The sequence below is a fragment of the Nocardia brasiliensis IFM 10847 genome (assembly GCF_000710915.1).
In the GTDB taxonomy this organism is placed as follows: domain Bacteria; phylum Actinomycetota; class Actinomycetes; order Mycobacteriales; family Mycobacteriaceae; genus Nocardia; species Nocardia brasiliensis_A.
In genome coordinates, this window is the sequence record NZ_BAUA01000174.1 from 115,344 (window position 1) to 158,341 (window position 42,998).

Genomic DNA, 42,998 nt, shown 5'->3' on the forward strand with positions numbered 1-42,998 from the left:
GCCTGCGCGCCGTGCGCCTGCCACAGCGCCTCGCGCAACTGCGCCGACATCGGCAGGTGCCGCTCCCAGCTCGGGATCACCACGGTGTCCGCGCGCGCCAGGGTGTCCAGGCCGTGGCGCACGTCGATATCGAAACCCGCTGGGGTGGGCAGGGTTCCGGGTCGCTCCGCGCACACGTCCACCCGGTACGGCGACTTGCCGCCGATACCGACGCGGCCGAAGACGAGGCTGGCCACGGACAGATGGAACGGGCTGATGTTGTCGTAGGCGAGCACGGCGACAGTACGCATGGCCCGATTTTAGCGATCAGCGGCTCTCGGGCCACTGTCGGGATGATTCGCGGCCGGACAAGATCATTGTCATGACCGAAACGATCGAACGAACCACCAAGCTCGAGGCTCTGCACGTGGGCGGCCCCACCCTGCGTTTCCGCTACGCGGGCCGCACTTTCCTGACCGATCCCACCTTCGACGAGCCGGGCGTCTACCCGGGACCGGTCACGCTGTACAAGCTCGCCGGTCCCGCGGTGTCCGCGGCCGAGGTCGGGCCGGTGGATATCGTGCTGCTCTCGCACGACCAGCACGCCGACAATCTGGACAACACAGGCCGGGAATTCCTGCAGTCGGTGCCGACCGTGCTCTCCACCCCGGACGCCGGGGAGCGCATCAACGGCGTTCGCGGACTGGCGAATTGGGAGACCGTGACGGTCGACGGCATCAAGGTGACCGGGGTGCCGGCCTTGCACGGGCCGGAAGGATGCGAATCGGTCACCGGCGTCGTGACCGGGTTCGTCCTGCAGGCCGACGGGCAGCCGACCGTGTATGTCTCCGGCGACAACGCCTCGGTCGATCGGGTGCGGCAGATCGTCGAGCGGTTCGGCCGGATCGATATCGCCATCCTGTTCGTCGGCGCGGCGAATGTCGGACTCTTCGACGATGTCGACGTCACGCTCAACGCGCGCACCGCGGTGCAGGCCGCGGAGGTGCTCGGGGACGCGACCATCGTGCCGGTGCACGGGGACGGGTGGCTGCACTTCAGCGAAACGCTCGAGCGGTTGACCAAATTGTTCGAGAACGCGGGCCGCGCCGACCAGCTGCACATCCCGCCGCTCGGCAAAGCGGTCACTGTCTGAGCTTCTCGCGCCGAGTCTGCTGGTCAACCTGTGCAGAAACGCGCGGTGGCCGGGCGGACTCGTGATCATCGTGTGACACCCGCGCGTCGTTCGTGGCGGGACCGAGGTGCGGGGTCCACGATGACCGTATGAGGATCGGAGTTCCACGGGAGGTCAAGGAGCAGGAGTTCCGGGTGGCGCTGACGCCGGCGGGTGCCGGAGAACTGGCCACGCAGGGGCACGAGGTGCTGATCCAAACCGGGGCGGGTGTCGGATCGGGATTCGCCGACGCCGACTACACCGCGGTCGGGGCGAGACTGGCACCCGAGGCGGATCAGGTGTGGTGGGAGGCCGACCTGATCCTGAAAGTGAAAGAGCCGATCGCCGAGGAGTATCCACGGCTACGCGCGGGGCAGGTGCTGTTCACCTACCTGCACCTCGCCGCGTCCAGGGAGTGCACCGACGCGATCCTGCGTTCGGGGATCACCGCGATCGCCTACGAAACGGTGCGCTCCACTGACGGGTCGCTGCCGTTGCTCGCGCCGATGAGCGAGGTGGCGGGCAAGCTCGGCGGACAGGTCGGGGCCTATCACCTGATGGCGCCGCTGGGCGGTGCGGGCATGCTGCTCGGCGGGGTGCCGGGGGTCCGCCCGGCGGAGGTGGTGGTGCTCGGCGGCGGGGTCGCCGGCACCAACGCGGCGTCGGTCGCCGCGGGCATGGGCGCGCGAGTCACGGTGCTGGACACCAACTTGCACCGCCTACGCGAGCTGGACGCGCGGTTCGACGGCCGGGTGACGACCGTCGCGTCCAATGCCGCCGAGATCGAACAGGCCGTACTGGCAGCCGATCTCGTCATCGGCTCGGTGCTGGTGCCGGGCGCGCGGGCACCGAAACTCGTCACCGACGAGCTGGTCGCGCAGATGCGGCCGGGTTCGGTGCTCGTCGACATCGCCATCGACCAGGGCGGTTGCTTCCAGGGATCGCGGCCGACCACGCACGCGAATCCGACCTTCCGCGTGCACGATTCGCTGTTCTACTGTGTCGCGAACATGCCGGGTGCGGTACCGCACACGGCCACCCTCGCGCTCACCAACGCCACGCTGCCTTACGTCCGGGCCATCGCCGGGCTCGGCTGGCAGCAAGCCTGCGCCAACTATCCGGAACTCGCGCAGGGTCTCACCGCCGACGGAGGACGGCTCGTGTCGGTGGAAGTGGCCGCGGCACACGGATACGCGGCACGGCAGCCGATGGGTCTGGTCGGCTGATACGCGGTCGGCCCGAACACCTCTCGGCGTCCGGGCCGCGGTTCGTGGACCACCACGTCGCGCACGCACACCCCGACCCACGGCGGGCGGAACGCGCCGCTGTCGCTGCAGAAAACCGAGAGGATCCCGCCGGAATCGACGCATGGCCCGTGCATTCATCGCTGTCCGCCTGGACAATTCGTAGGAGGACTTCACGGGAGTGCGCCAAATGCGTTCCGGTGGCGGGATACTCGCGTCCAGCAGTTCTTTGCTATCCACGCGCCGGTAGGCACTCCCTCGTGTTACTCGGTGTCGGAGTCCGTCATGTTGAGGTACCAGTCCGGCTCACCCGAGGTGGGCAGGTCGTGCAGCTTGTCGGGGTTGCGCACCACATCGATGGAGACGATGCGACCGTTGTCGACGGTGAAGGCGAAGACGCCGATGTGGTTGCCGTCGAACACCACCAGGCCCGGCGCGCCGTTCACCAGCACCGCGCGGCCCCAGCCGCCCGCCGCCGACGGCGCGTGGTACCAACCGAGCAGCATCTTCGCGATGAGCTCGGCGCCGCGCACTGCCTGCCGGATCGCGGGCACCTTGCCGCCGCCGTCCGCGGTGAGGCTGACGTTCGCGTCGAGCACGCCGAGCAAGGCGCTGAGATCGCCGGACCGCCACGCGACCGCGAACGCGGAAACGACCTTCTCCTGCTCGTCCGGCGAGGCGGGGAAACGCGGTGTGCCGTCCTCGACCCGCTTGCGAGCCCGGGACGCGAGCTGGCGCACCGCCGCCGGGGTGCGCCCCACCACCTCGGCGACCTCCGGCCCGCTCATGCCGAACACGTCCTGCAGCACGAACGCGGTGCGCTCGGCAGGCGACAGGGATTCGAGCACGACCAGCAGCGCGGTGGTCACCCGCTCGTCCTGGGTGATCCGGTCCGCCGGATCGTCCCAGCTGGTCACCTCCGGCTCGGGCAGCCACTCGCCGACGTACTGTTCACGGCGGGCGCGCGCCGAACCGAGCTGATCCAGCGCGAGCCTGCCGACCACAGTGCTCAACCACGCGCGCAGGTTCTCGATCTGTCCCGCCGTGCCCGCCTCGAACTGGCGTTGCAACCGCAGCCACGCCTCCTGCACGACATCGTCGGCGTCGGTGAGACTGCCCAGCGTGCTGTAGGCGAGCCTGCGCAGATATGGCCGATGCTCCTCGAACCGCCGGGCCAGCTCGGCCTGGTCGAGAGGTTCGGAAGGAGAAGACTGTGCGGAAGTCACTGCTGGTTCGCCGTTCGATCGTTACGCCCGGGATAGGGCGAGTCCAAAGGTGCGTCACCGGGTTGACGACGCAGGACCTCAGAGTGTGACACGCCGGAAAAGTCCAGCTGGTGGACGTCCGTTCCGGCGAGTCCGGGATCACTGGGCGGGGTGGGGGAGATGAGTGGGGTGACTGTGCTGTGCGTCCCGTTTTGCGGTTGTCGGTCGGCTGCGGCTGCACCGGTCGGCGTCGGTGATGTCCGCGTTCACCGTGTGCGCGACCTGGATGGGTGGGTTCATCTCGACGACGAAGTGACTGTCCGGGTCGTGTGGTTCGCCTCCTGTTTCGTGTGGTGGACGGGCGGGGCATAGGTGTGCTCGTTGCGGGGTTGCGGGGTTGCGGGGTTGCGGGGTTGCGGGGTTGCGGGGTTGCGGGGTTGCGGGGTTGCGGGGTTGCGGGGTTGCGGGGTTGCGGGGTTGCGGGGTTGCGGGGTTGCGTTGGGTTGTGCGGTCATTGGGTTGGCCGCGGGCTTTTGAGTGATTGGGTGGGGGAGATGAGTGCGCTGGCTGCGTGGGGGCGATTGGTCTGGCCGGGTTCAGTTTCGGGTTGCCGGGTGTGGTCGGCGCCCCCTTCGGGTTGCTGGTAGTGCGGTGGCGTAGGTGTGCTGGTGACGGTGGCGTCGCCCGTGCCTGCTTGGTGTGATTGGGCGGGGTAGGCGATTCGCTGTGGTGGAGTGGGCGGCGGTTAGTCTCGGCGGGTGCGTAAGGGGAATTCGGCGGCCTTGGGGCTGGTGCTCGGGTTTGTGCTGGATCGGGTGTTGGGGGATCCGCGGCGGTGGCATCCGGTGGCGGGGTTCGGCACTGCGGCGGCCGCACTCGAGTCCAGGACGTATGCCGACCGACGTGGTGCCGGGGTGGTGCACGAAGTAGTGCTCGTGGGGGCGGTGGTCGGACTCGGACTCGGGGTGCGCCGGGGTGGCTGGCCGCTGACGGCGCTGGCGACGTGGACGGTGCTCGGCGGGCGCAGCCTCGCGCGCACGGGCGGCGAGATGGCGGAGCGACTCGAGGCGGGGGATCTGGTCGGTGCGCGGGCGTTGCTGCCGTCGCTGTGCGGACGCGACCCAGAGGCGCTCGATGCCGACGGATTGGCCCGCGCCGCACTGGAATCCATCGCCGAGAACACCTCCGACGCGACTGTCGCCCCGCTGGTGTGGGGCGCGCTGGCCGGCGTGCCGGGCCTGCTCGGCTACCGCGCGATCAACACCCTCGACGCCATGATCGGCTACCGCAACGATCGCTACCGGAACTTCGGCTGGGCCGCCGCCCGCACCGACGACCTGGCCAACCTCCTGCCCGCCCGCCTCACCGGTCTACTCACCGCCGCCCTCGCCCCGCTGGTCGGCGGCCGCCCCGCGGCCGCCTTCCGTGCCTGGCGCCGCGACGCCGCGCAACATCCCAGCCCCAACGCCGGTGTGGTCGAGGCGTCCATGGCAGGCGCCCTCGGCATCCGCCTCGGCGGTCGCACCGAATACCCCCACGGCGTCGAAAACCGCCCCACCCTCGGCACCGGCCCCACACCCACCGTCGCAGACCTCCACCGCGCAGTACGCCTCTCCGAAGCCGTCCAAGCAGCCGCCGTAGCGCTGGCCGCCTGCGCCGCCGTGCTCCGCCGCTAGGCAGGACCCGGCGGCCCCCGCTCGCTGTTGATCGAAACCGCGACGTTGGCTGTCCAAGCAGTCGCCGTAGCGTTGGCGGCCTGCGCCGCCGTGCCCCGCCACCAGGCAGGACGCGGTGGTACGTTCACCGCTGATCGAAACCGCGGCGTTGGGCTGTCGAAGCAGTCGCCGTAGCGTTGGCGGCCTGCGCCGCCGTGCCCCGCCACCAGGCAGGACCCGGCGATCCGTTCACCGCTGATCGAAACCCGAGGCATTTACAGACCTTCCACACCAAGCGTCGGCGCGCCCCACGGCAATTCGCTGTGCGAAGCGTCGATCACCTCTGTGAGAACGACAGGCGATCAGTTCTGGCGATGCAGCAGATCCCTCTCTCGCCCTTGCCGGGCGTGCCGCGACACGCCCGGTGCTCTCTTGGAGACCCCCGGACGTGTCGGAGGGGCGTTACAAGATCAGGGGGAACTGAGGGCGGCATTGTTCGAGAATGCGCCGCCACCAGTTCCCCCTGATCTTGGTTCGGCTACGCCAACTCCGAAGCTCGCGGCGGAGGGCGTTTCCCCGCCGCTGGCCGCAACCTCCCGCGCACGTTCTGCCGTCCCGCGCGCGTGTCATTCGACAGACACGCGCGCGGCGTGACAAAGCGTGCGCGGGACATAGCGAGCTGCTCTCGCGGTGCGTCACCCGCACGCCGTCGCCCCGCGCCGTTGTCCCGCGGAGCGCGGGGCGCGGGGCGCGGGGCGCGGGGCGCGGGGCGGCGCTTGCCGGTTGTCGCGGGGTCTGTGTTGTCTCGCACATGTCCCGTTGTCTCGCGCTCGTTCTGGCGCGCCGCGCGCGTGTCTGTCGAATGACACGCGCGCGGGGTGACGAAAGGTGCGCGGGAGGTAGCGGGCTGCTGGCGCGGTGCGTCGCCTGCGCGACGTTGCATCTCCGCGGGACGCCGGCGCGGCTCGTTGCTGGCTGCTGCCGGTGGTTGATTTGTCTCGCGCGTGTCTCGTTGTCTGGCGCTCGTTCTGGCGCGCCGCGCGCGTGTCTGTCGAATGACACGCGCGCGGGGTGACGAAAGGTGCGCGGGAGGTAGCGGGCTGCTGGCGCGGTGCGTCGCCTGCGCGATGTTGCATCTCTGCGGGACGCCGGCGCTGGCGCGGCTCGTTGCTGGCTGCTGCCGGTGGTTGATTTGTCTCGCGCGTGTCCCGTTGTCTCGCGCGTGCCTGGTGCGCGCGAGTCCATCGAAGGATGCGCGCGGGGGATGCAGGGCGCGTGGGGGATGAAGGGCGCGTGGGGGATGAAGGGCGCGTGGGGGATGAAGGGCGCGCGGGGGATGGTGGGTGCGCGGGATGTAGCGGGTTGCTGAGGTAGTGCCTCGCCTTACGCGAAGTTGCCTCCCGCGGGACGCGGGTGCGGGTGGTCTTTCGTTGGTTTCCGCCGGGTGGTTGTGTTGGCTTGTGGATGTCCCGTTGTCTTGCGCGCGTTCTGTTGTGCCGCGCGCGTATCCGTCGAATGACACGCGCGCGGGACGGGAAGGGAAGTGCGCGCGGGACGGGGAGGGAAGTGCGCGCGGGACGGGGAGGGAAGTGCGCGCGGGACGACGGGAAGGGAAGTGAGCGGGACGACGGGAAGGGAAGTGCGTGGGGTGACTGGAAGCGTGTGGGAAGGGCGGAGAGTTCAGTGGCGGGCGCCGAGGGTGCCTGTCCAGGTGGGGGTGTCTAGGCCGGTGCGCTGGGCGAGGGTGAACATGGCGGCGATGTCGGCGGCGGTGCGCGGCGGGAATTCGTCCCGGTCGTATTCGTCTTCGGGGAAGTGCTCGTCTTCCAGTCGCGTCATTTCCTCGGCGTAGTGCCGCACGAGGCGTTCGGTGACCGCGCCGCGCTCGGCGGCGTCGAGCAGTTCCGCGCACAGCTGCGGCATCTCGCTGTCGGGCTCGAAAAGCAGCCAGTCGGCGATCTTTTCGAGTGCGTCCTCATGAGTGGTCAGCGCCGAGATGCCTGCGTCGAGCCCGTCGTCGGACAGGTCCTCCGGGTACGGCGCTCGACGCCAAGCGCCCTCGTCACACCAGTAGACACATCCGACCATGTAGGCGTCGATCAAACCGCGAAGGTATTGGCGCGGTAGCCATTCCGGTGCACCGGCGAGCAGGTCGATCGCGGGCTCGTGCCACTTGACCTTGCTCGACTCGTCTTCCCCGACGAGCACGGCGCGGCCGTTGCCGTACCACTTCAGTTCCCACCAGGTGCAACCGCTGTCGTCCCAATGCAGACCGCCGTCATCGATCCAATATCCCGAACGATGAACGGGCGGCTCGTCTTCCCGCGCGCGGCTGTACGTCGCGAGCGCGACACCGGCCCACCGCCGCCACAGCAACTGTGGGTCGGGCAGGTCTCCGGGTTGTCCTGGTTCGTGCAGATGCCCCAATGTGGTTCTCCTGACTCGTGTTCGGTGTGAGCCTAGGCGGACCCACCGACACGGTCCGGACGCGCGCTCGGCGCTGATCACGGTCGGCACCAACTCGGTCGCCGCCGCGACCTGCCGCATTCGCGCGGCGTCGCGATCGAAGAGCGGGTCGGTGGCATGTTTCCGGATCGCTGAAGGCTCGGCCTCGATCAGACGGTCCGGCACGGGGCCGCCGAGCCCGACGCTGTCAGTCGCGACCGTAGCGGTCGGCCAGGCGCGATTCCGTGGTGACGGGTGTGGCTGGGGCGGATTCGGGTGTCGTCGCGGATGCGGCTGCGGCGCTGCCCTTTTCCTTGCGGCGCTCACGCAGTTCGGCGTAGACGAAGTAGCCGAGGCCGAGCGGGGCCATGATGCCGAAGGCGAGCCATTGCAGGCCATAGGAGAGGTAGGGGCCGGCGTCGAGTTGGGGGAGCGGCGTCGGCGTGAACGCGCCGGGCTGGTTGTCGTCGAGTTGCAGGTAGCCGCCGCGGTCGGCGCCGGTGGGAACGGCGGTGAGCGGTTGTTGCAGCACGGCGGATTCCTGCGCGAGATCGATCGAGTACACCTGACGGAAGCCGTCCTGCACGGACGGATCTTTGCCCGGCGTAACACCTTCCGACACCCGGACTCTGGCCTCGAGGCGTTGCGGGCCCGGCGGCGGTTCCGCGATCGGCGGTGGGCGTACCCCGTCCACCGCGGCGACCAGGCCGCGGTCGATGAGCAGCAGCCTGCCGTCGTCCAGCCGGAACGTGCCGAGCACCGCGTACCCGGGTGCGCCGTCGAGGTGGCGCAACCGGACCAGCACCGTGGAATCCGGTTGATAGCTGCCCGACGCGATGACTTTGCGCCATTCGCTGTGTGCTTCGTCGGTGGCCGGGGTGTCGAGGACCGTGGTGATGTCCACGGGGTCGGCGCGCACCGAGTCGGCGATGAGCTGGTTGCGGTGCGAAGTGGTGGTGTTCTTGCCGAGTTGCCAGGGCGCGAGCACGGTGAAGCAGAGGTAGGCGAACGCGACGACCAGCACCGCGAGAATCACCCAGCTCGGGCGCAGCAGGAAGGTCAGCCGGCGGATCATGCGCGTCCGTCCAGTACGGGATCGGGGGGACCGGACTCGGCGCCCAGCGCGGCGCGAACCCAGTCGAGCAGGCCGGGCATCGCCGCCTCGATCTGATCGCGGACCAGTTCGAAATCCGCGATGTCGCCGTAGTACGGGTCGGGCACGTCGGTACCGTCCGCGTCCGGGTCGAAGCTGCGCAGCAGCCTGCGCCGGTCCGAGGGGACGCCGAGCCGTGCCAGTTCGCGTTCGTGCGAGGTGTCGAGCGCGATCAGCAGGTCGGCGTCGAAATGATCGGCGCCGAGCGCGGCTGCCGCGTGCCCGGTGCGGTAGCCGTACTTGCGCAGAGTGGCGTTGGTGCGGTGGTCGGCGTCGTCGCCGACGTGCCAGGAACCGGTGCCCGCGCTGCTGACCCGGACGCGATCGGCGAGGCCCGCGCGGGACAGATGCGCCGCGAAGATCTTCTCCGCCATCGGAGAACGGCAGATATTGCCGGTACAGACGAACGAGACATGCAGCTCACCCACGCCTGCCATTCTGGCCGGTCGCCTGTCGGCGCCGCCACGGAGGGTGCGCCGCGGACCCCGGAGGTGGTGCCGATCACTCGAGCCCTAGGCGGCGAACCAAGATCAGGGGGAACTGGCGGCGGTGCGCTCTCGAACGATGCCGCCCACAGTTCCCCCTGATCTTGTAACGACCGAGCGGGGCCACCGACGGCCCCACGTAAGGTGCTCTCGTGCCCGAGGACAGCGTCGACCACGCGAGCCTGCGTCACCACGGCGACGTGGACGCGCGCCCCGGCATGCTCGACTTCGCGGTGAACGTGCAGGGCAGCGCGCCGCCGGACTGGTTGCGTGAGCGGTTGCGGGCACGGCTCGACGACCTCGGCCGGTATCCGAGCGCCGAGTCGGAGTCGGCGGCGCGGCGGGCGGTCGCGCAACGGCACGGGCGCGGTCCGGACGAGGTGCTGCTGCTGGCCGGAGCCGCGGAGGGTTTCGCCATGTTGCCGCGGCTCGCTGCGCGGCTGGCCGCGGTGCTGCATCCGTCGTTCACCGAGCCGGAACTCGCACTGCGGGAAGCCGAGGTCCCGGTGACCCGGGTGCTGCTCGACCCGCCGTACATCCTCGACCCCGCCGCGGTGCCCGCGGCGGCCGACCTGGTGGTGCTCGGCAACCCCACCAACCCGACCTCGGTGCTACACCCTGCCGATACGGTCAAGGCACTGCGCAGACCTGGCCGGATCGTCGTGGTGGACGAGGCGTTCGCCGACGCGATCCCCGGTGAGCCGGAGTCGCTGGCCGGATTCGCGGCACCCGATGTGCTCGTCCTGCGCAGTCTCACCAAAACGTGGGCCCTGGCCGGACTCCGCTGCGGTTACATCCTCGGCGCACCGGAACTGCTGGCCCGGCTGAATCACGGCCGCGCCCATTGGCCTTTGGGCACACTGCAATTGGAGGCGATCACCGCCACCGCCGCACCCGAGGCGGTCGAGCAGGAACAGCGGCAAGCGCAACGGATCGCCGCCGACCGCGCCGCGATGATCGCCCGGCTGACCGAGCTGGGCGTGCACGTGCACACCCCGGCCGCCGCCCCGTTCCTGCTGATCCAGGTCCCAGACGGCGAACTCCTCCGAAAGCACCTGGCGGACAAGGGGATCGCCGTGCGCCGCGCCGACACCTTCCCCGGCCTGGGACCGAACCGGCTACGCCTCGCGGTCCGCGGTCCCGCCGAAGTGGATCAGCTGATCGCTGCGATCCGGACGGCGAACCTGTGCTGACCGTCCGGGCCCCCATCGGGCACGTCGGTAACGCGTCCGGCTCGGTCGCCCGCGCTGCGTCGAATGGTTGCTCCGCCGGTAGGCACGATCCGCGCGGGCCGGGGATGGACGCGCATTCGAGTCGAGTGGACGTGGGGCCGGTTCGGCCGTGTGCACAGCATCGAGTGACGGCCTCTTCGATCGGCGCCATCGGCACGGATCACGGGTCGATGCGCCGGTCCAGCGAAGGCACAGTGAGCACACCGATTTCGATCCTCCACATCGGGTCGAATGGCGAGTGCGTTCCGGGTGATGAGCGCGCGGTCGGCACACAGGTAGCGATCGAGCGAGTCCCGAGCGCCGGCACGGTGCGCTCGGTTGATCTGCGTAAGCCCGGGATCGCCGCGTCGGCCGCATCCGGCTCGGGTTGTGGGCGCGACGCGCCTCGGCACGCGAACAACGACGTGCGAGTCCGGGCCGCAGCGGCAGCGCGCCGGTTGCGGTCAGCGACGTCGAGCGGATGCGATGGCGGTTCGGCCGGGGTGTGCCGACAAAGATTGCGACAGGGCAGTATTCGATCGGAGAAAGGTAGACGATGACCACGCTCGCGGATCTCATCGCGGTGCTCGACACCGCCTACCCGCCGCGCCTCGCCGAATCCTGGGACTCGGTCGGGCTCGTCGCCGGTGATCCGGCAGAGGAGATCACCCGGGTGCTGTTCGCGGTCGACGCGACGGCCGCGGTGGTGGACGAGGCGATCGAGTGGCGCGCACAGGCTTTGGTGGTGCACCATCCGCTGCTGTTGCGCGGGGTCGACACCGTCGCTGCGGATACGCCGAAAGGCGCACTGCTGCATCGGCTCATCCGCTCCGGCTGCGCCCTGTTCACCGCGCACACCAACGCCGACTCCGCCGATCCCGGCGTCTCGGACGCGCTGGCCGCCGCGCTCGGACTCACGGTGACCGGCCCGCTGGACGCCAAACCCGAGGCGCCTGTGGACAACTGGGTGGTGCAGGTGCCGCGGTCACACAGCGACGCTGTGCTCGCCGCCTTGTTCGCGGCGGGCGCGGGCGGCAGCGGCGACTATCGCGACTGCGCGTTGCGGGTACCCGCGATCGGGCAGTTCCGGCCGATGTCGCAGGCCAATCCCGCGGTCGGCGCGCGCGGCGAACTCCAGCATGTCGAGGAGGAGCGGCTGGAGGTGGTCGCGCCGCCGAATGCCCGTGCGGCACTGCTGGCCGCTCTACGGGCCGCGCATCCCTACGAGGATCCGGCCTATCACATCACCGAGCGTGCGCTACTGCCCTCGACGCTGGGGATCGGCCGGGTCGGCACCCTCGCGGCCCCGGAGACCTTGCGCGCCTTCACCGATCGGGTGGCCGCCGCGCTGCCGCCGACCGCGTGGGGTGTGCGCGCGGCGGGCGACCCGGATCGCAGCGTCTACACGGTCGCGGTCTGCGGCGGCGCGGGGGACTCCTACCTCGACGTCGTCGCGCGGCTGGGCGTCGACGCCTACGTCACCGCTGATCTGCGCCATCACCCGGTGGACGAACATCTGCGCCGCGGCGGCCCCGCGCTGATCGACGCCGCGCACTGGGCCACCGAATTCCCCTGGTGCGCACAGGCGGAACGGGTGGTCCGGAGCGAGCTGCCCGAGCTGGAAACGCGGGTCAGCACCCTGCGCACCGATCCGTGGACGGTCAGCGCGCCCAGCTGAGCATCGACTACCGTGGGACACGCCGGTATTCGAGGGAGCGCGACAAACTCTGCTCCGGCGTGTCGGGGCGTGTCCGGCGGATCGACGTGCGCCGCGGGTGGATTGCGCGAGTCGAGCGGTCATTCGGGGGTACAACTACCGCATGAATTTCCCGGTGAATTTCGGCTTCATACAGGTCGGATTGATCTTGATCATCCTGATCGGGATCGCGCTGCTCATCTCCGGGGTGGTGCTGGCGCGCCGGATCGGCCTGCGGGCGCTGATCACGCGCGGCGGCAGCGGTGTGGTGCTGCTGCTCGGCGCGGTGGTGCTGCTGTGGGTGGCCACCCTGATGCAGACCTATCTCGGATTGACCGGCGAGATCAAGGCCGCGCACGTGGTGGCCAAACCGGTCGCCGGGCAGGAGCACCGACTCGACGTCGAACTGACGCTGTTCGGCGACGACGACCACGAGGACCAGCACCTGCGCTACCAGGTCGAGGGCGATATGTGGGTGTTGCAGGCGGGCATCGTCGAACTGGAGCCCTGGGTGAACGCCATGGGCTTCCATTCCGGGTACAAGATCAGCAGGCTGTACGGGCAGCGACTGGACGGCGTGGCCACCACACAGAACCAGATCTTCCTCAACGACGGCGACGAGGACTTCTTCCACGACATGACGAAGGGACGCTGGTGGACCGAGCCGTTCGTGCGCTCGGCCTACGGCAACGCGGTGATCGCGGTGCCCGGTGAATACGACGTCTTCATCTCCCGTGACGCGATAAAGACGCGCGCACCGGCCTAATGGTGCGGCGTCGGTCAAGGAGCCGACCCCGGCGGGGTACGGTTGAGGGCCGACCCCGTCCATAGCGTTCAGGAGTTTGTCCGCGTTGAATGTCGAACCACCGATCCAGGCCAAGCTGCTACAGCTCGCCGCTGTCGACACCGAGCTGACGCGGATCGCGCATCGCCGCACCGTGCTGCCCGAACAGCAGGAGGTGGCCCGGCTGGAGGCCGAGCGAAACACGCACAAGGATGCCGCGGTCGCCGTGCAGATCATGCTGGACGATCTCGATCGCGATATCCGCAAACTCGAGGGCGAGGTCGACGCGGTCCGTAAGCGCGAGGAGCGCGACAAGGGCATGCTCACCGCCGGAACCGTGAACGCGAAGCAGCTTTCGGAGATCCAGCACGAACTGGGCAGCCTGGAGCGGCGGCGTTCGGTGCTCGAGGACGAACTGCTCGAAGTGATGGAGAAGCGCGAGGCCTCGGCCGACGACTACCAGCACGCGGGCGCCCGGCTGGACAAGACCGAGCAGGAGCTCGCCGACGCGCAGCGCCGGCGCGACGAGGCGCTCGCGGATCTCGAAGTGGCCCAGGGGCGTTGCGACGCCGACCGATCCACTCTGGTCGGGCTGTTCCCCGCCGATCTGCTCGCGGTCTACGACCGCCAGCGCAGCCAGCACGGTGTGGGCGCCGCCCTGCTGCAGGCCCGTCGCTGTGGCGCCTGCCGGATCGAGCTGGACCGCGGCGAGATCGCCCGGATCGCCAAGACCGCGCCCGACGTGGTGGTGCGCTGTCCGGAGTGCAGCGCGATCCTGGTGCGCACCAAGGAATCGGGCCTGTGACGGTGGTGGCCAGCGCGAAGCGAGTGGCACCGTGACCGAACGCGAGGTGATCGTCGAGGCCGACGGTGGCTCCCGGGGTAACCCGGGCCCGGCCGGCTACGGCGCCGTGGTGTACGCCGCGGACCATGTGCGCGTGCTCGCCGAGCGCCGCGAGTTCATCGGTATCGCCACCAACAACGTCGCCGAATACCGGGGCCTCATAGCGGGTTTGGAGGCTTCGGCCGAGCTCGGCGCCCGGGTCGTCGCGGTCCGGATGGACTCCAAGCTGGTCGTCGAGCAGATGTCCGGCCGCTGGAAGGTCAAGCACGCGGCGATGATTCCGCTCGCCGACCGGGCGCGCCGGCTGGTCGCCGACTTCGAACGGGTGAGCTTCACCTGGATTCCACGCAACGAGAATGCGCATGCCGACCGGCTGGCGAACGAGGCGATGGACGACGGCACGCTGGTCGATGAGGTGCGTACCGCCCGCGCGGCCGAACAGCCTTCGGCGTCAACGGCTCCGGCGAGTACGGCCGCCGCCGCGCAACCGGCCCCCGGTTGGACCGGCGCCGCCGGTCGCCCCACCCGCCTGTTGCTGCTGCGGCACGGACAGACCGAACTGTCGGTGCAGCGGCGCTATTCGGGTCGCGGCAATCCGCCGCTCACCGAACTCGGTCGCGAGCAGGCTGCGCGCGCCGCGAAAATGCTTGCAGCCAAAGGCGATATCGCCACGGTACTGACCTCGCCGCTGAGTCGCGCCCGCGATACCGCCCAGGCGGCGGCCGACGCGCTCGACGCGCCGTTGACCGTACTCGACGGCCTCATCGAAACCGACTTCGGTGATTGGGAGGGCCTGACCTTCGTCGAGGCCGCTCAGCGCGATCCCGAACTGCACGCCCGCTGGCTCGGCGACCCCTCTGTGCCCGCTCCCGGCGGCGAGAGCTTCGATCAGGTGCGCGAACGCGTGGACGCGGTGCGCCGGGATCTGGTCACGCAGTATCCGGGCGCGAATCTAGTGGTGGTCAGTCACGTGACCCCGATCAAGACGCTGCTGCAATTGGCGCTGGCCGCCGGGCCGTCGCTGCTTTACCGGCTGCATTTGGACCTGGCCGCGCTGTCGATCGCGGAGTTCTATCCCGATGGGGGCTCGTCCGTCCGGCTGTTCAACGACACCTCGTACCTCTGATACGAACTCGGTAGAACAGCGCCCGTCGATTGTTCGACCGACGCCGTTCACGCGGCCGTCGCCGGGCGCTGGGATCTGGTCATGCTGCTCGACGATCATTCGCAGGGCTCGGTGTTCCGCACCGAGCTGATTCGCCGTGCGGCGGTCGGGCAGCGTATAACAGTTGAGTATCGTCGGCCGGAGAGTTCGGCCGTGTTCGGGGTGGGTGAGTATGAAAGTCGGTTCGGGTGAACGCTTTTCATGGCCGACACGCTGTCGTGTGGCTTGCGTCGCAATCGGTGCGCGACTGTGTCGCAGTGCACAGAGTGTTGTGCCCCCGCCTCGCCATGGCCATGCTTGGTAGCCAATAGGTAACTGGCATGGCTCGAATCGAGCCGCATCAGCCGGTTCCGCTGCCGAAAGGCGGCCGCAGATTCCATCGGGGGGTGGTTTGCTTCCCGATCCAGGTGCGTGGGGTGTCGGGGCTCGTACGCACCTTTTCTAAAAGGAGAGAAGTGGCAAAGAAATTCAGATCCGTCGCGATCGCGGCGGCCGCCGTGGCGACCGCGATCGTCGGTGGTGCGGGCAATGCCTCGGCCGCGCCGAGCGCGGTGCTCGGCGGCGGCTCCGGGATCATCTTCGACAACAACTCGGCGTGCTCGCTGACCACCATCGGCCACGACAGCGCGGGCAGGCTCGTCGGCCTCACCGCAGGTCACTGCGCGCCCACCGGCGCGAGGCTGATCGCCGAGGGCACGCCCTCGGCCGGGGTGATCGGCACCGTGGCGTTCTCCGACAATGGCGAGGGCCTGGATTACGCGGTGCTGCAACTCGATCCGGAGCGGGTCACCCCGGTACGCAGCCTCGGCCCGACCACCATCGCGGGTATCGGCGTCCCGCCCGGGCCGGGCGGCACCGTGTGTGCGAGCGGGCGCACCAGCGGCACCGACTGCGGTGTGGTGTGGGGCTCGCTGGGCGGTACCAGCATCAACCAATACTGCTCCAAGCCAGGCGATTCCGGTGGTCCGGTCTTCGTCGGCGATCGACTGGTCGGGATGAACCAGGGACGGCTGACCGGGATCGGTCCGATCGGATTCGACGTGCCGTGCACCACGGCCGCCAACCCGGTGCACTCGCCCGCGTTCTTCCAGCCGATCGCGGTGATCCTCGCCGCGGTCAACGCGCAGAACGGCATCGGCGCCGGTTTCCAGCCCATCTGAGGCTGATCGCGTTACTGCGGTGCCGAATTCGCCGCGGCCGCCAGCTCACGCAGCGCGGCCGCGGTGAGTTCGTCCAGGGGGTAGAACAATTCGATGGCCAGCTCGGACAATGTCACATCCGCGGGTGCGCCGAACGTGGCCATCGTGCTGAACATCGAGAGTTCGCCGTGCGGCGTGCGGATCCGGATCGGCACCTCGAACGGGCTCGGTTCGCCCGCACCGACCTTCGGCTCATCCGACCGGTGCGACGGCGGCGGATAGCGACGCACCTCGTCGTGCAGCGCCGCCAGTTGCGGGTCGCCGCTCGCGCTCACCTGACGAGTGAGCCGCTCCAGGAACAACTCCCGCACCTGGTTCAGATTGGCCAGTCGCGCGGCCAGGCCTTCCGGGTGCAGCACCAGGCGGTACACATTCGGCTGCGGTAGCAGCAGGTGGTCCGGGATGCCGTGCAGTAGCACGCTCATCGCCGCGTTGCCGGTGACCACGTTCCATACCCGATCGACGACCACCGCCGGATACGGCTCGTGGGCGGTCAGCATCGTCGTCAGAGCGGCGCGGACCGAGGCCAGGTTCGTGTCGTCCAGGCTGCTCTCGCGGTAGGCGGGCGCGTAGTCGGCCGCCAGCAACAGCGTATTGCGTTCGCGCAGCGGCACATCCAGCGCCTCGGCCAGGCGCAGCACCATCGTCCGGCTCGGTTTGGCGCGCCCGGTTTCGACATAGGAGATGTGCCGGGCCGAGGTGTCCGCGGCCAGTGCCAGATCCAGCTGGCTCAGCCTGCGGCGCTGCCGCCATTCGCGCAGTAGCCCGCCCACTCTCGTCCGGGTTTCCAGCTGCGTCGACACCACGTCAGCAGGTTAACCAGTGGTCCGGCGGACGGGCCATGACCTCGGAGGTTATTGAGACGCTCACCTCAGATCGGCAAGGTGAGGTTCCGCAGCCGAACGGTCCGGCTGCACTCGACCGAACAGGAGCGCGACAATGAGCACAGTTCTCTCCGCCGACCAGACGAGCACCGAATTCCTGCGCACCGCGTTGCGCGTGGACGGATGGGGGACCGGTGTGTTCGGGGTCGTTCTGCTGGCCGGTGCGGTGGCACTGCGTGATCCGCTCGGCCTGCCCACCGCCTGGTCCGTTCCCTTCGGCGTCGCCATGCTCGGCGGCGCGCTGGCACTGCTGCTGATCGCGGGGTATCCGGAGATTCCGTTCGGGCACGCGAGCGCGGTGGTAGCGGTCAACACGGTGTCGGCGGTGGGGATGGTGGTGCTGGCGCTGTCGGGCCTGATCGCCTTGACCGGCCTGGGCATCGCGTTCCTGTCGGTCGGTGCGGCGGTGGTGGCCGGCTTCGCCGCGGTCGAATACACCGGCATCCGCAGGGCCGGGTACTGAGCGGTTCACGCGCGGTGCCCGATCGGTGGCTTCGAGGGCCGGGCACGGCGGCGGCGCGGGTCGGTCCTCGTGCGGCTCTCCGACGGGGTCGGTTTAGGTGTACTGCCCTGAGAGGTCGGGAACGCGGCTTGGCCCTGCGCGTGCGGTGTGGCCGCGGTCCAGCTCGCCCCCCTCGAGGCGTCCGGCCGGACTTCGGGACAGGGCTTAGATGTCGTCGTGGCGTCCAGCTGCACGATGCTCAATGTGTCCGCAGGGTTGTGACCAGCCCCCGCTCCGGTCGGCGCAGTAGTCGTCATGGTGGCGGGTGTCGGTAAACGGTTTGCCTCGCTCGCTGCGCGACAGGTAGACAACTCGGATGGGGACATCGACGATCGGCATCCGCTTGCTTGCCGCCGACGACTGGGAAGCGTTCCGCCGGCTCCGGTTGCGGTCACTGGCCGACTCACCGCAGTTCTTCGGGTCGACGCTGGCCGACGCGCAAGCGCGCACCGAGGCGGTGTGGCGGCAGATCTTGTCCGAGCGGATGCAGTTCGTGGCCGTCGGCGACGGTGTGGAATTGGGCACCGTCGGCGCCATGCGCGACGTGGATCGTGGTGGCCTGCACCTGGTTTCGATGTGGGTGGCGCCGGAGGCCAGAGGTACCGGCGTATCTGACCTACTGGTGGAGGCGGTGCTCGACTGGGCTGACACCGCGGGCAGTCCGCCGGTCTGGCTCGAGGTCGCCGACGGGAACACCGTCGCCGAACGCCTGTATCTCCGGCACGGATTCGTGCGGACCGGCGTGACCGGCCCAGTGGCGCCGGATGATCCGCGCCTCGAGCACGAACTGGTGCGCCGCCGCTGACGTAGCGCGTTTGCCTGCCTGGTCGCCGGGTATTCGCCCCTCGATCGGGAGGTGACGGACATGCCGAAGCGGCACGGGCACCGTGTGGTGGATTGGTCGATGGGGCCGACGGTGTTGCGGTGGCGTTCGTGGTGGGGTGTGTTCCGCCGGACCGTCACCGAATTCCTGGACGACAATCTCTCGGATTGGGCTGCGGCGCTTACCTATTACAGCGTGCTGTCGATCTTTCCCGGCTTGGTCGTGCTCACCGCGATCTTGGGTGCGCTCGGCCCGTCCGCGACCCAGTCACTGATCGACACCATCCAGCAGATGGGCCCGAGCAGCGGCACCGCGCTGCTCGTCGACTCCCTGCGCCAGCTGCAGGGGGCGAGCCAGTTGTCCGGCCCGTTGGCCGTCATCGGATTGGCGACGGCACTGTGGACCGCCTCCGGCTACATCGGTGCGTTCATGCGGGCGTCCAACGCCATCTACGACACCGAGGAAGGGCGGCCGATCTGGAAAACCGTTCCGGTGCAGCTCGGTTTGACCGCGCTCATGGTGGTGTTGCTCGCGTTGTGCGCCATCGGCGTCGTGGTGACCGGGCAGATCGCCGAGCGGGTCGGGCAGTGGCTCGGGATGGGCTCGACCGCGGTGCTGGCGTGGGACATCGCGAAATGGCCGGTGCTGGTCGTGCTGGTGAGTTTGGCGTTCGCGCTGCTGTACTGGGCCGCGCCGAACGCGCAGCAGCCGGGCTTCCGGTGGTTGAGTCCCGGCAGCGTGCTCGCCGTGCTGCTCTGGATCGCCGCCTCGGCCGGATTTGCCGTGTACGTCGCGAATTTCGGTTCCTACAACAAGGTTTACGGTTCGCTCGGCGGCGTCGCCGTGTTCCTCATCTGGTTGTGGCTGTCCAATATCGCGGTGCTGCTCGGCGCGGAATTCGATGCCGAACTCGCGCGCGGGCGGCGCATCGAACAAGGGTTCCCGCCGGACGAAGAACCCTTCCTGCCTCCGCGCGACACCCGAGCCATGTCCGACGACAACGAATCCGACGAGCACCACGGCGATGCGGCCCGGACCGCAGCCGACCAGCCCGCAGAAGACAGGAGCCGATGATGGGCGATCCCAAACCCGCCGATGCCGAAACCGGCAAGTTCCAGGAGAAGACCGACGCGGTCCACGAAAAGGGAGCGGCAGCAGAGAAACTCGCGGCCGAGAAGTCCGCGCGCGTGCGCGAGACGGCCGAGCAGAAAGCGGCGGAGGTGACCCGCAAGGCCGAAGCCAAAGCGGCCCAAGCCGAGCGCGCCGCCGAAGCCGCCGCCGCAGACCGAAAGCAGGAAGCCGAACACGACACCGCCGAAGCGAAACGCATAGCCGCCGCAGCAATCCGGGGGGCACAAGCCCAAGCGAAGAAGAAGGCCGCGCAAGTGATCGACGAGGGAAAGGCACAAGCCGCACAGGTGAAGGCCGCGGCTGGTAGCAAGGATTCGGGCGCCGGTGCCGACAGGGCTGGCCAGGCGCGCACCGGGGACACAGAGCAGAGCTCCGCGGGAGCGGCCGGTGCGGACCAGGCCGATAGCGCTCAGAAGAGTGCGGCGGAAGCGACGCGGGCGAAGGCGGTTGCTGCGCGGCCTGATTCGGCGGACGCGGAGCAGGCGGAGACCGATGCCGCGCAGCAGAGGTCGGCCGGGGCGGCGGGTGCCGGGCAGGACCGCAGCGCTGAGCTGGATCCGGTTGACGCGGACCGGGCGCGGGCCGGTGATGCACGGCAGAGTGCGGACGACGCGGCCGGGGCAGTGCAGGCGGGGAGTGATGAGGCCGCGGAGGGGATCGCGAAGGTTGCGGCTGAGGCGAAACGCGCTGCGGCGGATGCTATCGGGAAGTTGGAGGAGAAAGTCGGCGTCGAGAACCCTAACGCGGCGGCGGTGCTCGGGGCGGCGCACGCGAAAGTCGATGATGCGAAGGAGGCCACCGGGGCTGTCGCTGAGAAGGCGCAGGAAAAGGCCGCGGCGGCAACGGAGAAGGCCGCAGAGTCGATTCGTGTGGCGGTCGAGCGGACCGACGAAGCCACCGAGCGCGCCAAGGACGCTGCCGAGAAGGTCGCTGATTCGATTCCGGAACCTGTTGCGGAACAGAGCCGTTCATTCGCCGGGGCGATCCGCAGGCAACCGGCGGCCGTCGGCGCCTTCGTGGTCGGCTTCGCCGTCGTGCTCTGGCGTGCCCTACGCCGCCGCTGACTGCCGCCGCCGCTGACTGCCGCTGCCGTTGACTGCCGCTGCCGTTGATTGCCTTTGCCGTCAACTGCCGCCGCGGCTGATTACGTGCGCGGCCGATCGTGTGCTTCCGCGTGCTTTGTGCCGCCGTCGCTGACGGCGTGCTCTGGCGCGCCTTGCGCTGCTGCCGCTGACCGCGTGCACAGCTGACCTCGCGCGCAGCAGCTGTGGACCAAGCGACAGATTGGTTCGCACTCACAGACCTTCTCCACGGTTCACAGGGGTTATATGCCCTGTGAACCGCAAGCAAGGTCTGTGGACCCTCGAAGGGTGCGGGGCAGCGGGCGACTCCGCCCGCGCCTGCCGGTTCAGCGCAGCGCGTGCTGGAGCTTGGCGAGGAAGCGGGGGAGGTGCGGGTCGGTGTCGGACAGCGCGAATCCGTCGATGTCCCACCAGCTCTGGTCGCTGAACTCACGGGGCTCGAGGGCGTACGTGTCGCTGCGCCGGCCGCGGATGACGTACCAGAGGCTGACGTCCTCGTGGCCTGCGTGCGTACCGACGGTGGTGGTGCGGGTGAGGAACAGGGGAGCGGTACCGGCGACGGTGAACTCGGCGGTGATGCCCAGCTCTTCCGTCGTCTCGCGGCGGGCGGTCGCCAACGGGTGTTCGCCGGGATCGACGTGTCCGCCGGTCGGCAACCACAGGCCCGCGAGGCGGTGGCGCCCGAGCAGGACGGCGCGAGCGTCCGGGTCGACCAGGACGACGTAGCTGACCAAGTGTCGCGGCGGAATGTCCGGCTTCACCCGGCGGAACACGTCATCGGTGGACGCCAACCACGTCAGCGTCTCGTCGATGTGTTCCTTCTCCACCGGATCGAAAGGGGTGATCCCGCCTACGATCTCGGCGATGGCAGCAGTCGCGGCATGCATGGGCGAGGACTCTAGTGTCCGGTGCCGACAGAACGGTGCTCAGTCGAGCGTGACCGGCCGCAGCCGGGTGGTGTAGGTTCCGGCGCGGTCGAGCGCATCCACGGCCGCCGCGAGCTCGAGCGCGGCCTCGTCGAAAACCCCTCGTGCACCGGCGACGCAAGAGGCGGCTGTGGTGTGCGCTCCGACGCCCTCGGCGGCGATCAACAGCCCCGCGGTTTGTAGTGCGCCGTAGTCGTCGGCCAATTGGTTCACCCTGCTGCGCAGTTCACGAATCTGGTCGAGGAGATGTGCGCGGCGGGCTTCCAGAAGCAAAGGATCGGAGAGCATACGAACCTCGATTCCACGCAATGCTGCTTTCCTGTAATCTACGCCGCCCGACCGGCCCGGATCGCCGCGATGCCGGTGGTGAACGACGCCGACCCCTGCCCGCGCAACAGTGGTCGGGCAGTCGTTCGAGTGGGAGGCCGAGGCCGACCCCGTGGTGATCGGCGGCGGCGTCGCAGGGCTGACGGCGGCGCGCACCGCGTCGCTGCGCGGGCTGCTCCGGCGTCGTTCACACGGGTGCCGGCTGGTTGGCAGGTGTGAGACGGAGGAGCGTGACACCGTAGGTGACCAACCACACGACCCACAGCAACCAGCTGATCAAGCTGATCAGGGCAAGCGGACCGGCATGGTCGATGACCACGGGAGTGAGCGTCGCGGAGACGAAGAGCCCTGCGGCGGCAAGTAATCCGACGGTGGCGTGCCAGCGGCGGATCAGCCCGGCCCGGCGACCGCCGAGCGACAGGCCGAGCAGGGCGACGGTGAGGAACACGCCGTTCAGCACGAACAGTGCGTTGTGCAGCGCCCACAGTGCGGCGGTGCCGGAGCGCTCGGTGGTGGCGCTGAGGGCGAGGCGGATGGCGACCACGCCGACGAACGCGGCGGTTTGCAGCAGCAGCCCGGCGAAACCGACGAGCGACCAGGCCGAACCGGCGGACCGTTCGCGCGGCCAGATGGTCGCGACCGCGGCGGCGCCGAACACGATCACGCAGCACCAGGCGGCGGGGGTGACACTCGACGAGAGCCCGACTGCACCGGATTCGGTGGTGAAGAAGGTGTTCACCTCCTCGATGTCCGCGCCGACGACGGGCATGCCCGCGGGTTCGAGAACGAGGTTGGCACCGACAATGAGCGCGGCGAAGCCGATGGCGCCGAGGCCGCCGAACCGGGTGAACGGCCAGGCGCCACCCGGCCATGTTTTAGTTGTCATATATTGAATATAAGCATCATAAACCGAAAGGGGAACCCTATGGCGGAAGAACAGGCACGCCGCCGCTATGACTCGTTGCGGCGGATCGCCCAGGCGCAGCAGACGAGCGCGGAGATCGCCCGCGCCGCCCGGGCCCTGTTCCTGGCCAACGGCTGGGCGGCGACGACCGTGCGCGACGTGGCGAGCGAGGCGGGCGTTTCGGTGCCGACGGTCTACGCCGCCTACGGCAACAAGACCGGGCTGACCATGGCGCTGGCCGATGCCGCCGACCTCTCGGCGGACCTGCCGCACCTGCTCACCGAATTGGAGGCCGCCGATCCGGCCGGTCAGCTCACGGCGATGACGGCCTACGACCGCAGGCTGTTCGAGCGCGCGGGCGATGTCATCATCCTGCTGCGCGACGCCGGACGCACGGAACCCGAACTGGCACAGGCGTATCGGGACGCGCGCGGCCGGGCCGACGACGCCCACCGCCAGGTTCTCGGCTCGTGGCCGCCGGGCACCCTGCACCCCACCCTAGACCTCGCGACCGCGCTCGACATCTATGCGGCCCTCTGCAACATCGACGTCTACACCGAGCTCACCGCCGAACGCGGCTGGCCGCCGGAACGCGTCGAAAAGTGGTGGGCGGCAACGCTGATCCGCGAACTCCTCGCCTCGCCTCAGCAGAGCCCGGCGAGTTTGTAGAGGACCAGCGACCCGGCCACGGCGACATTGAGACTGTGCCCGGTGCCGATCATCGGGATCTCGACGGCCACGTCGAGCAACTCGAGCCCCTCCGGCGGGATGCCGGTGGATTCGTGTCCGAGGACGATGACGGTGCGCCGCCGGGCGGTCGGGAGATCGGCGAGCCGGATCGATTCGTCGGTGAGTTCGACGCCGACGATGGCGGAGCCGCCGGCGCGCTGACGGGCGAGCCAGCGCTCGACCCGGCCGTCGATCCAGTGCACGCACTGATGTTTTCGCAGCGTGTTGCCGTGGGCGAGGGCATCGGGCACCCACGGTTTGCGCGGTACGGCGAGGCAGGCCCCGACCGCGTCGCAGGTGCGCAGGAGGGTGCCCAGGTTGACGCCGTGCTTGGGCCACAGCGGCGCGATGAGCAGATGATTCCAGCAGCCGTGCGCGCGCGGCCTGCGTTGCCTGCGCAATTCCGGGCGGGATTTCACCCGCGCGGCCGTCATCGGTGGGCGGGAAGAGCCTTCCCGTGGCAGAGAACAGAATTCATGGGAATGGATGCTTCGCGGCGCATCGGGGCCATCGTCGAGGACAGTTCGCGGCAACGGCCGCGTATCCACGATACGGCACCTTCGTGCGTATCACGGCCGCAGCACCGACACCAAGAACTCGGTCTGGTCGTACACCGCCTTCTCGAAGGTGTCATCGAAGTAGATGTCGAAATGCCCCACCGGGTAACGCTTCACGACCGCGTGCTTGGTCCGTTCGGCGGCGCGCAGCGCGGGCTTGACCGGGGTGATCGAATCGTTGTCGGCGAGGGCGTACAGCACCGGCATCTTCAGTGCCTTGGCGCGCCGGCCGGGCTTGTCGAACATCGCCGAAAAGGCGATGCGGGCAGCTACTTTCGGCTTGTAGTGCTCGCTCTCCTCGGCCAGCCTGCCGTTGCCCTCCGGCACGTCGGTCGCGCTCATCAGCGCGGCGGAACGCTTGCGGCCGGCTAATCGGATGCCGATGGGCTTGCGCCGCAGCGGGCCGATGAGCAGGTCGGTGGCGGCGATGGCGGTCACCTTGGTCAGGCTGATCGGGCCCTTCGCCAGCGCGCTGGACCAGCCGCTGGTGAACGGCACCTGCACCACCACCGCGGCCAGGTAGTCGTCCTCGGGGGCCACCGCCAGCACGTGACCGGCACTGAACGAGGTGCCCCACAGGGCGATTCGGGTCGCGTCGATGCCGCGGATGGTGCGCGCGAACGCGATGGCGGCGCGCCAGTCGTCGCGCTGCTTGCCGATCCGGATGAGCTGGCGCGGTTCGCCCTGGCTCGCACCGAAGTTGCGGTAATCGAACACGAGGACGGCCATGCCCGCGGCGGCGAAGCGTCGCGCGTACCGATCGAGCCCCATCTCGCGGTTCGCCCCCAGGCCGTGTCCCATGACAACGAGCGGGCGGGGCTTGGGCGCGCCGTCCGGGCGGTAGAGCCAGGCGGCACACTGCTCGCTTCCGGACGGGAAGCCGACCTCGACACGTTCCATGGCACACCACCGTACTGCGTCCGCGGCCCCCGCACCCTGGCGGAGTCTGCCATGCCGAGTACTCTGGCAGCGCGGACGAGTTGGCCGGGCGACCGCGGCATCGGGAACGGGTACAGCAGTGCCGCCGCCCGGAGTCGAGGAAAGTCCGGACTCCACAGAGCAGGGCGGTTGCTAACGGCAACCCGGGGTGACCCGCGGGACAGTGCCACAGAGAACAGACCGCCCACGGCCTTTCGGGGTCGTGCGGTGAGGGTGAAACGGTGCGGTAAGAGCGCACCAGCGCCCCGGGTGACCGGGGCGGCTAGGTAAACCCCGCCCGGAGCAAGGTCGAAGGTCGCATCGCTCGCGGTGCGGCTGCGCAGGTGTTCGAGGGCTGCTCGCCCGAGCCTGCGGGTGGACCGCTCGAGACACCCGGCGACGGTGTGTCCAGATGGATGGTCGCCCCCCGGTGCGAACCGGGGACAGGATCCGGCTTACAGGCCAACTCGTCCGCCCGCTCGGGCCGGATCCGCCCGTGCCGGCGGTCCCCGGGCGAACGCCACGTGAACGGGTGAGATCCATTCCGTAGCCAGCTGATTGGATCGGTCAGGACGCGCGCGATACCAGTATTGTCGGTCGCGTTTTGTGCGGTGTGCCCGATTCGGCGCGGCCGCGAGATCGATCGCTAGGAGATTTGCCATCAACGTTCAGAGCATGTCGCGCCGGATGAGCGTCCTCGCCGCCGCGGCGGCCGTGGCCACCGTGGCCTGCCTCGGCCCGGCCGTCGCCGCCCCGACGCCTGCCACCGCGCCGCCGAACAAAGTCGATGTCACCGGCGCCGAACGCACCGGTGGGGACGTGCTGGTGTCGGTGACCTACCTGTGCGAGCCCGTCGATGCTCCGGTGACACTGCAGGTGTTCATCCGCCGTGCGGAGGGCGAGCAGACGCTCGGCGCGAAGTCCGCGGCCACCTGCGACGGCACGCCGCAGACGCAGCGGGCCACCGCGACGAAGGTGGCTGATGCCGAACCGTTCACCCCCGAATCCGACCAGAGCGTGCGGGTTTTCGCGTCGCTGTTCAACGGAGACAAGGCGCTCGAGGGCGGCACGGCGTTGAAGCGGCTGACTCTGAAATAGTCTGCGTGCCCGCCGGGTTCGGTGTCATGATGGAAGCAGCTGCGGGGCCGCAGCGTCCAGGCACCCGCCTCTGCTGTCTGCGGACGCGATTCAGGTGGGCGGGCCATGGATTTCCTGACGATCGTCGGCAGCATCTTCGGCTTGGGCGCGGTGGCGGGCGCGATCGCCACCGCCACGAGCGCCCGGGTGGTCGCGCAGTACGAGAAGGGATTGGTCTTCCGGTTCGGCCGGGTGATCGCGACGCGAGATCCCGGGCTGCGCTTGCTGATTCCGTTCGTGGACCGGATGCAGAAGGTGTCGACGCAGATCGTCACCCTGCCGATTCCCGCGCAGGACGGCATCACTCGGGACAACGTGACGGTCCGGGTGGACGCGGTGGTGTACTTCCGGGTGTTCGATCCGGTGCTGGCGGTGGTGGAGGTGCAGAACTATCTGTTCGCCGTCGGCCAGGTGGCGCAGACCTCGCTGCGTTCGATCATCGGCAAGAGCGACCTGGACAGTCTGCTGTCCAACCGCGAAGAACTGAACAAGGGCCTGGAGATCATGATCGACAGCCCGGCGCTGGGCTGGGGTGTGCACATCGATCGGGTGGAGATCAAGGATGTCGCACTGCCGGATGCGCTGAAGCGCTCGATGTCCCGGCAGGCCGAGGCCGAACGCGAACGCCGGGCCCGCGTCATCTCCGCGGAGGGCGAGCTACAAGCCTCGCAGATGTTGGCGCAGGCGGGCGAGCAGATGTCGCAATCGCCCGCCTCGCTGCAGCTGCGCCTGCTCGAAACCGTGGTTCAGGTTGCGGCCGAGAAGAATTCGACCTTAGTTCTGCCCTTCCCCGTGGAACTGCTGCGCTTCCTCGAGCGCAGCACCCCGCCCACCGCGGCCCCCGCCACCCAGCAACCCGAACTCCCCACCACCGACCAACCGCAAGAACTGAATCCCCCCGACAACCCGCCGCCCCCCAAACAAATCGCCACCTAGACGTGATGCCGCGGGCGTATACCGATACGGGTACGGCGGCCGCTTTTCGGGCGCCGCCGGGTATCCCGCATCGGTAATCGAAACAGCGCGGCTCAGCACATCATCTTGGCCATCTGATAGATGGCCTTCGACTCCTCGGTGGTCGCCTCGGTCTTGCCGGAGGCCCGCTTGATGATGTTCTTGACGACCTCGTCCTCGGACTTGCCCGCCTTGATGTCCTTGCAGGTGTCACTCAGCACGGTGGAGATCTTCGCGTCGTCCTTGCCCTCGGCGAGTTTCGGGAACGCACCGCGGAAGCTGACGACGAACGCGCCCGCCTTCACGTTGTCGACGACCTGGGTGTCGCCGCTCGACTGCGCGGTGGTGGAAGAGGAGGCGGCATCGGTGGTGGCCTTGTCGTCCCCGCAGCCGGTGAGCAGCAGGGCAAAGAGGGTCGCGCTGGCCGCGAGAGCGGCGGTAGTTCTGATCACGGAGCGCGATGCTAGCGGGCCGGAACCAAAGTCGCCTCCCGTCCGGTGAACGGGAGGCGACATGTTGTGGCAGAAGGTTTGTCGCCTCAGACCGGGGAGACGACGAAGACCTGGGCCCAATAGGCTGCCTGGTCCGCGCCGATCAGCGGGGCCAGGTAGTCGAACAAGATCGATGACATAGCTACGGAACTCCCAATTGTCGACGTACAGGACATTTCAGAATGTGCGGGCCGAATGTGAGCCACGCTACGGCGGGCAACGTTAGCAGCCACGTCGGCGGCCTGCCTGCCATGCCGGGCCGCCATGCCGATGCGCGAGTAACTAGCCGGACCGTGATCGACGTCATAAAGTAGGGGCCGTCGGCTTGGCCCGTTTGCCGGGCCGCGACGTTCCCTTCACACTTCGAATGCGGGAAAGCAGGTCTCAACTCATATGCGGATTGTTCGCTCACTGGTCGCCGGCGCGTTGATCGCCGGTGCTGCTTCGGTTTTCGCCATGCTGGGGGCCGGTTCCGCCGGTGCCGTAGCGGTGACGCCGCTGCCTGGCGGGGTGCAGGTCGACCTCAGCCCGGCCGACACGGTCTGGGTCGCCCAGAACCGTTTCGGGCAGACCCTCGCCGGTCTGCCCCATCCTTCGGCGCCTTCCTTCGGTCAGGCGCTGGACGCGGCCGCCGCGGTGTCGGCGGCGGTCCCGGGCGGACATGTCACCTTCACCGTGTACGGGCCGCTCGATTCGTTGAACGGCACCATGCTGGCGTTGCAGTAGGACTGGCACACCCAGCGTGGAATTGCATCAGCGGATCGTCTCGGCGCCGGTCGACTTCGGCGCCATCCGTTCCGAATTCGGTTTGGCCTCGGCGTACCCCGCCGAGGCCACCGCGGAAGCCCGCGACGCGTCCGACGCGTTCGCGGGCGACCGGAACGATCGCACCGACATCCCGTTCGTGACGATCGACCCACCGGGCGCCATGGATCTGGACCAGGCCCTGCACCTGGAGCGCACCGGCACCGGCTTCCTGCTGCACTACGCCATCGCCGACGTGGGCGCCGTGATCGATCCCGACGGCGTGCTCGCCAAAGAGTCCGGCGCCAGGGGACAAACCTTCTATCTGCCCGACGGCACGGTGCCGCTGCATCCGCCGGTGCTGTCCGAAGGCGCCGCCAGCCTGCTGCCGCAGCAGCGGCGCCCGGCCGCGCTGTGGACCATCGAACTCGACGAAAACGCCGAACCGCAACGGTTTTCGGTGCAACGCGCGCTGGTGTGCTCGCGCGCCAGGCTCGACTACGCGGGCGTTCAGGCCGACGCCGACGCAGGCCGCCTGCACCCCTCGATCGCAGCCCTGCCGGAGTTCGGCAAGCGGCGCATCGCGGCGGGACTGGCTCGCGGCGCGATCGGCTTGCGGCTACCCGCGCAGAGCATCGTCCGCGACGACCGCTCGCCGGGGCACTGGCGACTGATCGTGGAACCGCGCACCGCCGCCGACGACTGGAACGAGCAGGTCTCGCTGCTCACCGGGATGTGCGCGGCCCGCATCATGCTCGACGCGGCCGCCCCCGCACTGTTGCGCACCATGCCGCCGCCCGCCGATTCGGCGATCGCGTCCATGCGCCGGACCGCGGCCGCGCTGGGCGTCGCATGGCCCGAAGCGCAGCCGGTAGGGCAGATGCTCGCCGGACTGGATCCGAACACCCCGGCCGCGCTGGTGCTGATGTCGGAGGCGACCAGTCTGCTGCGCGGCGCGTCCTACACCGTGGTGAACGGCGATACGACCGGGGCAGCCCCGGAAACGTTGCAGCACAGCGCGATGCACGCGCCGTACACACATGTCACCGCGCCGCTGCGCAGGCTGGTCGACCGCTACGCCACCGAGATCTGCCTGGCTCGCTGCGCGGGAACCGAAGTGCCGCAGTGGGTTACCGACGGTCTCGCCGACACCGCGGACACCATGCGCCGCAGCGACGCGATCGCGAACAAGGTCGAACGCGCCTGTATCGACCTCACGGAGGCGACGCTGCTCGCCGAACGCGCGGGCGCGGAGTTCGACGCGGTCGTGGTGCGTGAAGCCAACGGCAACCGCGCCGCCGAGATCTTCATCGCCGACCCGCCTGTGCTCGGGCCGTGTACCGGCGAGCCACCGGAAGGCGAACAGGTGCGCGTCCGCCTGACCGCCGCCGACCCCACCACCCGCAAGATAGCCTTCGCCTACACGCCCTGAACCCGGCGTCGCGCCGTCCGTTGAACGCCGTGAGTGCGCCTGACTCTGCGGCGAGGCGGATGCGGCAGGTGTATGCGGTGCGGGGTGACGAGATGCGGGCGGTACGGCTTGCCGGGCAGCGCGCGCAGGGTTGGAACGCGCTATTCGCCGTTGGCGGTCAGAGCGGTAGCGGCTTCGGGGTAGCGGCTCAAGGCCTGGCGGGCGGCGGTGTCTTCGGCGCCGGCGAGGATGCGGTACAGGGCCGGGTCTTCGCCCGCGGCGCCGGCGTCGGCGGCGATGCCGTAGAGCGCGTGCTGGGATTCGACGGCGTCGCGGTGGTCGCCCAGGACGGTCTGCAGCCGTTTGGCGCGAGCGCCGAGGCCGGTCGCCGCGGCGGCGAGCACCTGCTCGGCGGCCTCGCAGGAGTAGCGTAAACGCTTGGCGCTCTTGCGGATATCGTGCAGCAGTTCGACCCGCTCGTCCGCCGTCACGGTGGGCTCGAGCTGGATCAACCGTTCGACCCGCTCGCGATCACGTTGCAGCACAACACCGAAGAACTCGGCGGCCGACACTTCGGCGCGCCGCGCTCGCAACGGTGGTTCGGTGCGCCAATGCGTGAGTTCATCGCGCAGGTCACGGTAGCGCGGGCTCGCCAGCGCGAGCAGGACATCGGCGTGCGCGGCGGCGTAGCGCTCCTGCTGGGCGGTGACCAGCCTGGCCGTCACCGGCGCCAGCTCGGTCTCCGAATGTTCGCCCTGCTGAGCGTGTTTGGTCAGCAGGGTCGCGAAACGCTCACCGCGCACCTCGGCGTCGCGGGCCACGCCGAGAACACCGGCCAGCCACTTGAGCTCCTCGCCCATCGAGGCGGCCAGGGATCGCTCGAAAAGGCTGCGGTAGGACCGCAATACGCTGCGCAGCCGACGGGTCGCGACCCGCATCTGGTGCACCGAATCGGGGGCGTCGGCCCGCACGTCGGGTTCGGCGGCCAGCAGCCGGTCGACATCGTCGCGTAGTGCCGCGATGATCGCGTTACCGGCTGTGGCCGTCATGGGTTACCCCGCCTTCGCGAATCGGTCGGTGGCTTCGACCAGGTGGTGCGTGATGCCTGGTTCGTTCGCCGCGTGGCCCGCGTCGTCCACGATGTGCAGCTCCGAGTTCGGCAGCGCCTTGTGCAGATCCCACGCGCTCACCGCGGGGCAGACGATGTCGTGGCGCCCCTGCACGATGACCGTCGGGATATGGGAAATGGTACCGGCGTCACGGAGTAGCTGGCCCTCTTCGAGGAACCCGCGGTGCTGGAAGTAGTGGTTCTCGATTCGGGCGAACGCCAACGCGAACCGCGGCTCGGCGGTTTCGGCGACCCGATCCGGTTGCGGCAGTAGCGCACTCGTCGCACCCTCCCAGGTGGACCAGGCGATCGCGGCCGCGAGCGCGACCTGTTCGTCCGGGGAGTGCAGCAGCCGGTGATAGACCGCGACGAGGTCTTCGCCGCGTTCGGCCTCGGGCACCGGCGCGAGGAACTTCTCCCACTCGTCGGGGTACACGTAGCCCGCCGCACCGTTGTAGTACCAGTCGATTTCCTTGCGGCGCAACAGGAATATGCCGCGCAACACCAGTTCGGTGACTCGCTCCGGGTGCGTCTGGGCGTAGGCCAGCGCGAGCGTCGAACCCCACGAGCCGCCGAACACCTGCCAGCGGTCGATGTCGAGATGTGTACGCAGCGCCTCCAGGTCGGCGATCAGATGCTGGGTGGTGTTGGTCGCCAGGTCCGCGTTGTCGGCGAGGTGCGGGGTGGACTGTCCGCAACCGCGTTGATCGAGCAGCACGATCCGGTAGGCCGCCGGGTCGAAGAACTGCCGCTGATACGGCGAGGTGCCGCCGCCGGGCCCGCCGTGCAGGAACACCACCGGTTTGCCGTCGGGGTTGCCGCTGACCTCCCAATAGACCGCCTGGCCGTCGCCGACGTCGAGCAGCCCGGTGTCGTACGGCTCGATCTCGGGGTACAGCGTGCGCAGCGTGGTGCCCGCCATCAGAACGCCAGCCCGGAGGCCAGATCGGTCAGCTCCAGCGCCTCGATCGCTTGCTTGTGCACGTCGGGGCAGCTCTTGGTGGTGATCCGGTCGATCACCGGCTTGTCGGCCAGCACCGCGCCGTTGATGCCGCCGTTGCGCAGCGCCCACTCGTGCACCATCGCGTTGAGGCCGATCCGGCCGAGCGTCGGGCCCTGCACGCGCCAGTTCGACAGCTCCGGGCGGATCATGTCGCACAGCTGGACGGCGGCGGCGTCGGAGATCTCCGGGGTGCCCGGCTTCGGGGCGGTGCTGCTCGGCTTGCTGGTCGCCGTCGCGGATCCCGTCGTCGAACCCGAACTCCCGGTAGGGGCCGGGTTCGACTCGGTTCCGCAGGCGGTCAGTGCTGCGGCGGCGAAAACGCCTGCCAGCAGCAGCGTGCTGCGTGAGATCCAACGGCTGCGCATCAAATACCTCTGCTGTTGTCGGCAATGTCCGCCTCGAGTCTGCCATTGATTCGCCGGCAGGGCCCGGACCGCGTTCACCGGAAGCTGGTGCGCAACTCGTCCAGCAGGGCTTCGACCGTGCGGGCGAACGGTGGGGCGGAGACGTCGATGGTGCGCCAGGGGTGCAGTGCGATCAGCGGGGCGAGCCGCTCGGCGAGGGCGATCTCGGTGCGCGAGATGGGACCGCCGCGCCGCCAGTGCGCGAAGTATTCGGCGCGGTGCGTGGTGCGCAGGATCCGGTGCGACAGGAACGGATGGGTGATCACCGCATCGGCCCAGTCGAAGAGCAGTCCGGTGCCGGCGAACGCGTTGCCGGGGTGGACGTCGTTGTGTTCGATGCTGAGCCGGTTGTAGTCGCCCAGTTCCGCGGCGGCCGCCGCGATCCGGTCCCCGAGGCCGGGGATGCGCGGCTCGTAGTGCTGGTAGACGGTGACCAGCCGGGCGGGCGGCAGATACGGCGTCCCGGTGGCGCGTAGCTCATCGATGTGCGTGGTGAGCGACTGCTGTAGTTCGGCGTAGGCCCGGACCAGCTCGGTCCATTCGGCGGCGGTGTCCGGGGCGACGTCACCGCCGTGCCTGCTGAGTAACCAGCCGCGATCCTGTTGCACCGCAACGGGTTCCAGCGCGCTGCCCGGACATAGTCGGGCCAGCAGCTCCAACAGGTGGCCCTCGTGCGCGAAGGCGCGGGCATTGGCTTTCGCCCACATCGGGCCCGCGCTGGTGGGGATGCGCACGACCAGCGACCAAGCGCGCCGCCGGGTTTCCACCGGCGCGCCCGTGACGGTGAGCCCGTGCTCGGCGAGGACGCTGAACGCCCAATCGGTCAACGGGCTCGATCGACTGTCCGAGCAGTGCGGCGGGCGCCTGCACCACTCGGCCGGTCATCGACACTGCGCTGTTCGTTTCGAGCGAGCTAGAAGCTGTGCTCGGGACCGGGGAAGGTGCCCCGGCGCACCTCGTCCGCGTAATTCGCTGCCGCGGTCCGCAATTGGTCGCCGATATCGCCGAATCGTTTGACGAACTTGGCGGTCTTGCCGCTGGTGTAGCCCGCCATGTCCTGCCAGACCAGCACCTGGGCGTCGGTGTCCGCGCCGGCGCCGATGCCGACGGTCGGGATGGTCAGCTTGCCGGTGACCTGCGCGGCCAGTTCGGCGGGCACCATCTCCATGACGACCGCGAACGCGCCCGCCTCCTGCACCGCGATGGCGTCGGCGATGAGCTGTTCGGCGCCGTCGCCGCGGCCCTGCACGCGGAAGCCGCCGAGGGTGTTGACGCTCTGCGGGGTGAACCCGATATGCGCCATGACCGGGATGCCCGCCGAGGTGATCAGCGCGATCTGCTCGGCGACGCGCTCGCCGCCCTCGAACTTCACCGCGTGCGCCTGGCCCTCCTTCATGAACCGGGTCGCGGTGGCCAGGGCCTGCTGCGGCGAGGACTCGTAGGTGCCGAACGGCAGATCGGCCACCACCAGCGCGTGCGGTGCGCCGCGCACCACGCCGCGGACCAGCGGGAGCAGTTCGTCCACGGTGATCGGCACCGTGGTGTCGTAGCCGTAGACGACGTTGGCCGCGGAGTCGCCGACGAGCAGCACGGGAATGCCGGCTTCCTCGAACAGTCGCGCCGAGGAGTAGTCGTAGGCGGTGAGCATGGACCAGCGCTCGCCGTCGGCCTTCATCTGCTGCAGATGATGCACCCGGGTTTTACGCACGGCCTTCTTCGGCTGGCTGGGCGCCGCACCGTAGGCAGGGGTTTCCGAATCGGATACGGACATCATCGTCCCTTTCGTCGCTGTCTCCTCGGGGCCCATCCGGGTCCCCGGGTTCGTCTGACAGCTTCAGTGTGCCAGCTGTGACCGGCCCCGCTTAAGGCTTCGGCCCGATGCAATTGGTCACATCACAAGGTCGCGGGAGTACTCGCCAACACATGGCGAGGCACGTTGCCGACTGCCACCGGCCCCGTTTCAGTCCGGCAAGCTGTTCCGGAGTACCTGAAGGTCGCGCCGAACATGTTGCTCGATCAGTTGGTGGTCTGGGTCGTCGCGGTGCGAGCTCTGCTGCAGCAATCGCAGATCTTCTTCGGCGCGGGCCAGCGCCATCGCCCGCTCGGTCCGGCTACCGTGTTCGGCAATTGTGTCGTTGTTCAGCACCTGCCACTCGACGCCGGATTGTTCGAGTGCCGCCGCCAGCTGGTTGTCCGGATATGTGTGCAGGACTATGTAGTCGATGTCGTCGAGTGTCACGCCGCCATGGATCTGTGCCTCGACGAAACTGTGGGATCGAAACGGCTGCCCGAAATAGTTACGGTCGAGACCGGCCAGCCCTCGGTTGTACGAGTTGACCCCGTATGACCACTCGCGAGGATCTGTCAGCGGCGATGGCACCGTGCCGTGTTTCAGAGTGATCGAGTCACCGACTGTGAAGGTGGTCCGTAGTCGAATTTCGGGCTTCAGAACTATCTGCTCGCGACCCCATTCGCCCAAGCCGTCGATCCCGATGGTCTCACCGGGGTGGAAACCCGTGGGGCGAATACCTTCGATAGCGATGAAGCCGTAAACGGGTTCAGTGCCGAACCATTCGCGCTCCGCGAGGTCGCGTTCCCCGCCAGGGCGCCGACGGGATCGATACTGCCGCTCTTCCAGTACCCTGCTGAGCGAATCGGCGTGAATCCGGATCGCGACTGGCTTGTCCTGCACCAATTCACGCAACTCGTTGCGCATCTGCACCCGCACTTCGTCGCCGGGCCGTCCCAGTTGATCGGCCATCCGGTCGATTGCTCTGTCGACATGAACGTACTGCTCCAGCAACGAGATGTTTTCCTGGTACATGGTTTCGAGTTCGATTGGCGTGGGCTCCTGGTTACCGAACCGCTGACGCATCTTCTCGTCGACCAATGCCTTCGCTCGGGTGAGGGTGTTTGGATCCGGCGCGGACCGCAGCCACGTCGCGTGCGGCGGTCGCCATTGCTCAAGGAAGCTCTGGTCCGAGACGGCGTGCAATCTTCGCGCGATATCGTGGTCGTCGCGTTCGAATTTTCTCGAGTCGTCTCGCGCGGTGGCTGCGGCGTCACTCATAGTGCCGGAAATGGCCGTGCCCGTATTCGACTCGTGCCCCTGGCTGGAGCGCCCCAATCGGCGTTCGAGCCGACGTAGCACTTCGGTCAAGGCCGCACCGATTCTCACCGCTTAACCATAGCCAGCTTTATCGCCGCGCTCGCAGCTGAGATTCGGTGGTTGCACCCACTGAGACGAGCGATGGAAGCTGCGGTTACGCGGTTCGCCACCGGGTGTGTCGCACTCGCTGGCGCGCAGCTGCCAGTATCAGAGGATGGCTTTGGTGCGGAGTGGGCGCGGTGCGCTGATCGTGGCGGTGCTGGGGTTGGTGGCGGCGGGGTGTACGACCGCGGGGCATCCGACGGGTCCGATGCCCGACGTGCCCGCCGAATTGGGCAAGTTCTATCACCAGACCGTGCAGTGGGGCAGTTGCGCCGGGTTCGGTTCGGCGGAAGACCGGTTCGCGCCGAGCGCGGAGTGCGCGAAGATCACCGTGCCGATCGACTACGCCGCCCCGGACGGGGCGACCGCGCAGATCGCCGTGTCGCGAATCAAGGCCTCCGGCAAGAAGATCGGCTCGCTGCTGATGAATCCCGGTGGGCCGGGGGAGTCGGGGCTGACCATGTCGGGGCTCGGCAACAAGACGCCGCTGGCGCAGCGGTTCGACCGGGTCGGCTTCGATCCGCGCGGGGTGGGCTCGTCGACGCCGTCCATCGTCTGCGAGACCGCGCAGGAGCAGGACGCGGAACGGGCCGAGGCGCAGAAGGACAACACCCCGGCGGGGATCGCCGCGGCCGAGGACGAGAACCGGCAGTACGCGGACCGCTGTACCGCCCGGACCGGCAAGGAGTTCCTGGCGCACGTCGGCACCCGCGAGGTGGTGCAGGACCTCGACGTGATGCGCGCCGCCCTGGGCGACCCGAAGCTCAGCTACCTGGGCTACTCGTACGGCACCAAGATCGGTTCGGCGTATGCGGAGAAGTTCCCGGATCGGGTGCGCGCGCTGGTGCTGGACGGCGCGATCGACTCCTCGCAGGACCCGGTGCAGGAATCGCTGCGCCAGGCGGCCGGTTTCCAGAAGGTGTTCGACGCCTACGCCGCGGACTGCGTGAGCAAGGCGGACTGCCCGCTCGGCACCGACAAGGCGCAGGCGGTGCCGCGGTTCCGGGCGCTGGTGGATCCGCTGTGGGACAAATCGGCGCCGACCACCGATCCGCGCGGCCTCAGCTACAGCGACGCGCTCACCGGGGTGCGGCAAGCGCTCTATACGACCGACCTGTGGTCGGTGCTCACGCTCGGGCTGTCCGAACTGCGCGACGGCCGCGGTGACACGCTGCTGCAACTGGCCGACCTGTACGACGGCCGCCGCGACGACGGCACCTACAGCAACACCACCGACGCGTTCAATGCCATTCGCTGCGTGGACGATCCGCGGATCAGCGACCGCGAGGTCACCGGCAGGCAGGACGTCGAGTACCGCAAGGCCGCGCCGTTCCTCGACGACGGCCGCGGCACCGGCGCGGCGCCGCTGGACCAGTGCACGGTGTGGCCGGTGCCGAACACCAGTGAGCCGCATCGGATCACGGTGACCGGATTGCCGAAAACCGTGGTGGTGTCGACCACCGAGGACCCGGCGACGCCGTATCAGGCGGGTGTCGACCTCGCGTCCCAGCTGGGCGCGTCGCTGCTGACCTATCAGGGCAGCAGGCATACCATCGCGCTCTCCGGTGGTTCGTCGTGCGTGGATCAGGCGGTGATCGACTATCTCGTCGACCTGAAGGATCCGGCGCCCGGCCTCACCTGCTGAGCGACTCGGCGGCCGCGGAAATCTTTTTCCGGCAACAAGGACGGCACACTCAGCGTGTATGTAACACGGATTTAACGCCGGGTGCTTACGCTCGCGGACATGGATCGCCAGAAGGAATTCGTGCTGCGGACGCTCGAAGAGCGGGATATCCGCTTCGTACGTCTCTGGTTCACCGACGTCTTGGGTTACCTGAAGTCCGTCGCCATCGCTCCTGCCGAGCTGGAGGGCGCGTTCGAGGAGGGTATCGGCTTCGACGGTTCCGCCGTCGAGGGCTTCGCCCGGGTGTCGGAGGCCGATATGGTCGCGCGGCCGGATCCGTCCACGTTCCAGGTGCTGCCGTGGTCGACGAGCAAGGGCCATCAGCACTCGGCCCGCATGTTCTGTGACATCACGATGCCCGACGGTTCGCCGTCCTGGGCCGACCCGCGCCACGTGCTGCGCCGCCAGCTGAACAAGGCCGGCGATGTCGGGTTCAGCTGCTACGTGCACCCGGAGATCGAGTTCTTCCTGCTGGAGAACGGCCCGCAGGACGGTTCGCAGCCGATCCCGGCCGATTCCGGCGGCTTCTTCGACCAGGCCGTGCACGATTCGGCGCCGAACTTCCGCCGCCACGCCATCGACGCGCTCGAGTCGATGGGCATCTCGGTGGAGTTCAGCCATCACGAGGGCGCGCCCGGCCAGCAGGAGATCGACCTGCGCTACGCCGACGCGCTGTCCATGGCCGACAACGTGATGACCTTCCGCTACCTGATCAAGGAGGTGGCGATCGACGAGGGCGTGCGCGCGACGTTCATGCCCAAGCCGTTCGCCCAGTACCCGGGCTCGGCGATGCACACGCACATGAGCCTGTTCGAGGGCGAGGCCAACGCCTTCCACGATCCGGACGATCCGATCAACCTGTCCAGCACCGCGCGGGCGTTCATCGCGGGCATCCTCGAGCACGCGCCGGAGATCAGCGCGATCAGCAACCAGTGGGTGAACTCCTACAAGCGGCTCATCCACGGCGGTGAAGCGCCGACCGCCGCGTCCTGGGGCCGGTCCAACCGCTCCGCGCTGGTCCGGGTGCCGATGTACACGCCGAACAAGTCCTCCTCGCGGCGCATCGAGATCCGCAGCCCCGATTCGGCCTGCAACCCGTACCTGACCTTCGCCGTGCTGCTCGCGGCCGGTTTGCGCGGCATCGAGAAGGGCTACACGCTGCCGCCGGAGGCCGAGGACGACGTGTGGTCGCTGACCGCGGCCGAGCGGCGCGCGATGGGCTTCCGGGAACTGCCCGGCACGCTGGACGAGGCGCTGCAGGCGATGGAGCGTTCCGAGCTGGTCGCCGAGACGCTCGGCGAGCACGTCTTCGACTTCTTCCTGCGCAACAAGCGCCGGGAGTGGGCCGACTACCGCAGCCAGGTGACGCCGTACGAGCTGAAGGAATACCTCGGACTGTGAACCCGGGCGGGCACCTGCGCCGTTCTGGTACCGAAGATAGGTTCCGCGGTGGCCTGCTGTTGGCTTCGAGCCTGTAATTTGAGAGCTATGGTCCGGCCACCGTCTGCCCGCTCCGCTGTCCCCGGTGTCGGTCGGCTCGGATTGCTCGAGCCGTCCGCTGCTGCCACGCTGCGCGAATTGGGCTGGGACAACGTCGAAAGTATCCCCGTGCTGTGGGCGCTGTCGCGCGCGCCCGACGCCGACCTCGCGCTGAACACCCTGCTGAAGCTGTACGAGCAGCTCGGAACCGACTGGGCGGCACTGGATTCGGCGATCCGGTCGGAAACCGCGCTGCGCGGCAGGTTGTTCGCGCTGATCGGCGCGTCCAGCGCGTTCGCCGATCATCTCGTCGCCGATCCGGCGGCCTGGGAGATCCTGCGGCGCAAGGCTTTGCCCGCCCGCGAGGAGCTGCTGGCGGATCTGCTCGATGTGGTCGACGCGGTGCCGGAAACGGGCCCCAACGCGGGCCCGATGATTTTCCGGGCGGGGGAGCACGGGCCCGAGGTTGTGGCGTTGCTGCGCAAGCGATACCGGGACCAGCTCATGTTGCTCGCGGCGCTCGACCTCGCCGCGACCGTGGAGAACGAGCCGGTGCTGCCGTATCAGGTGGTCGGCAGGCACCTCACGGACCTGGCCGATGCCGCGCTCACCGCCGCGCTGTCGGTCGCGGTCGCGCGGGTCTGCAAGGACGGTCCGGTGCCGGTGCGGCTCGCCGTGATCGCTATGGGCAAGAGCGGCGCCCGGGAACTGAACTACGTCAGCGATGTCGACGTGGTCTTCGTCGCCGAACCGGCCGACGCCACCGCCACCCGGCTGGCCGCCGAGATGATGAGCGTCGCGAGCGCGGCCTACTTCGAGGTCGACGCGGCGCTGCGGCCCGAGGGCAAGGCGGGCGCGCTGGTGCGCACGCTCGATTCGCATCTGGCCTACTACAAACGCTGGGCGCGCACCTGGGAGTTCCAGGCGCTGTTGAAGAACCGGCCGATGACCGGCGACCTGGAACTCGGCGAGCAGTACCGGGCCGCGCTGATGCCGATGGTGTGGAACGCCTCGGAGCGTCCCGACTTCGTCGCCGACGTGCAGGCCATGCGCCGGCGGGTGGAGGATCTGGTGCCCGCCGATCTGCGCGAACGCGAGCTCAAACTCGGGCACGGCAGTCTGCGCGACGTCGAATTCGCGGTCCAGCTCCTGCAATTGGTGCACGGGCGGGTGGACGAGTCGCTGCACGTGCAGGGCACCGTCGAGGCGTTGACCGCGCTGGCCGCCGGCGGATACGTCGGCCGGGACGACGCCGCCAATCTCACCGCGTCCTACGAGTTCCTGCGGCTGCTCGAACATCGGCTGCAGCTGCAGCGGTTGCGGCGCACGCATACGCTGCCCGCCGCCGACGACGAGGAAGGTATGCGCTGGCTGGCGCGCGCCGCGCACATCCGGCCCGACGGCAGGCAGGACGCGGTCGGCGTGCTCGGCACCGAGATCCGCCGAAACGCGGTGCGGGTCAGACGGTTACACGCCAAACTGTTCTATCGTCCGCTGCTCGAATCGGTGGTCAAGATGGACCCCGACGCGCTGCGGCTCAGCCCCGACGCCGCCATCCGGCAGCTGGCCGCGCTGGGCTATCAGGCGCCCGAACACGCACTCGGGCACCTGAAGGCGCTCACCGGCGGGGTTTCGCGCAAGGGCCGCATCCAGGCGCTGCTGCTGCCGACCTTGCTCGAATGGCTCGGTGAGACACCGAATCCCGACGCGGGCCTGCTCGCCTACCGGCGGGTGTCGGAGGGGCTCGACGACCAGATCTGGTTCCTGCGCGAACTGCGCGACGAGGGCGCGATCGCGCAGCGGCTGATGATCGTGCTCGGCTCCTCGGAATACCTGCCGGACCTGCTGATCAACGCGCCGGACACGATCCGCATGTACGCCGACGGGCCGGGCGGGCCGCTGCTGCTCAGCCCGCAACCCGAAGACGTCGCGCGCGGCATCATGACCGCCGCGTCCCGCTATGACGACCCGAAACGCGCTGTGGCGGCAGCACGTTCGCTGCGCAGACACGAACTGGCGCGGATCGCCTCGGCCGACCTGCTCGGCATGCTCGACGTGCAACAGGTGTGCCGGGCGCTGTCCTCGGTGTGGGTCGCGGTGCTCGAAGCCGCACTCGCGGCGGTGATCCGGGCCAGCGAGGCGGAACTGGGCACGCCCGCGCCCGCCGATTTCGCGGTGATCGGGATGGGCAGGCTCGGCGGCATGGAACTCGGGTACGGGTCCGACGCGGACGTCCTGTTCGTCTGCGATCCGCGGCCCGGCGAGGACGAGACCAAGGCCGTGAAGTGGGCGATCAGCGTCGCCGACAAGGTGCAGCGCCTGCTCGGCGCGCCCAGCACCGACCCGCCGCTGCACGTGGACGCCGGACTGCGCCCCGAGGGCCGCAACGGTGCGCTGGTGCGCACCCTGGCCGCCTATGCCGCGTACTACCAGCAGTGGGCCCAGCCGTGGGAGGTGCAGGCGCTGCTGCGGGCGCACCAGGTCGCGGGCGATCAGCAACTCGGACTGCGTTTCCTGCACATCATCGACAAGGTGCGCTACCCGGAGGGCGGGGTCTCCACCGAGGCGGTGCGCGAGATCCGGCGGATCAAGGCCCGTGTCGACGCCGAACGACTGCCGCGCGGCGCGAACCCGGCCACGCACACCAAACTCGGCCGCGGCGGTCTCGCCGACATCGAGTGGACCGTGCAGTTGATGCAGCTGCGCTACGCCCACGACGTGCTCGGCCTGCACAACACGTCCACGCTGGAATCGCTCGACGTGATCGAGCAGACCAAGCTGCTCGACACCGCCGACGTCGAACTGCTCCGGGACGCCTGGCTCACCGCGACGAAGGCGCGCAACGCCCTGGTCCTGGTGCGCGGCAAGCCGACCGATCAACTCCCCGGCCCGGGACGCCTACTATCCGCCGTCGCCAGAGTGGCAGGCTGGCCCAACGACGACGGCAGCGAATTCCTCGACCACTACATGCGGATCACCCGCCGGGCGAAAGCGGTGGTGGAGCGCGTGTTCGGTCAGTAGGCCACCGCGCGTGCACAGCGCATCGCGCGGCGTTGCTTCCTGACCGGAGGCCGCGAGATTCCGCGCCTGGGCGGGTGGCGGACCGATTGACGGTGTGCTCAGCATCTCCGGGCCACCGGGCCACCGGGCCACCGGGCCACCGGGCCACCGGGCCACCGGGCCACCGGGCCACCGGGCCACCGGGCCACCGGGCCACCGGGCCACCGGGCTGCCGGGCCACCGGGCTGCCGGGCCACCCGGGCTGCCGGGCCACCCGGGCTGCCGGGCCACCCGGGCTGCCGGGCTGCCGCACCAGTTCTGTTTTCTCGCACCCGACTTGCCGCGTGACACACCGGGTCTCGACGCAGAAGGGGTGCGTCTGTTGCCGCCCGCCGGCGGAATGCACACAAGTGCTGCACAGGTAGGACGCGGTTGCTCCACAACGGGGGCTTAGGGTCGGGGTATGCGTGGATGGGTGGAGCGTTTCGTACTCGGGGTGGGGTGGTGCGCTGCCGCGGCGGGGCTCGCCGGGCTGGTGCTGCACTTCGTGGCTTGGCGGCAGCGGCCGTTGGCGCTGTTGGCGTCGGGGGCCACGTATCTGATGGTCGGGGCGGTGGTCGGGCTGGTGTGTTTCCTGATCGTCCGTGGTTGGCGCAGCGCGGGCGTGGCCGCGGTGCTGGTGGGGGTGGTGCTGTGGACGGCGGTGCCGACGTTCGTCCCGCAGAGTCGCGCCGCCACCGGTCCCGAGGTGAACGTGATGCAGTCGAACCTGTTGTTCGGTGGTGCCGACGCGGACGCCGTGGTGCGTGCCGTCCTGGACAACCGCGTCGACGTGCTGACCGTGAACGAGCTGACGAACGGCGCGGTAGACCGCCTGGCCGCGGCGGGACTCGACGCCGCACTGCCGCACCGCTACCTCGAGCCGACCGCCGACGGTGGTGGCGGTACCGGCATCTACAGCCGATACCCGTTGCGCGACACCAAGAAATACGGCGGCTTCATCCTCAACCAGGTCTCCGCGACGATGGAGCATCCGCAGCGCGGGCCCATCACGGTCTTCGCGTTCCATCCGATCCCGCCGCCGATGAACTTCGCCGACTGGCTGGCCGAGATGCGACGCGTCCGCGACATTCTCGACGCGCAGCAAGGACCGGCGATCGTCGGCGCGGACTTCAACGCCACCCGTGATCACGCCGCCTACCGCGCACTCCTGCACGGACGATTCGAATCCGCCGCCGACCAAGCCGGTGCGGGTCTGTTGCTGACCTTCCCCGACGACAAACAGTGGGGCCCGATCATCGGCATCGATCACGTCCTGCTCGGTCGCGCNNNCGTANNNNCCCGGANNACCCC

General features: G+C 69.0%; 41 protein-coding genes and 1 other RNA gene (1 of these 42 only partly in view). 24 read left to right on the forward strand and 18 right to left on the reverse strand.

All coding sequences use genetic code 11. The features are described from left to right. Positions 1 to 290, reverse strand: partial view of a GlxA family transcriptional regulator gene (locus tag NBRGI_RS33965; protein WP_029901269.1) — the start only. Its footprint begins 661 nt before the window's first position; 290 of the gene's 951 nt are visible here — the first part of the coding sequence; it begins with the start codon at positions 288 to 290; its stop codon lies off the left edge, out of view. A gap of 71 nt (positions 291 to 361) precedes the next feature. On the opposite strand from NBRGI_RS33965, the gene NBRGI_RS33970 reads away from it, so the two are divergent. After that, complete coding sequence (locus NBRGI_RS33970) at positions 362 to 1,132, forward strand: MBL fold metallo-hydrolase (RefSeq protein ID WP_029901270.1); 771 nt, start codon at positions 362 to 364, stop codon at positions 1,130 to 1,132. Between the two features lie 128 nt (positions 1,133 to 1,260). Further along, entirely contained in the window at positions 1,261 to 2,376 is a 1,116-nt protein-coding gene (ald, locus tag NBRGI_RS33975; RefSeq protein WP_029901271.1) for an alanine dehydrogenase, read from the forward strand. A gap of 281 nt (positions 2,377 to 2,657) precedes the next feature. Here ald and sigJ read toward each other — a convergent pair whose 3' ends face one another. After that, positions 2,658 to 3,620, reverse strand: a complete 963-nt coding sequence (sigJ, locus tag NBRGI_RS33980) for an RNA polymerase sigma factor SigJ (protein WP_029901272.1) — start codon at positions 3,618 to 3,620, stop codon at positions 2,658 to 2,660. Between the two features lie 737 nt (positions 3,621 to 4,357). On the opposite strand from sigJ, the gene NBRGI_RS33985 reads away from it, so the two are divergent. Continuing rightward, positions 4,358 to 5,275, forward strand: a complete 918-nt coding sequence (locus NBRGI_RS33985; protein WP_029901273.1) for a cobalamin biosynthesis protein — start codon at positions 4,358 to 4,360, stop codon at positions 5,273 to 5,275. A gap of 1,659 nt (positions 5,276 to 6,934) precedes the next feature. Here NBRGI_RS33985 and NBRGI_RS45655 read toward each other — a convergent pair. From NBRGI_RS45655 to NBRGI_RS34005, 3 genes are all read right to left on the reverse strand, one after another. Continuing rightward, positions 6,935 to 7,681, reverse strand: a complete 747-nt coding sequence (locus NBRGI_RS45655; RefSeq protein WP_081878349.1) for a hypothetical protein — start codon at positions 7,679 to 7,681, stop codon at positions 6,935 to 6,937. 226 nt (positions 7,682 to 7,907) lie between these two features. After that, positions 7,908 to 8,771: an SURF1 family cytochrome oxidase biogenesis protein gene (locus NBRGI_RS34000; RefSeq protein WP_029901275.1), complete on the reverse strand. Its 864-nt coding sequence runs from the start codon at positions 8,769 to 8,771 to the stop codon at positions 7,908 to 7,910. Next, complete coding sequence (locus NBRGI_RS34005; RefSeq protein ID WP_036561881.1) at positions 8,771 to 9,289, reverse strand: low molecular weight protein-tyrosine-phosphatase; 519 nt, start codon at positions 9,287 to 9,289, stop codon at positions 8,771 to 8,773. The genes NBRGI_RS34000 and NBRGI_RS34005 overlap by 1 nt, the downstream gene beginning before the upstream one ends. Positions 9,290 to 9,489: 200 nt before the next feature. Here NBRGI_RS34005 and cobC point away from each other — a divergent pair, with 200 nt between their 5' ends. The 7 genes from cobC (at position 9,490) to NBRGI_RS34040 (ending at position 16,197) form a co-directional block, all read left to right on the forward strand. Then, positions 9,490 to 10,530: an Rv2231c family pyridoxal phosphate-dependent protein CobC gene (gene cobC / locus NBRGI_RS34010; protein ID WP_029901277.1), complete on the forward strand. Its 1,041-nt coding sequence runs from the start codon at positions 9,490 to 9,492 to the stop codon at positions 10,528 to 10,530. Between the two features lie 574 nt (positions 10,531 to 11,104). Further along, a complete protein-coding gene (locus NBRGI_RS34015) occupies positions 11,105 to 12,226 on the forward strand; it encodes a Nif3-like dinuclear metal center hexameric protein (protein WP_029901278.1) in 1,122 nt (373 codons plus the stop codon). Positions 12,227 to 12,368: 142 nt separating this feature from the next. After that, positions 12,369 to 13,010, forward strand: a complete 642-nt coding sequence (locus tag NBRGI_RS34020; protein WP_029901279.1) for a hypothetical protein — start codon at positions 12,369 to 12,371, stop codon at positions 13,008 to 13,010. 85 nt (positions 13,011 to 13,095) lie between these two features. Next, positions 13,096 to 13,833, forward strand: coding sequence for a zinc ribbon domain-containing protein (locus NBRGI_RS34025; RefSeq protein ID WP_029901280.1), 738 nt, complete (start codon positions 13,096 to 13,098; stop codon positions 13,831 to 13,833). Between the two features lie 31 nt (positions 13,834 to 13,864). Beyond that, a complete protein-coding gene (locus NBRGI_RS34030; RefSeq protein WP_029901281.1) occupies positions 13,865 to 14,998 on the forward strand; it encodes a bifunctional RNase H/acid phosphatase in 1,134 nt (377 codons plus the stop codon). An 81-nt stretch (positions 14,999 to 15,079) separates the two neighbouring features. Then, the gene (locus tag NBRGI_RS48305; RefSeq protein WP_158439968.1) at positions 15,080 to 15,229 is read left to right on the forward strand and encodes a hypothetical protein; all 150 of its coding nucleotides are present in this window, start codon (positions 15,080 to 15,082) and stop codon (positions 15,227 to 15,229) included. A gap of 263 nt (positions 15,230 to 15,492) precedes the next feature. Then, the gene (locus NBRGI_RS34040) at positions 15,493 to 16,197 is read left to right on the forward strand and encodes a S1 family peptidase (RefSeq protein WP_029901282.1); all 705 of its coding nucleotides are present in this window, start codon (positions 15,493 to 15,495) and stop codon (positions 16,195 to 16,197) included. An 11-nt stretch (positions 16,198 to 16,208) separates the two neighbouring features. Here NBRGI_RS34040 and NBRGI_RS34045 read toward each other — a convergent pair whose 3' ends face one another. Next, positions 16,209 to 17,039: a helix-turn-helix domain-containing protein gene (locus NBRGI_RS34045; RefSeq protein WP_370627889.1), complete on the reverse strand. Its 831-nt coding sequence runs from the start codon at positions 17,037 to 17,039 to the stop codon at positions 16,209 to 16,211. A gap of 136 nt (positions 17,040 to 17,175) precedes the next feature. Between NBRGI_RS34045 and NBRGI_RS34050 the strand changes: the two genes are divergently transcribed. The 4 genes from NBRGI_RS34050 to NBRGI_RS34065 all read left to right on the forward strand — a co-directional run bounded on the left by NBRGI_RS34050 (position 17,176) and on the right by NBRGI_RS34065 (position 20,640). Further along, positions 17,176 to 17,583, forward strand: a complete 408-nt coding sequence (locus tag NBRGI_RS34050) for a hypothetical protein (RefSeq protein ID WP_029901284.1) — start codon at positions 17,176 to 17,178, stop codon at positions 17,581 to 17,583. A 355-nt stretch (positions 17,584 to 17,938) separates the two neighbouring features. Then, positions 17,939 to 18,427: a GNAT family N-acetyltransferase gene (locus NBRGI_RS34055; RefSeq protein ID WP_036561883.1), complete on the forward strand. Its 489-nt coding sequence runs from the start codon at positions 17,939 to 17,941 to the stop codon at positions 18,425 to 18,427. 60 nt (positions 18,428 to 18,487) lie between these two features. Further along, the gene (locus tag NBRGI_RS34060; RefSeq protein ID WP_051728237.1) at positions 18,488 to 19,519 is read left to right on the forward strand and encodes a YihY/virulence factor BrkB family protein; all 1,032 of its coding nucleotides are present in this window, start codon (positions 18,488 to 18,490) and stop codon (positions 19,517 to 19,519) included. Next, on the forward strand, positions 19,519 to 20,640 hold the full coding sequence (locus NBRGI_RS34065) for a hypothetical protein (protein ID WP_029901287.1): 1,122 nt from the start codon (positions 19,519 to 19,521) through the stop codon (positions 20,638 to 20,640). The genes NBRGI_RS34060 and NBRGI_RS34065 overlap by 1 nt, the downstream gene beginning before the upstream one ends. Positions 20,641 to 20,984: 344 nt before the next feature. Here the strand turns inward: NBRGI_RS34065 and NBRGI_RS34070 are convergent, their stop codons facing one another. From NBRGI_RS34070 to NBRGI_RS44530, 3 genes are read right to left on the reverse strand one after another with little or no spacing between them, the layout of a single operon-like run. Continuing rightward, positions 20,985 to 21,545 carry an NUDIX hydrolase gene (locus NBRGI_RS34070; protein ID WP_029901288.1) on the reverse strand — a complete coding sequence of 187 codons (561 nt, stop codon included), beginning with the start codon at positions 21,543 to 21,545 and terminating at the stop codon, positions 20,985 to 20,987. Positions 21,546 to 21,584: 39 nt separating this feature from the next. After that, positions 21,585 to 22,067, reverse strand: a complete 483-nt coding sequence (locus NBRGI_RS49365; RefSeq protein WP_235211191.1) for a hypothetical protein — start codon at positions 22,065 to 22,067, stop codon at positions 21,585 to 21,587. A gap of 31 nt (positions 22,068 to 22,098) precedes the next feature. Then, positions 22,099 to 22,797: a hypothetical protein gene (locus NBRGI_RS44530; RefSeq protein WP_036561885.1), complete on the reverse strand. Its 699-nt coding sequence runs from the start codon at positions 22,795 to 22,797 to the stop codon at positions 22,099 to 22,101. Between the two features lie 39 nt (positions 22,798 to 22,836). Between NBRGI_RS44530 and NBRGI_RS34085 the strand changes: the two genes are divergently transcribed. After that, positions 22,837 to 23,484 carry a TetR/AcrR family transcriptional regulator gene (locus NBRGI_RS34085; RefSeq protein WP_029901291.1) on the forward strand — a complete coding sequence of 216 codons (648 nt, stop codon included), beginning with the start codon at positions 22,837 to 22,839 and terminating at the stop codon, positions 23,482 to 23,484. Here NBRGI_RS34085 and NBRGI_RS34090 read toward each other — a convergent pair. Further along, on the reverse strand, positions 23,460 to 23,978 hold the full coding sequence (locus NBRGI_RS34090) for a TrmH family RNA methyltransferase (protein WP_029901292.1): 519 nt from the start codon (positions 23,976 to 23,978) through the stop codon (positions 23,460 to 23,462). The two genes, NBRGI_RS34085 and NBRGI_RS34090, sit on opposite strands and share 25 nt — an antisense overlap. A gap of 135 nt (positions 23,979 to 24,113) precedes the next feature. Further along, complete coding sequence (locus tag NBRGI_RS34095) at positions 24,114 to 25,001, reverse strand: alpha/beta hydrolase (RefSeq protein ID WP_014983032.1); 888 nt, start codon at positions 24,999 to 25,001, stop codon at positions 24,114 to 24,116. A 76-nt stretch (positions 25,002 to 25,077) separates the two neighbouring features. Between NBRGI_RS34095 and rnpB the strand changes: the two genes are divergently transcribed. From rnpB to NBRGI_RS34105, 3 genes are all read left to right on the forward strand, one after another. Beyond that, an RNA gene (rnpB, locus tag NBRGI_RS45660) (RNase P RNA component class A) lies at positions 25,078 to 25,493 on the forward strand. Positions 25,494 to 25,694: 201 nt separating this feature from the next. Beyond that, positions 25,695 to 26,117, forward strand: a complete 423-nt coding sequence (locus tag NBRGI_RS34100; RefSeq protein ID WP_029901293.1) for a hypothetical protein — start codon at positions 25,695 to 25,697, stop codon at positions 26,115 to 26,117. 105 nt (positions 26,118 to 26,222) lie between these two features. Continuing rightward, positions 26,223 to 27,092 carry a slipin family protein gene (locus tag NBRGI_RS34105; RefSeq protein ID WP_029901294.1) on the forward strand — a complete coding sequence of 290 codons (870 nt, stop codon included), beginning with the start codon at positions 26,223 to 26,225 and terminating at the stop codon, positions 27,090 to 27,092. Positions 27,093 to 27,184: 92 nt separating this feature from the next. Here the strand turns inward: NBRGI_RS34105 and NBRGI_RS34110 are convergent, their stop codons facing one another. Further along, positions 27,185 to 27,562, reverse strand: a complete 378-nt coding sequence (locus NBRGI_RS34110) for a hypothetical protein (protein ID WP_029901295.1) — start codon at positions 27,560 to 27,562, stop codon at positions 27,185 to 27,187. Between the two features lie 432 nt (positions 27,563 to 27,994). Here NBRGI_RS34110 and NBRGI_RS34120 point away from each other — a divergent pair, with 432 nt between their 5' ends. Continuing rightward, complete coding sequence (locus NBRGI_RS34120; protein WP_029901296.1) at positions 27,995 to 28,327, forward strand: hypothetical protein; 333 nt, start codon at positions 27,995 to 27,997, stop codon at positions 28,325 to 28,327. A gap of 16 nt (positions 28,328 to 28,343) precedes the next feature. Next, positions 28,344 to 29,777 carry an RNB domain-containing ribonuclease gene (locus NBRGI_RS34125; protein WP_029901297.1) on the forward strand — a complete coding sequence of 478 codons (1,434 nt, stop codon included), beginning with the start codon at positions 28,344 to 28,346 and terminating at the stop codon, positions 29,775 to 29,777. A gap of 140 nt (positions 29,778 to 29,917) precedes the next feature. On the opposite strand, the gene NBRGI_RS34130 is transcribed toward NBRGI_RS34125, so the two are convergent. From NBRGI_RS34130 to NBRGI_RS34155, 6 genes are all read right to left on the reverse strand, one after another. Then, complete coding sequence (locus tag NBRGI_RS34130) at positions 29,918 to 30,805, reverse strand: CHAD domain-containing protein (protein WP_029901298.1); 888 nt, start codon at positions 30,803 to 30,805, stop codon at positions 29,918 to 29,920. A 3-nt stretch (positions 30,806 to 30,808) separates the two neighbouring features. Continuing rightward, positions 30,809 to 31,786 carry a prolyl aminopeptidase gene (gene pip / locus NBRGI_RS34135; protein WP_029901299.1) on the reverse strand — a complete coding sequence of 326 codons (978 nt, stop codon included), beginning with the start codon at positions 31,784 to 31,786 and terminating at the stop codon, positions 30,809 to 30,811. Further along, a complete protein-coding gene (locus tag NBRGI_RS34140; protein WP_029901300.1) occupies positions 31,786 to 32,232 on the reverse strand; it encodes a hypothetical protein in 447 nt (148 codons plus the stop codon). The genes pip and NBRGI_RS34140 overlap by 1 nt, the downstream gene beginning before the upstream one ends. A gap of 74 nt (positions 32,233 to 32,306) precedes the next feature. Continuing rightward, positions 32,307 to 33,098 (reverse strand): hypothetical protein, encoded by a 792-nt coding sequence (locus tag NBRGI_RS34145; protein WP_029901301.1) that lies wholly within the window; start codon positions 33,096 to 33,098, stop codon positions 32,307 to 32,309. An 86-nt stretch (positions 33,099 to 33,184) separates the two neighbouring features. Further along, entirely contained in the window at positions 33,185 to 34,042 is an 858-nt protein-coding gene (panB, locus tag NBRGI_RS34150) for a 3-methyl-2-oxobutanoate hydroxymethyltransferase (RefSeq protein WP_029901302.1), read from the reverse strand. 189 nt (positions 34,043 to 34,231) lie between these two features. Then, positions 34,232 to 35,449 (reverse strand): hypothetical protein, encoded by a 1,218-nt coding sequence (locus NBRGI_RS34155; RefSeq protein ID WP_148311057.1) that lies wholly within the window; start codon positions 35,447 to 35,449, stop codon positions 34,232 to 34,234. 145 nt (positions 35,450 to 35,594) lie between these two features. Here NBRGI_RS34155 and NBRGI_RS34160 point away from each other — a divergent pair, with 145 nt between their 5' ends. The 4 genes from NBRGI_RS34160 to NBRGI_RS50110 form a co-directional block, all read left to right on the forward strand. Beyond that, complete coding sequence (locus NBRGI_RS34160) at positions 35,595 to 37,127, forward strand: alpha/beta hydrolase (RefSeq protein WP_029901304.1); 1,533 nt, start codon at positions 35,595 to 35,597, stop codon at positions 37,125 to 37,127. A gap of 99 nt (positions 37,128 to 37,226) precedes the next feature. Next, on the forward strand, positions 37,227 to 38,567 hold the full coding sequence (locus NBRGI_RS34165; RefSeq protein WP_029901305.1) for a glutamine synthetase family protein: 1,341 nt from the start codon (positions 37,227 to 37,229) through the stop codon (positions 38,565 to 38,567). Positions 38,568 to 38,654: 87 nt separating this feature from the next. Next, positions 38,655 to 41,666 (forward strand): bifunctional [glutamine synthetase] adenylyltransferase/[glutamine synthetase]-adenylyl-L-tyrosine phosphorylase, encoded by a 3,012-nt coding sequence (locus tag NBRGI_RS34170; RefSeq protein WP_029901306.1) that lies wholly within the window; start codon positions 38,655 to 38,657, stop codon positions 41,664 to 41,666. Positions 41,667 to 42,402: 736 nt separating this feature from the next. Continuing rightward, positions 42,403 to 42,998: endonuclease/exonuclease/phosphatase family protein (locus tag NBRGI_RS50110; protein ID WP_441921155.1), on the forward strand; the 596-nt coding region annotated here is incomplete at its 3' end.

Coding starts and splice junctions, on each gene's coding strand:
- NBRGI_RS34140 (WP_029901300.1), bottom strand. CDS start 32,232: ATGCGCAGCCGTTGGATCTCACGCAGCACGCTGCTGCTGGCAGGCGTT.
- NBRGI_RS34090 (WP_029901292.1), bottom strand. CDS start 23,978: ATGACGGCCGCGCGGGTGAAATCCCGCCCGGAATTGCGCAGGCAACGC.
- NBRGI_RS34070 (WP_029901288.1), bottom strand. CDS start 21,545: ATGCATGCCGCGACTGCTGCCATCGCCGAGATCGTAGGCGGGATCACC.
- NBRGI_RS34020 (WP_029901279.1), top strand. CDS start 12,369: ATGAATTTCCCGGTGAATTTCGGCTTCATACAGGTCGGATTGATCTTG.
- NBRGI_RS44530 (WP_036561885.1), bottom strand. CDS start 22,797: ATGACAACTAAAACATGGCCGGGTGGCGCCTGGCCGTTCACCCGGTTC.
- NBRGI_RS34100 (WP_029901293.1), top strand. CDS start 25,695: ATGTCGCGCCGGATGAGCGTCCTCGCCGCCGCGGCGGCCGTGGCCACC.
- NBRGI_RS34130 (WP_029901298.1), bottom strand. CDS start 30,805: ATGACGGCCACAGCCGGTAACGCGATCATCGCGGCACTACGCGACGAT.
- NBRGI_RS34105 (WP_029901294.1), top strand. CDS start 26,223: ATGGATTTCCTGACGATCGTCGGCAGCATCTTCGGCTTGGGCGCGGTG.
- panB (WP_029901302.1), bottom strand. CDS start 34,042: ATGTCCGTATCCGATTCGGAAACCCCTGCCTACGGTGCGGCGCCCAGC.
- NBRGI_RS48305 (WP_158439968.1), top strand. CDS start 15,080: ATGCTGCTCGACGATCATTCGCAGGGCTCGGTGTTCCGCACCGAGCTG.
- NBRGI_RS33970 (WP_029901270.1), top strand. CDS start 362: ATGACCGAAACGATCGAACGAACCACCAAGCTCGAGGCTCTGCACGTG.
- NBRGI_RS34085 (WP_029901291.1), top strand. CDS start 22,837: ATGGCGGAAGAACAGGCACGCCGCCGCTATGACTCGTTGCGGCGGATC.
- NBRGI_RS34095 (WP_014983032.1), bottom strand. CDS start 25,001: ATGGAACGTGTCGAGGTCGGCTTCCCGTCCGGAAGCGAGCAGTGTGCC.
- NBRGI_RS34170 (WP_029901306.1), top strand. CDS start 38,655: ATGGTCCGGCCACCGTCTGCCCGCTCCGCTGTCCCCGGTGTCGGTCGG.
- NBRGI_RS34050 (WP_029901284.1), top strand. CDS start 17,176: ATGAGCACAGTTCTCTCCGCCGACCAGACGAGCACCGAATTCCTGCGC.
- pip (WP_029901299.1), bottom strand. CDS start 31,786: ATGGCGGGCACCACGCTGCGCACGCTGTACCCCGAGATCGAGCCGTAC.
- NBRGI_RS34065 (WP_029901287.1), top strand. CDS start 19,519: ATGGGCGATCCCAAACCCGCCGATGCCGAAACCGGCAAGTTCCAGGAG.
- NBRGI_RS34160 (WP_029901304.1), top strand. CDS start 35,595: ATGGCTTTGGTGCGGAGTGGGCGCGGTGCGCTGATCGTGGCGGTGCTG.
- NBRGI_RS34015 (WP_029901278.1), top strand. CDS start 11,105: ATGACCACGCTCGCGGATCTCATCGCGGTGCTCGACACCGCCTACCCG.
- NBRGI_RS34165 (WP_029901305.1), top strand. CDS start 37,227: ATGGATCGCCAGAAGGAATTCGTGCTGCGGACGCTCGAAGAGCGGGAT.
- ald (WP_029901271.1), top strand. CDS start 1,261: ATGAGGATCGGAGTTCCACGGGAGGTCAAGGAGCAGGAGTTCCGGGTG.
- NBRGI_RS34005 (WP_036561881.1), bottom strand. CDS start 9,289: ATGGCAGGCGTGGGTGAGCTGCATGTCTCGTTCGTCTGTACCGGCAAT.
- NBRGI_RS34060 (WP_051728237.1), top strand. CDS start 18,488: ATGCCGAAGCGGCACGGGCACCGTGTGGTGGATTGGTCGATGGGGCCG.
- NBRGI_RS34055 (WP_036561883.1), top strand. CDS start 17,939: ATGGGGACATCGACGATCGGCATCCGCTTGCTTGCCGCCGACGACTGG.
- NBRGI_RS34120 (WP_029901296.1), top strand. CDS start 27,995: ATGCGGATTGTTCGCTCACTGGTCGCCGGCGCGTTGATCGCCGGTGCT.